45 protein-coding genes (2 of these 45 only partly in view) are annotated in these 57671 nt (G+C 33.4%); 32 read left to right on the top strand and 13 right to left on the bottom strand.

All coding sequences use genetic code 11. The annotated features are described in order from the left end of the window. Together P0R33_RS19155 and P0R33_RS19150 are read left to right on the top strand one after the other, a co-directional pair. Nucleotides 1–425, top strand: the 3' portion of a protein-coding gene (locus P0R33_RS19155; RefSeq protein ID WP_276172768.1) for an SDR family NAD(P)-dependent oxidoreductase. 301 nt of this gene lie to the left of the window's left edge; the window shows 425 of its 726 coding nt (coding positions 302–726); the start codon falls outside the window, past its left edge; it ends in the stop codon at nucleotides 423–425. 133 nt (nucleotides 426–558) lie between these two features. Then, nucleotides 559–1323: an SDR family oxidoreductase gene (locus P0R33_RS19150; protein WP_276172767.1), complete on the top strand. Its 765-nt coding sequence runs from the start codon at nucleotides 559–561 to the stop codon at nucleotides 1321–1323. A gap of 279 nt (nucleotides 1324–1602) precedes the next feature. Here P0R33_RS19150 and P0R33_RS19145 read toward each other — a convergent pair whose 3' ends face one another. The 3 genes from P0R33_RS19145 to P0R33_RS19135 all read right to left on the bottom strand — a co-directional run bounded on the left by P0R33_RS19145 (nucleotide 1603) and on the right by P0R33_RS19135 (nucleotide 3947). Continuing rightward, nucleotides 1603–2076, bottom strand: coding sequence for a hypothetical protein (locus P0R33_RS19145; RefSeq protein WP_276172766.1), 474 nt, complete (start codon nucleotides 2074–2076; stop codon nucleotides 1603–1605). Nucleotides 2077–2208: 132 nt separating this feature from the next. Next, entirely contained in the window at nucleotides 2209–2913 is a 705-nt protein-coding gene (locus P0R33_RS19140; protein ID WP_276172765.1) for a response regulator transcription factor, read from the bottom strand. Further along, nucleotides 2910–3947 (bottom strand): histidine kinase, encoded by a 1038-nt coding sequence (locus P0R33_RS19135; protein ID WP_276172764.1) that lies wholly within the window; start codon nucleotides 3945–3947, stop codon nucleotides 2910–2912. The genes P0R33_RS19140 and P0R33_RS19135 overlap by 4 nt, the downstream gene beginning before the upstream one ends. Before the next feature lie 174 nt (nucleotides 3948–4121). On the opposite strand from P0R33_RS19135, the gene P0R33_RS19130 reads away from it, so the two are divergent. The 4 genes from P0R33_RS19130 (at nucleotide 4122) to P0R33_RS19115 (ending at nucleotide 13476) form a co-directional block, all read left to right on the top strand. Next, nucleotides 4122–5507, top strand: a complete 1386-nt coding sequence (locus P0R33_RS19130; protein WP_276172763.1) for a TolC family protein — start codon at nucleotides 4122–4124, stop codon at nucleotides 5505–5507. A gap of 12 nt (nucleotides 5508–5519) precedes the next feature. Then, entirely contained in the window at nucleotides 5520–8801 is a 3282-nt protein-coding gene (locus tag P0R33_RS19125; protein WP_276172762.1) for an efflux RND transporter permease subunit, read from the top strand. A gap of 230 nt (nucleotides 8802–9031) precedes the next feature. Then, a complete protein-coding gene (locus tag P0R33_RS19120) occupies nucleotides 9032–10117 on the top strand; it encodes an efflux RND transporter periplasmic adaptor subunit (RefSeq protein ID WP_276172761.1) in 1086 nt (361 codons plus the stop codon). 194 nt (nucleotides 10118–10311) lie between these two features. Next, nucleotides 10312–13476, top strand: coding sequence for a reverse transcriptase domain-containing protein (locus tag P0R33_RS19115; protein ID WP_276172760.1), 3165 nt, complete (start codon nucleotides 10312–10314; stop codon nucleotides 13474–13476). 68 nt (nucleotides 13477–13544) lie between these two features. Here the strand turns inward: P0R33_RS19115 and P0R33_RS19110 are convergent, their stop codons facing one another. Further along, nucleotides 13545–13739: a hypothetical protein gene (locus P0R33_RS19110; protein ID WP_276175672.1), complete on the bottom strand. Its 195-nt coding sequence runs from the start codon at nucleotides 13737–13739 to the stop codon at nucleotides 13545–13547. Between the two features lie 638 nt (nucleotides 13740–14377). Between P0R33_RS19110 and P0R33_RS19105 the strand changes: the two genes are divergently transcribed. Beyond that, nucleotides 14378–17350 carry an ELWxxDGT repeat protein gene (locus P0R33_RS19105; protein ID WP_276172759.1) on the top strand — a complete coding sequence of 991 codons (2973 nt, stop codon included), beginning with the start codon at nucleotides 14378–14380 and terminating at the stop codon, nucleotides 17348–17350. 154 nt (nucleotides 17351–17504) lie between these two features. Here the strand turns inward: P0R33_RS19105 and P0R33_RS19100 are convergent, their stop codons facing one another. Further along, nucleotides 17505–18053: a type 1 glutamine amidotransferase domain-containing protein gene (locus P0R33_RS19100; RefSeq protein WP_276172758.1), complete on the bottom strand. Its 549-nt coding sequence runs from the start codon at nucleotides 18051–18053 to the stop codon at nucleotides 17505–17507. A gap of 612 nt (nucleotides 18054–18665) precedes the next feature. Between P0R33_RS19100 and P0R33_RS19095 the strand changes: the two genes are divergently transcribed. From P0R33_RS19095 to P0R33_RS19070, 6 genes are all read left to right on the top strand, one after another. Next, complete coding sequence (locus P0R33_RS19095; RefSeq protein WP_276172757.1) at nucleotides 18666–19343, top strand: response regulator transcription factor; 678 nt, start codon at nucleotides 18666–18668, stop codon at nucleotides 19341–19343. Beyond that, nucleotides 19340–20698 (top strand): HAMP domain-containing sensor histidine kinase, encoded by a 1359-nt coding sequence (locus P0R33_RS19090; RefSeq protein ID WP_276172756.1) that lies wholly within the window; start codon nucleotides 19340–19342, stop codon nucleotides 20696–20698. The genes P0R33_RS19095 and P0R33_RS19090 overlap by 4 nt, the downstream gene beginning before the upstream one ends. A gap of 97 nt (nucleotides 20699–20795) precedes the next feature. Beyond that, nucleotides 20796–22082, top strand: a complete 1287-nt coding sequence (locus P0R33_RS19085; RefSeq protein ID WP_276172755.1) for a TolC family protein — start codon at nucleotides 20796–20798, stop codon at nucleotides 22080–22082. A gap of 26 nt (nucleotides 22083–22108) precedes the next feature. Next, nucleotides 22109–23197 (top strand): efflux RND transporter periplasmic adaptor subunit, encoded by a 1089-nt coding sequence (locus tag P0R33_RS19080; RefSeq protein WP_276172754.1) that lies wholly within the window; start codon nucleotides 22109–22111, stop codon nucleotides 23195–23197. Between the two features lie 33 nt (nucleotides 23198–23230). Beyond that, nucleotides 23231–26335 (top strand): CusA/CzcA family heavy metal efflux RND transporter, encoded by a 3105-nt coding sequence (locus tag P0R33_RS19075; protein ID WP_276172753.1) that lies wholly within the window; start codon nucleotides 23231–23233, stop codon nucleotides 26333–26335. Between the two features lie 196 nt (nucleotides 26336–26531). Next, on the top strand, nucleotides 26532–26957 hold the full coding sequence (locus P0R33_RS19070) for a hypothetical protein (protein ID WP_276172752.1): 426 nt from the start codon (nucleotides 26532–26534) through the stop codon (nucleotides 26955–26957). Nucleotides 26958–27055: 98 nt separating this feature from the next. On the opposite strand, the gene P0R33_RS19065 is transcribed toward P0R33_RS19070, so the two are convergent. The 5 genes from P0R33_RS19065 to P0R33_RS19045 all read right to left on the bottom strand — a co-directional run bounded on the left by P0R33_RS19065 (nucleotide 27056) and on the right by P0R33_RS19045 (nucleotide 32056). Then, nucleotides 27056–27619 (bottom strand): hypothetical protein, encoded by a 564-nt coding sequence (locus P0R33_RS19065; RefSeq protein ID WP_276172751.1) that lies wholly within the window; start codon nucleotides 27617–27619, stop codon nucleotides 27056–27058. Nucleotides 27620–27882: 263 nt separating this feature from the next. Further along, a complete protein-coding gene (locus tag P0R33_RS19060; protein ID WP_276172750.1) occupies nucleotides 27883–28695 on the bottom strand; it encodes a mechanosensitive ion channel domain-containing protein in 813 nt (270 codons plus the stop codon). 104 nt (nucleotides 28696–28799) lie between these two features. Then, nucleotides 28800–29243 carry a cupin domain-containing protein gene (locus P0R33_RS19055; protein WP_276172749.1) on the bottom strand — a complete coding sequence of 148 codons (444 nt, stop codon included), beginning with the start codon at nucleotides 29241–29243 and terminating at the stop codon, nucleotides 28800–28802. A gap of 69 nt (nucleotides 29244–29312) precedes the next feature. Next, on the bottom strand, nucleotides 29313–30749 hold the full coding sequence (locus P0R33_RS19050) for a gluconokinase (protein WP_276172748.1): 1437 nt from the start codon (nucleotides 30747–30749) through the stop codon (nucleotides 29313–29315). Then, nucleotides 30737–32056 carry a gluconate:H+ symporter gene (locus P0R33_RS19045; RefSeq protein ID WP_276172747.1) on the bottom strand — a complete coding sequence of 440 codons (1320 nt, stop codon included), beginning with the start codon at nucleotides 32054–32056 and terminating at the stop codon, nucleotides 30737–30739. The genes P0R33_RS19050 and P0R33_RS19045 overlap by 13 nt, the downstream gene beginning before the upstream one ends. A 371-nt stretch (nucleotides 32057–32427) precedes the next feature. Here P0R33_RS19045 and P0R33_RS19040 point away from each other — a divergent pair, with 371 nt between their 5' ends. The 11 genes from P0R33_RS19040 to P0R33_RS18990 all read left to right on the top strand — a co-directional run bounded on the left by P0R33_RS19040 (nucleotide 32428) and on the right by P0R33_RS18990 (nucleotide 44342). Beyond that, a complete protein-coding gene (locus P0R33_RS19040; protein WP_276172746.1) occupies nucleotides 32428–33345 on the top strand; it encodes an SMP-30/gluconolactonase/LRE family protein in 918 nt (305 codons plus the stop codon). A gap of 323 nt (nucleotides 33346–33668) precedes the next feature. Further along, a complete protein-coding gene (locus P0R33_RS19035) occupies nucleotides 33669–34262 on the top strand; it encodes a TetR/AcrR family transcriptional regulator (protein ID WP_008467721.1) in 594 nt (197 codons plus the stop codon). Between the two features lie 247 nt (nucleotides 34263–34509). Beyond that, nucleotides 34510–35727, top strand: a complete 1218-nt coding sequence (locus tag P0R33_RS19030; protein ID WP_276175671.1) for an efflux RND transporter periplasmic adaptor subunit — start codon at nucleotides 34510–34512, stop codon at nucleotides 35725–35727. 12 nt (nucleotides 35728–35739) lie between these two features. Beyond that, nucleotides 35740–38904, top strand: coding sequence for an efflux RND transporter permease subunit (locus P0R33_RS19025; RefSeq protein ID WP_276172745.1), 3165 nt, complete (start codon nucleotides 35740–35742; stop codon nucleotides 38902–38904). Nucleotides 38905–39223: 319 nt separating this feature from the next. Further along, a complete protein-coding gene (locus tag P0R33_RS19020) occupies nucleotides 39224–40642 on the top strand; it encodes a TolC family protein (RefSeq protein ID WP_276172744.1) in 1419 nt (472 codons plus the stop codon). A 258-nt stretch (nucleotides 40643–40900) separates the two neighbouring features. Next, the gene (locus P0R33_RS19015) at nucleotides 40901–41506 is read left to right on the top strand and encodes a Crp/Fnr family transcriptional regulator (protein WP_276172743.1); all 606 of its coding nucleotides are present in this window, start codon (nucleotides 40901–40903) and stop codon (nucleotides 41504–41506) included. A 71-nt stretch (nucleotides 41507–41577) separates the two neighbouring features. Further along, complete coding sequence (locus tag P0R33_RS19010; RefSeq protein WP_276172742.1) at nucleotides 41578–42309, top strand: GNAT family N-acetyltransferase; 732 nt, start codon at nucleotides 41578–41580, stop codon at nucleotides 42307–42309. 247 nt (nucleotides 42310–42556) lie between these two features. Further along, a complete protein-coding gene (locus P0R33_RS19005; RefSeq protein WP_276172741.1) occupies nucleotides 42557–42937 on the top strand; it encodes a DoxX family protein in 381 nt (126 codons plus the stop codon). Between the two features lie 13 nt (nucleotides 42938–42950). Further along, a complete protein-coding gene (locus tag P0R33_RS19000; protein ID WP_276172740.1) occupies nucleotides 42951–43160 on the top strand; it encodes a hypothetical protein in 210 nt (69 codons plus the stop codon). A 178-nt stretch (nucleotides 43161–43338) separates the two neighbouring features. Further along, nucleotides 43339–43848, top strand: coding sequence for a DinB family protein (locus P0R33_RS18995; protein ID WP_276172739.1), 510 nt, complete (start codon nucleotides 43339–43341; stop codon nucleotides 43846–43848). 26 nt (nucleotides 43849–43874) lie between these two features. Then, the gene (locus P0R33_RS18990) at nucleotides 43875–44342 is read left to right on the top strand and encodes a DUF1440 domain-containing protein (RefSeq protein ID WP_276172738.1); all 468 of its coding nucleotides are present in this window, start codon (nucleotides 43875–43877) and stop codon (nucleotides 44340–44342) included. A 155-nt stretch (nucleotides 44343–44497) separates the two neighbouring features. Here P0R33_RS18990 and P0R33_RS18985 read toward each other — a convergent pair whose 3' ends face one another. After that, the gene (locus P0R33_RS18985) at nucleotides 44498–44659 is read right to left on the bottom strand and encodes a DUF1328 family protein (protein WP_276172737.1); all 162 of its coding nucleotides are present in this window, start codon (nucleotides 44657–44659) and stop codon (nucleotides 44498–44500) included. 367 nt (nucleotides 44660–45026) lie between these two features. Between P0R33_RS18985 and P0R33_RS18980 the strand changes: the two genes are divergently transcribed. The 7 genes from P0R33_RS18980 (at nucleotide 45027) to P0R33_RS18950 (ending at nucleotide 54591) form a co-directional block, all read left to right on the top strand. Next, nucleotides 45027–47297 carry a glycosyltransferase gene (locus tag P0R33_RS18980; protein ID WP_276172736.1) on the top strand — a complete coding sequence of 757 codons (2271 nt, stop codon included), beginning with the start codon at nucleotides 45027–45029 and terminating at the stop codon, nucleotides 47295–47297. A 272-nt stretch (nucleotides 47298–47569) separates the two neighbouring features. Further along, nucleotides 47570–48328 (top strand): ABC transporter permease, encoded by a 759-nt coding sequence (locus P0R33_RS18975; RefSeq protein WP_276172735.1) that lies wholly within the window; start codon nucleotides 47570–47572, stop codon nucleotides 48326–48328. A gap of 1 nt (nucleotide 48329) precedes the next feature. Further along, nucleotides 48330–49109, top strand: coding sequence for an ATP-binding cassette domain-containing protein (locus tag P0R33_RS18970; RefSeq protein ID WP_276172734.1), 780 nt, complete (start codon nucleotides 48330–48332; stop codon nucleotides 49107–49109). 22 nt (nucleotides 49110–49131) lie between these two features. After that, entirely contained in the window at nucleotides 49132–49977 is an 846-nt protein-coding gene (locus tag P0R33_RS18965; RefSeq protein ID WP_276172733.1) for an MlaD family protein, read from the top strand. A 109-nt stretch (nucleotides 49978–50086) separates the two neighbouring features. After that, entirely contained in the window at nucleotides 50087–52897 is a 2811-nt protein-coding gene (locus P0R33_RS18960; protein ID WP_276172732.1) for an AsmA family protein, read from the top strand. Nucleotides 52898–52902: 5 nt separating this feature from the next. Beyond that, on the top strand, nucleotides 52903–53352 hold the full coding sequence (locus P0R33_RS18955) for a low affinity iron permease family protein (RefSeq protein WP_276172731.1): 450 nt from the start codon (nucleotides 52903–52905) through the stop codon (nucleotides 53350–53352). A gap of 39 nt (nucleotides 53353–53391) precedes the next feature. Then, nucleotides 53392–54591 (top strand): FAD-dependent oxidoreductase, encoded by a 1200-nt coding sequence (locus P0R33_RS18950; protein WP_276172730.1) that lies wholly within the window; start codon nucleotides 53392–53394, stop codon nucleotides 54589–54591. A 198-nt stretch (nucleotides 54592–54789) separates the two neighbouring features. Here P0R33_RS18950 and P0R33_RS18945 read toward each other — a convergent pair whose 3' ends face one another. Next, a complete protein-coding gene (locus P0R33_RS18945; RefSeq protein WP_276172729.1) occupies nucleotides 54790–55743 on the bottom strand; it encodes a helix-turn-helix domain-containing GNAT family N-acetyltransferase in 954 nt (317 codons plus the stop codon). 257 nt (nucleotides 55744–56000) lie between these two features. Then, a complete protein-coding gene (locus P0R33_RS18940; protein WP_276172728.1) occupies nucleotides 56001–57026 on the bottom strand; it encodes an AraC family transcriptional regulator in 1026 nt (341 codons plus the stop codon). A gap of 170 nt (nucleotides 57027–57196) precedes the next feature. Between P0R33_RS18940 and P0R33_RS18935 the strand changes: the two genes are divergently transcribed. Beyond that, nucleotides 57197–57671: the 5' portion of a DNA-deoxyinosine glycosylase gene (locus P0R33_RS18935; RefSeq protein ID WP_276172727.1), read on the top strand. It continues 11 nt past the right edge of the window; only the first 475 of its 486 coding nucleotides appear in the window; the start codon lies at nucleotides 57197–57199; its stop codon lies off the right edge, out of view.

Here is a 57671-nt window from a genome sequence, read left to right as displayed (position 1 = left end):
AAAGTATGAAAGCTGAATTAAGTACAAATATTGAAGCTCCTTTACATTTAACTTCCTTATTTATTCAATTAAAATCGCTTAAAACGGTAATGAATGTTACTTCTGGATTGGCATTTTCGCCTTTTGCTAAAGTTCCGGTTTATTCGGCTACAAAAGCATTCTTTAGATCGTTTACGCTTTCACTTCGTCATTTATTAAAAGAAAAAAATATTGAAGTGATCGAGATTATTCCACCAGCTTTAAACACAGATTTGGGCGGAATAGGTTTGCATGACGCACATCCAAGCGTAAGCAGTTTTATTGAATCTATTTTTGAACAATTAAAAGAAGGAAAACAAGAACTGACTTTTGGAACAAGCGAAACCAGATTAAACGCAAGCGCAGAAGAATTGAGAAATCATTTTAATGCAATGCACTCTAATTAAGTAAAATGTTGAATGTGAGATGTGAAATGCAATAAGACATTTGTCTTTTTAAAACCCGAAAACATGACAAAAAATTTCACATCCACATTTTTACAATTAACAATTAACAATTAACAATTCATAATTGAAAAAGATGGCAGTAAATACAAAAATAGCTCTTGTTACAGGCGGTAGCAGAGGTTTAGGAAAAAATATGGCAATTGCGATTGCAAAAAAAGGAATCGACGTACTTATCACTTACAACAGCAAAAAAGAAGAAGCTGATTTAGTGGTAAAAGAAATCAAAAGTTTAGGTCAGAAAGCGGCTTCACTACAATTAAATGTTGCTGAATCTGGAACTTTTGATGCATTTTTTAACGAAGTAGAATCAACTTTAAAAAGCACTTTTAAAACCGATAAATTCGACTATCTAATAAACAATGCAGGAATCGGAATTCACAATTCTTTCATAGGAACAACTGAAGCTGAATTTGATCAATTGACTAATATTCAGTTTAAAGGTCCGTTTTTCTTAACTCAAAAAGGATTGAACGTAATGAATGACGGCGGCGGAATTGTAAATATTTCTACTGGTTTAGCAAGATTTTCATTCCCTGGTTATGCGGCTTACGCATCTATGAAAGGCGCGATTGAAACTTTAACAAAATATCAAGCAAAAGAACTTGGAGCAAGAAAAATCAGAGTAAATGTGGTAGCTCCCGGAGCAATCGAAACAGATTTTGGAGGCGGAGTAGTTCGTGACAATGAACAAATGAACCAGCAAATTGCTTCTGTAACAGCCTTAGGAAGAGTTGGTTTGCCAGATGATATTGGCGGAGTTGTTGCCTTTTTATGTACAGAAGATGCACGCTGGATAAATGCTCAAAGAATTGAAGCTTCTGGCGGAATGATGCTGTAAAGAGGTTTCAAGTTTCAAGTTTCAGGTTTCAGGTTTAACCGCAAAGAACGCTAGGGGATTACGCAAGGTTTTTTACATAAAGCTTTGCGAACTTTGCGTTTATATATCATAAAGCTTAGAAAAAACCTTGCGCACTTTGCGGTTAAAACACACAAAGAATATCAACTTGAAACTTCAAACTTGAAACCTGAAACAAAAAAACACAAAACAAAACCCGATAAGTAACCAAAAACTCATCGGGTTTGTCGTTTCAAATAATATTTGAATTAGTAAGCTGTTTTAATTCTTTTCAATAGAGACATCAAAACCTCCATCTTTATCAAAAACAACATCATAAAATTTGGTGTCTTTTGTCACCCCAACTTCATAAGTCGTTTTGTTTTTATCGTCTACAACCATTGCAACTTCTCGAATTGCTTTCGGCGTATAATTCTTTTTTAAATAAGCTTGTGCTTTTGGCGGTAACTGGCTAAACGTAATCTGCAATTCATACGCTTTCATGTTTCCTAAATTATCATAAATCGCAACCGCTTTAGTTGTATTGGTAACATTGTATTTCGCCTCAAAACGAATTTCATCTTCATCATCCCCCACATATTCTTCAGACCAAACGGGCACTTTTCCAGGATATTCTTTCCCAAAAGCAAATTTCACCTTTTCTGGCGGCGTAATTACTTTTTTCATATTTGTTCCTTCTTGTGCAAGTAAAAAACTGCTGCATAAAAAAGTAAAAGCTAAAAACACGTTTTTCATGGTCTTATTTTTAAAATTAAACTTCAAACAACGTATTAAATTTACTACTTTTTTATTAAGAATAAATGAAGTGTCTCAATATTTTTTTGAACGTTTGGAAACCGATTTAATTACAACTTTGAACTCGTAAAATTATAATTCAAGCTTTTTTAAGCGATCTGTTAATTCTCTTTTATAGGTAATCCCTATTGGAATTCTTTCGTTTTTAATAACTACAAAATCTTTCTCTGTAGCATCAATTTTGTCCAATGCAACAATGTAAGATTTATGAATTCGCATAAAGCTTTTTTCTGGAAGGCATTTCTCAAATTCAGTTGTTGTAATGGATGCCAAATAAGTTCGTTTTGTTGTATGGAGTTTCACATAATTTCCAAAACTTTGGGCAAACAAAAGTTGATCTAATTCTATTTCAATAAAATAACCATCGACTTTTACACTTACGGAATTGATGACCGCTTCTTCTGCTTTTTTTACATTTTCTGTTGCAAAAAAACGATCAATTGCTTTTAGAAATCGTGGAAAATAAATGGGTTTCAGCAAATAATCAATTACACCGTAATCGTAACTTTCCAAAGCAAATTCAGAATAAGCCGTTGTCAGAATTGTTTTTGGATGAGTCGGAAGAATCTTTAGTAATTCCATTCCAGAAATTTCAGGCATATTAATGTCTAAAAACATTAAATCGACTGGATTTTCTCGGAGATAATTCATCGCTTCAATTCCATTATATCCTTGAAAAACCAATTCCAATTGCGGATTTTGTTTGATGTAATTCGCTAAAACATAATGCGCCGCGGGTTCATCATCTACAATTATGCATTTCTTTGTTTCTTTCATCCTACAAACTTTTTAAGTTGTATTTCTAAATCAACAATATAAGTCTGTTTATCGTCTTGAATGTCTAATTTATAATCTTTTCCATAAATTAAATTCAAACGTTCAATCGTATTTTTTAAACCGATTTTGGTAGAAATAACATCATTTTTCTTCGGAATTGAATTCGTAACATGAAGACTTAATATTCCGTTTTCAACTTTAATATTAATTTTCACAAAACAATTTTCAATTGCACAAGTTCCATGTTTAAAGGCATTTTCTATAAATGCAATTAATAACATTGGCGAAATTTTATACGTATAATCTTTATCTACTGTACTCTCAAAAGTTATATCGCAACGATAACCAACACGCTCTTTTTCAAGCTGCACATAACTGTTTATAAATTCGAGTTCGTCTTCTAAAGAAACACATTGTTTGCTGTTACTTTCTAATTGATAACGCATTAACTGCGACACTTTCATAATTAAATCTGGTGTTCTGTCTGGAAATTCAAGGCTTATTCCGTAAAGTGTATTAAATGTATTGAACAAAAAATGCGGATTTAATTGTCCTTTCAATGAATTCAATTGCATTTGATTGAACAATAAAGCCGCATCGGTTTGTTTTCTGTGAATACGATAAAACTTAAATACAATAATCGGACTCAGAATGCAGACCAAAGTTCCTAAAACACTTGCCAATTGGTAGGCATAACTTCTTTGATGTGAGTTTTGATACAAATGACATTTTGCAAACATATCCAGCATTGTAATTTCATACAAAATGACCGAGAATACAAAAACACCAAAAAACGTTAAAATTATATAAGTAAAAGGTTTGTTTGCTTTGAATAAAATAGGAAGGAGAAAAAAGCGGTTAAATTGGGCATGCATGTATAAAATGCAATAGAAAAATACCCCCATTAAAATCGAAATGAATGAACTAAACAACATCCAATCATTTTTTAAGGTATAAATCGTAAAGGAAAAAAGGACAACGGCAACTTCTTGCCACCATTTGTTATCCAATATGTTATCAATCTTTTTGTTCATTCTTAATTTTGAAATAGGTTACAAAGTACGAACAAATATTTAATTATTTTTTTCAAAAAATGACCAATTCAATTCGTCATTTACTAGTGCAGTACATCACTAAACATGACTTTTATCAGTGTAAGAGAAATAAATTTGTTTCATCAAAAACATTTTATATCACACCTTGAGTTTATGTATTTCAAAAAAATTACCATTTTATTTTTATTGATTTTTGCCTCAATCGGTTACGCTCAAACCCTGTCTTTAAAAGAAGCCATAAAAACAGGACTTGAAAACTACGGTTCTATCCGAGCAAAAAACAATTACACCAATGCATCAAAAGAGACTCTAAAACAATCTCGCCGTGATTATCTGCCGAACCTAAATTTGTCGGCACAGCAAGATTACGGAACCGTAAACGGACAAAACGGACCGCTTTATGGTTTTGGAGGTTTAGGAGTTGCTTCATCAGGTTTACCTCTTCCTGAACAAAACTGGAATTCGGCGTTTGGTGCGCTTTATCTAGTCAACATGAACTGGGATTTTTTCACCTTCGGAAAAACACAGGAAAAAATCAATTTATCTAAAATTGATGTTCAGGCCAAAGAAAAAGATTTACAGCAAGAAAAATTCCAGCAGGAAATTAAAATTTCGGCTGCTTATTTAAATCTTTTAGCGAGCCAGAGATTATTGATTTCTCAGCAAAAGAATTTAGACCGTGCAGAAGTTTTCAAAAAGACTGCTGCAGCGAGAGTTAAAAACGGATTATTGGCAGGAGTAGATTCTACTTTGGCAACCGCAGAAGTTTCTAAAGCTAAAATCGCTTTAAACCTTGCTAGAAACTTCGTTAAAGAACAAAACAACAAATTAGTCGATTTAATGGGCGTTGCGCCGCAGGATTTTGTTACAGATACTTTATTTGTAACGCAGATTCCGAAAGAGTTAATTCAAGGAAATGCTGCAAACGATAGTCTTCATCCGTTATTGCAATTGTATAAAACGAAAATCGATTACAGCAATCAGCAAGTTAAATTATACAAGCGTTTTTATTACCCAACAATGAGTGCTTTTGGTGTTTTACAAACCAGAGCTTCGGGATTTGACAATACTTATGCCTCAGACCAAACTGCATTTAGCAGAAACTATTGGGATGGCGTAAATCCAGATCGCACCAATTACTTAATTGGCGTTGGAATTACATGGAATTTAACCACGCCTTTTAGATCAAGTAAACAAGTAAGTGCTCAAAAGTTTGTTTCTCAAGCTTTGCAAGAAGAATACAATCAGGCAGATAGAGAATTGAAATCGCAATTGAATTTTGCCGAAGATAAGATCAAAATTACGCTAGAAAATTATGCCGAAGCGCCGATTCAGGTTGATGCGGCAAAAAGAGCTTACATTCAGAAATCGACTTTATACAAAAACGGTTTAACCGATTTAACCGATTTAACACAAACGATGTATGTTTTAAATCGTGCCGAAATCGATCGTGATATTGTCAACAATAATGTATGGCAGTCGTTCTTGCTGAAAGTAGCCGCAACGGGCAATTTTGACTTATTTATAAATGAATTTTAATTATAGATCCAAATGAATTTAATACGTTTTGCACTCCGCAAACCCATTTCCATTTTAGTATTGGTTGCGGGTCTATTTTTCTTCGGAATTGGTGCCATCAAAGACATTAAGGTAGATATTCTGCCAAAAATGAATTTGCCGGTTATCTATATTGCGCATCCGTTTGGAGGTTATACACCAGACCAGATGGAGGCTTATTTTGCCAAAAACTACGTGAATGTTTTACCTTTTTCGAATGGTATCAAATCGGTAGAAACCAAAAATATTCAGGGGTTAATGATTATGAAATTAACCTATTATGAAGGAACGAACATGGCTCAGGCTGCTGCCGAGTTAAGTGCGCTTTCCAACAGAATCCAAGCGGCTTTTCCTCCGGGAACTCAACCACCATTTATCATTCGTTTTGATGCTTCTTCGCTTCCAATTGGACAATTGGTTTTGAGCAGTAAAATACGTTCAAACAACGAACTGCAGGATTTAGCCAACGTTTATGTTCGTGCTTCGTTTACTGCAATTCCAGGATTATTATCTCCAGCTCCTTTCGGCGGAAGCCCAAGAACTATTGAGGTAAACGTAGATCCAGATTTATTGCGTTCTCATAATATGACGCCAGACCAGATTGTTGATGCGATTCGTTTGAACAATCAAACAGCTCCATCTGGAAACGTGCGTATGGGCGACAAAAACTATATTACGCCAACTAATAATACGATTAAAGAAGTTAAAGATTTTGAGCAGATTCCGTTATTCAAAGGCGGTGTTCAGAACTTAAAACTGGGCGATGTTGCATCTGTAAAAGATGGTGCCGATATTACGGCAGGTTATGCTTTGGTAAACGGAAAACGTTCAGTTTACATTAGTATCGCAAAAGCGGGAGATGCTTCGACTTGGGATGTGGTTCAGAAATTGAAAAAAGAGCTTCCTAAAATTCAAAGCACGCTTCCTGAAGATGTAAACATAACGTATGAATTTGACCAATCGGTTTATGTAATCAACTCGGTTAAAAGTTTGATTACTGAGGGAATTATTGGTGCGGTTTTAACAGGATTAATGGTTTTATTATTCTTGGGTGACCGTCGTGCCGCTTTAATCGTAATTATGACGATTCCGATTTCGATTATTTCTGGGGTTTTATTCCTGAAATTATTCGGACAGACGATCAACTTAATGTCTCTATCAGGATTGGCATTGGCGATTGGTATTTTGGTGGATGAAAGTACGGTAACGATCGAAAACATTCACCAACATCTCGACATGGGAAAACCCAAGGCACTCGCCATTTGGGACGCCTGTCAGGAAATTGCTTTACCAAAATTATTGATCTTACTTTGTATTTTAGCCGTATTTGCACCAGCATTTACCATGGTCGGAATTCCTGGAGCGTTGTTCTTGCCTTTGGCTTTAGCAATTGGTTTCTCAATGGTAATTTCATTCTTGCTTTCGCAGACATTTGTTCCTGTAATGGCAAACTGGATGATGAAAGGACATGAAAAACACGCACATGGACCAGAAATTACAGATGACGAAGCCGAGTTTAATGATAGCGGTTTAACACCTGAATCGGAACAAAATCTAATTACTCAGAAAAAAGGTTATGTAGAAAGAGAAGACACCAATAATAACGGAAAAATTAGTGTCTTCGAACGTTTCAAAATTCGTTTTATGCGAACTTTAGATCGTTTGTTTGTTCATAAAAAAGCAACGACTATTATCTATTTAAGTGGATCGATTCTTTTGGCTGTTTTGTTTATTGGTTTTATCGGAAAAGATGTTTTCCCGAGAACAAATTCAAGTCAGTTTCAGTTGAGAATGCGCGCGGTTGACGGAACGCGTTTGGAAAGAACTGAAGAACAAGCTAGAATTGTTTTAAAAGAATTGGAAAAAATGGTCGGCAAAGATCATATCGGAATCACATCCGTATATGTTGGTCAGCACCCTTCTCTATTCTCGATCAACCCGATTTATTTGTTTATGGCAGGTTCTCACGAAGCGGTTTTCCAAGTGAGTTTGAAAGACTATCATGAAGATATGGACGATTTTAAAGATGAGTTTAGAGCAAGACTTAAAAAAGTACTGCCAGTCACTAAACTTTCTTTTGAGCCAATCGAATTGACCGATAAAGTTTTAAGCCAAGGTTCTCCTACTCCAATTGAGATTCGAGTTGCAGGAAAAGACAAAAAGCGAAACGAATTGTACGCGACTCAAATTGTAGACAAGCTAAAAGCAATTTCGTATTTCAGAGATGTGCAGATTGGTCAGCCAATTCATTATCCAGCAATGAATATTGACATTGACAGAACCCGTGCGGCTGAATTAGGCGTTGATATGAATGATATTTCGCGTTCGCTTGTGGCTTCGACCTCATCTTCTCGTTATACCGAAAAAAATAACTGGGTTGATGAAAAAGCAGGATTATCGTATTCTGTTCAGGTTCAAGTGCCTTTAAACAAAATGAAAAGCAAAACCGATATTGGAGAAATTCCAGTATTAAAAAACTCGCTTCGTCCTGTTTTAAGTGACGTTGCCAAAATTACACCGGGCTTTGTAAGCGGTGAAAATGACAATTTAGGAGCCATGCCATACATTACCGTTACAGCAAACATCTACCAAACCGATTTAGGTACGGCTACAAAAGATGTGGGCAAAACAATTAGTTCTTTAGGCGAATTACCTCGTGGTTTGTTTATTACGCCAATTGGGCTAAGTACTGTATTGACCGAAACATTAAGCAGTTTGCAAACAGGATTATTGGTTGCCATTTTTGTAATCTTCTTAATGTTGGCTGCTAATTTCCAATCGTTTAAAGTTTCGCTGGTTATTTTAACGACAGTTCCTGCGGTAGTTTTAGGATCTTTATTAATGCTGACAATTACAGGTTCTACATTAAATTTACAATCGTATATGGGAATCATCATGTCGGTTGGGGTTTCTATTGCCAACGCCGTTTTATTGGTTACGAATGCCGAACAGCTTCGAAAAATAAACGGAAATGCCTTAGAATCTGCGCGTGAAGCAGCTGCATTGCGTCTTCGTCCGATTATCATGACTTCGGTTGCGATGATTGCGGGAATGTTACCAATGGCAATTGGACACGGCGAAGGAGGCGATCAAGTTTCTCCGTTAGGAAGAGCGGTTATTGGCGGATTATTATTTTCTACTTTTGCCGTATTATTAATCCTTCCGCAGATATTTGCGTGGGCACAAGAAAAAACATCGACACAATCTGTTTCTTTAGATCCTGAAGACGAAGAAAGTATCCATTATATCTCATCATTGAATAAGTCGAAAGTCTAAAGTCATAAAGTCGAAAGTTATAAACCGCTGGGTATATTTTTTTTTAACACATAGAAACATAGATTTTAATTTTAAATAAAAAAAGGTAAAAGAAAAAACTAGTTTTCACACATAGTTATGTTTATTTAAAAGAGTGAAACGCCTAATATGCACAAAGAAAAGCTATGTATCTATGTGTTAAAAAAATTACACTTAACAGTTAAAACATATTTATCATATAAAACCAAAAAATGAAAAATAACATTATAAAATCTACAGCAATACTATTTACAGCTTTAGTTGTACTAAGCTGTGAAAAGAAAAAAGAAGAACCTGCGAAAGCGGAAATCGAACCTAAAGTAGAAACTTTCGCTCTAGCGAAAGAAAAACTAACAACAGAATTGCGTTTACCAGCTGAATTAACAGGTTTCCAACAAGTTGATTTGTATGCAAAAGTGAGCAGTTTCGTAAAACTATTGAAAGTTGATATTGGTACGAAAGTAAAAAAAGGACAGCTTTTGATTGTTTTAGAAGCACCAGAAATCAGTTCGCAATTGGCTGCAGCCGAATCGAGATTGAAATCTATGGAAGCGATTTACGCAACCAGCAAAAGTACGTACAACCGTTTGTACGAAACGAGCAAGGTTGAAGGAACAATTTCTAAAAACGATTTAGAAATGGCAAGCGGGAAAAAGAATTCTGATTACGCACAATACCAAGCAGCAATTGCAGCGCACAAAGAAATCTCGATTATGAGAGGTTATCTAGAAATTCGCGCTCCTTTTGACGGTGTTGTAGCGGCTAGAAATGTAAATTTAGGAACATTTGTTGGCCCAGCAGGAAAAGGTTCAGATTTGCCTTTATTAACGATTCAGGAACAAAGTAAATTGCGTTTGGCGGTTTCTGTTCCAGAATTATACACAGGATATTTGCACCCAGGCGACGAAATGAGTTTTAATGTAAAATCGTTACCAGAAACCTTTACAGCAAAAATTACCAGAATGTCTGGCGCTTTAGATTTAAAATTACGTTCTGAAAGAGTTGAAATGGACGTTCACAACACCAAAGGAAATTTATTGCCTGGAATGGTTGCCGAAGTTTTATTACCGCTTAACGCGAAAGACAGCACGTTTGTAGTGCCAAAATCGGCAGTAGTGAATTCTGCGGAAGGTTTATATGTAGTGAAAGTAGTAAACCACAAAGCCACAAGAGTTGACATTAAAAAAGGAAGAGAAATCGAAGATAAAATCGAAATTTTCGGCGATTTGACTCCAAACGATAAACTGGTAAAAATTGCCAGCGAAGAAACTAAGGAAGGCGATGTCATAAACGAATAACCTGCGTTTAGTCTTCAATTTAGTGATTACCAAAAACTGTACGCATTCTTAGGAATGTAAATTTAAAAATTTGCCTTAACAGCTCTCATTAATTTGGGAGCTGTTTTTTTATGTAAACAAGTAAAAATACTTGATTTTTTAGATTGCAAAATTAATATTTTTGACATCCACATCTTTTTAAATAAAAATATACCATGACTGTAACTTTAGAAGAAATCAAAATAGCGTATAATAAATTAAAGACTTATATATATTACGATAATACAGAACTGTTTTTAAGAGAAAAACTTGTTGAATTTGAAACTGATACTTCTAAAGAACTTTTCGGTATTAATTGGGGCATCTCACCTCAATATGCCGATTTAGATAAAATCGATGATATTTTCGCAAATAAGGAAACTAATATTAATGACAACATCAATCTAAAACTAAAAAAACTTACCGAAGAAATAAATAATTTCAGTATTGATAATGATTTTTTCAAGTTATTATTTGATAAAATTGGTGTAAAGCTTTTTCCAAAGAAAATTTTTAGACAACCTGAAGAGGAGAATTTTATAACAAACAAAAAAATTCATCAAAACTATGAAATAGAAAAAATAACGGCATTTATTGATTTGCCTTTAGAACTTCATATTATTTCTGTATTATGGATAAATAGATTTGGGATTAACTTTGACAAAGATTTATTACACGAATGTAAAGGAAATAGATTGTTATTGAATAAAGAAAAATCTAACACTATAAACAATTCATCTCTTTTTAAACCTTATTTTACTCAATATCAAAAATGGCGTGACGAATCCATTATTGTTGCTCAAAATCTAATTAACAATGGAAAAAATGCTTTGTTTATTAATTTAGATATTAAAGATTATTTTCATTCGTGTCGAATTGATTTAAATAGATATTTCCCCGATAACAATGACGAAGATAAAGACAATATAAATATAATACTTCGCATAATTCACAAAGAATATTCATCCTTAATAAGTAAAAAATACAAATTTTTAATTAACTCTCCTGAAGATTTAGAAGATAAGTCAATTATTCCAATTGGACTATTAAGCTCTTATGTAATAGCAAATCATTATCTAGATGATTTTGATAAAATTATAGTTAATAAATTTAAACCAGCTTACTATGGAAGATATGTTGATGATATTTTGATAGTTCTTGCTGAACCCAATATTGATCATTATTCTAAAGGTGTTTACGAGAAATATACATTCGATTTTACTAAATATTCATTAGATAATAAAATCGAAAAAGATATAACATTTACAAAAATTGAGAAATACATACTTCAAACTTTACATCCATTATTAAAGGTTTTACCATCCAAAGATGGAAATATTATTAAAATAGATGAATATGATAATCTTATTTGTCAATCTCAAAAAACTTTGATGTATTATTTTGACGCATCTGAATCAGATCTTGTTATCGATAAATTAAAACAGGAACTTGACTTCAAATCGAGCGAATTTAAAGATCTTCCAGATGATAATGATGGATTAGGAGAATTTGATAAAAACGCTTTTTATTTAAATTACACGGATTCTGAAGGTAAAGTTAGGACTTTAAAAGACTACAAAGAAAACAGATATGGATTAACTGTTTATCTAACAAATAAAATTCTAGGAGCTACTAAACATAAGCAACACGTTTCTTCAGAAGAAATTGAAAAATTTTTAAAATTATTTAAAGGTCAAAATGTAATTGAATTTTATCGACTTTGGGAAAAAATATTTACATATCTATTAGTAAATGAAAAACCGGAAGAATATGTTAACTTTTATTTTAACTGCGTTGATGAAGTACTAAAAATTACTCTTCTTCATAAAAACTTTTCTAGAACTAAAATTAAAGCAGAATATGTAAGGGATACTCTGCTTAAATTTTTAGATGTTTCTCATGAATTAGTTTTATCTCTAAATCCAAACTTTTTAAAACAGAATAAAAAAGTTTTAAAAAATTTTGAATATCGTTCAAATCAACTTGAAGCAGATTATTTCAATTTCTTTTTTAATCAAATTACTCGTCCTGATTCATTTTGGTCTATGCGTTATAGGAAAACAAATATGCTACGTCATCATTATGTTTCTATTCCTTTATTAAATTTTACACGTGAAAGTTATAATACTAAAATAAATTTATTAAGTTTAAATTTTGATGTTGCCAAATATAGTATTGATTCTTCTTTAATTAAAAATTCTCCTAGACCAGTTAAATTTTGGGAATGTACCATTTCACAATTGTTTAGTGATTTAAAACTTAAAGCTCCTAAAGCACAAAATGACATAATAAATATAGCCGATAGCTTTCAGTCTGGTCATTTTTTAGATAAAGCATTCAAAAGATTTAAAAGAGCTAATAGCAATCATCAATCAGTTAACACATTTGAAGACACAATTGATAAATATCAAGATAAATTTTACAAAATTACACAACCACAAAGCAAAAATGATATTCTTTTAGAAGTAGCATCCAATAACAGTGAAAGAAAAAATCAACCCACAATAGGTGTTGCAAATACGTATGTTGATGAAAAAAATATTATACACGGTTTAAGAAATGATCCCAACATCTCTAATGATAGATATCAAAAACTTGTTAGATTTTTAAAAGAAACTAGAAAAAATAGAGCTGATATTGTAGCGTTTCCTGAATTTTTCATACCAATCGAAATTTTTTCGAGTTTGGTTCGATATTCCGAAAAAAATCAAACTTTATTAGTTACTGGGCTTGAACATATAACAGTTAATAATCTTTCATTTAATTTTGTTGCGACAATTATGCCAATCGAAATTAATGGTTATAAAGATGCAACCGTTGTGTTCAGATTAAAAAATCATTATGCGCCAATTGAAGAATTATTGATTAAAGGAAATCATTATAGAATCCCTAAACCTTCAAAATATCGTTATCATATATTTAACTGGAAAAATATTTATTTTTCAGTTTCATACTGTTTTGAATTAGCAAATATTGCACATCGAAGCCTACTAAAAAGCAAAATAGATCTTTTGTTTGCAATCGAGTACAATCAAGATCTAAATTATTTTTCAAATTTAGTGGAATCAGTAAGTAGAGATTTACACTGTTATGTGGTTCAAGTTAATTCTAGCCATTTTGGAGATACAAGAATCACTCAGCCTACTCAAAGTTATAATGTGGATATTGTAAATCTAAAAGGAGGTGAAAATAATGTTACTGTTTTAGGAACAATAGATATTGCCAAATTACGAGAATTTCAAAGAAAAAAATTTAGTTTATCAAGAACTGACAAAACCTTTAAACCTTTACCTCCAGACTTCGATCATGATCAAGTTATAAAGAGAATTAAGAATAAATAATCCAATATAATATTAATAACAAAACCTCGATTCTTAAAAAAAATCGAGGCTTTTCCATTTTATAAACCTTACTCCTCACTCAAATAAGGATTCAAAATCTCAGCCAATTCATTGAGCCAATAATAATTGTCTTCAAAATTTGTTAGTCCAATTTGGAGGGTTTCATGTTGTCGCATTACGCCGAGAGCTAAAATGCAATTTACTTGTCTTAATATTTTAGTCCTATCTTCTGGATCTATAATATGGTTAAAAAAATCAATCAGCCTTGTTTCGGCTTCTTTGGAAAGGGTTTCAGCAAAATTTTATCGCATTTTTGTCATTTCGAGCGAAAGGAGATCCGAGCGATAGCGAATAGGCGAAGCAAATCTTCGCGAGAAACTCCGTAAAGTAAGTTGACAATCTTTGTCGAGCTACTTGTGGAGATTTCTCCTTACGTCGAAATGACAAACCATACGTAAACATCTGTCAGGCTGAGCGAAGTCGAAGTCCCGCAATCTAAATCTCCAATCTTTGTCGAGTTACTTGCGAAGATTTGCTTCGCCTATTCGCTATCGCTCGCTCCTTACGTCGAAATGACAAACTAGACTAAAAATAAAGAAAAGAGCCATAGGCTCGATCAATATTGTAGGGCTGGATTTTAATCCAGTTATAACATATAATTATATTAGAAAACGAATTGAAATTCGTTGCTAATACCGATTTTTTCACAATCACAGGAATACAAAACAACCAAATATTTGATTAACAAAACAATACATCTGAAACATATCAAGAGTCATCAAAACACTTTAAAATAAAACAGTAAACTGTACAAAATGTAGCTTTTTTACTAAAATATTATTTAAAATAAAATATATTTACAACAAAATTCACTTAGATAATTCAACATAAAAAATAATAAATGAAATATAACTTTACTCTACTTCTTTTAGTTACAATTATTAATTTCTCATTTGCGCAAACTATAGATGCAACTTTACTTGAAATAAATTTTCAAGAGAGCAGTTATCCTCAAAATCTTACGCCTTTTAAATCTGGATTTTGCTTTACTGCTACAGATGGTTACAACAAAAAATTTGGTAGAGAGTTGTGGTATTCTGATGGCACAAAAAATGGCACAAAAATGATAAAGGATATTTTACCTGGAAGTGAAAATTCTAGTATAAGTAACTTAATTCAAGTTAATAATATTCTTTATTTTTCTGCAAATGACGGCGTGCATGGCGCAGAATTATGGAAAAGTGATGGCACAGAAGCAGGAACATTAATGGTTAAAGACATAAATCCAAATGACAAAGAGGTATTTTATGCTCCCACATCAATGGTAGAATTTAATGGAAAATTATATTTCTCTGCAAATAATGGTATCAATGGTTATGAACTATGGACAAGCGATGGAACAGAAGCTGGTACTTATATGGTAAAAGATATAAACCCTAATAGCGGCAGCAATCCAAACGAATTATTTGTATTTAATAATAGTTTGTATTTCATCGCGAATAATTCGACTGGAAATGTATTATGGAAAAGTGACGGTACAGAAGCAGGTACCGTAATATTAAAAAACGTCTATCTTAATACTCTTTCTAACAATAATAAACAATTTTTAATTACAAATGACCGCTTTTACTTTTATGCATCTGACAGATCAAAAGGTTTTGAGCTTTGGAAAAGTGATGGTTCTGAATCAGGAACTCAAATGGTCAAAGATATTCGAGCTGGTATAAATCCTAGTGCAAATTCGTTAAGAGGTTCTGTATTAAACAATACTATAATTTTTGAAGCAAATGATGGAATTAATGGTAATGAAATATGGAAAAGTGATGGTACAGAAAGTGGAACATTCATGCTAAAAAACATTGACAATTCACTTGACAATAGCATATTTGGTGAAGGCAAATATGTTACATTCAATAACGAAGTGTTTTTTCTAGCCAGTCAGAATCTTCAAGGAAGCGATATATGGAAAACCGACGGAACATCCAACGGTACGGTTTTATTTAAACGTGTAAATGATGGTAATAATTTCTTATTTATTAATAAATTTTTTCATGATAAAATAAACAACAAGCTCTTATTTTTTATTAACAGCACTAATAACTCTGATAAAACAATTTGGGTTAGCGACGGAACATCAAACGGAACGAAAGAGCTTTCTAATATAAAATCAAATGATTCATTTGGTTATCCTGATAATTTTATCTCTATCAATAACAAAACAATTTTTAATGCTGAAAGCAAGAAATATGGAAATGAATTATGGCAAACTGATGGAACAACTTTAGGAACATCTTTATTCGCCGATCTTAATTTCAGCAACGGAAGTAATCCTGCAAAATTTACGAATGTGAATGGGAATCTATTTTTTAGAGCAAGAGGAACAGAATCTGGAAGCCAACTATTTAAAAGCGATGGAACAATAGAAGGAACTAAATTAGTTAAGGATTTAAATCCAGGCAGTGAAACAATTGATGACCTTTCTGATATGAAAGAAATAAAAGGTACTTTATTCTTTAGCGGAATAGATGGCACTCATGGATTTGAACTTTGGAAAAGCGACGGAACAGAAAATGGAACTACTTTAGTAAAAGACATTTTCCCAGGAATCAACAGCGGTTTGAGAAGCAATAGCGGCAAACAAGAATTTAGTGTAATAAATGATATATTATATTTTAACGCCAATGATGGAGCAAATGGTTTCGAACTTTGGAAAAGTGACGGAACAGAAGCTGGAACTTATATGATAAAAGATATTTATCCTGGTTCTAGTGCTAGCTATGCAAGACAATTTGTTTTACTAAATAATATTATTTATTTTATTGCTAATGATAATTCTGGTACAGCTATATGGAAAACTGACGGAACGCAATCTGGAACAACAAAAATTATAGCTTTAAATGATATAAGGATTTTAAAAATTTTAAATAATAAATTGATAATAATCGCTGAAACATCAGGAACAACTTATGGTCCACATGACGTATGGGTGTCAGATGGTACTGCAATTGGAACTAAACACTTAAAAACTTTCGGAGATAATGGTGACAGCGAAATTGAGTTTACAACAACAATGGGAAATCAATTATATTTTGTGGCAAGAAGTCCTGATAGTTTTAGAAAAGCAGTTTATAAAACTGATGGAACTATTGAAGGCACAAAATTAGTATTTGATGGTGCAAATCATCCTACAATGCCAAATCTTAAAATAAAAGAAATTTTAACATGTGGTAGTTATGTCTATTTTGTTGTAAGCGATTTTTACAACACTAATAAAGAATTATGGAGAACAAATAATCAAGTTACAGAAAAAGTAGCTGACTCTGATACTGAAGACTTTTTAAACATAAGAAGTTTAATTACTTACAATGATAATTTATTTTATTTAACAGAATTATTTCCTAAGAAAATTTGGATGATTAATGACAATTTAAATACATCTGAACATTTAAGTATAAATGTATTAAATGGCAAAAATCTTGATGGACGTGATTCGGTTCAAGGATTAGCAGTCACTAATAATAACTTGTACTTCAATGCAAATAATGAAATAAGCGGTAATGAACTTTATCTTGCAAAAATCAATTCTCCTTCATTGAGTATACCCGATTATTATTTATCGGAAAAGAAAAATCAAAAAGAAATAAAAGTTTATCCTAATCCAGCAAATAAATTTGTTACAATAGAATCTAAAAATAGTAATATTACAAAATTTGAACTCTACAACATGCTTGGACAAAAGATCGATGAACAAATGAGTAAAGATTCTAATCAAAAAATAAAATACGATCTAAATAATTTAGTTAATGGCATTTACTTTATTAAAGCGACACTATCAAATGGTAAGATAGACAATGTGAAGTTAATTGTTAATTAACGCAATGCACGCGACGTAAAGACTCTCAAAAGAAGAATTAATAAAATCAATTGCCCCTAGTTTTAACCAGAGGCTATTCAATAAAAAAATGCAGGACCAAAATATGATCCTGCATTTTTCTATAATTTGATAAATCTAAATAGAAATTTCTTTTTTAGACTCCTTGGCGCTCATGTATTCCTTCTTTAATTTCTTCCACCATTTTTTTATTAAAAGCGGGTAAATCATTTGGTTTTCTGCTGGTTACTAATCCATTGTCTACGACAACTTCTGAGTCTTCCCATTGTGCTCCGGCATTTTTCAAATCGTTTTTAATAGAGAAAAACGAAGTTACTTTTCGACCTTCTAAAACATCAGCATCTACCAGAATTTGAGGTCCGTGACAAATAGCGGCTACTGGTTTTTTACTTTCAAAAAAGGAACGTACAAAATTTACTGCAGCTTCTTCTCTTCTCAATAAATCAGGATTTATAACTCCTCCTGGAATTACCAAAGCATCGTAATCTGCTTCATTTGCTTGATCTAATACGGCATCAACATTGTATTCCTTGCTCCAATTTCCGTCTTTCCAAGCTTTGATCGTTCCAGATTTCAAACTAATGATATCCGCATTCCAACCTTGCTCTTCCAGATAGGCTTTTGGTGATGCTAATTCTGATTCTTCAAAACCGTTTGTGGCTAATATGGCGATATTCTTTTTCATAATTTTACTATTTAAAATGTTATTAATTTTGATTTAAGTTAAAATTAGTTATTTCAAACAGCCAGCGGAAATACACGCTGTTAAAGCTTTCTTTAATAAAAGTTAATTAATTGGAAATCAATTTTTTATTAAAAATTAAACTGGAATTATATAAAACTTCTATCATTTGTTTTGCTATTTTATACCATGAAATCTAAAGAAATCAATGTATAAATTATGTCGCTCCGCTGGAGCTTTTGGTACGGCGCGCTTTATAAATCTATAAATATTTCATTCCTCCGGAATTCTCTTTTGCAGATTTAAAAAATCACATTTTAATTCAAAAAATCAATTGCCTCCATCTTTAGATGGAGATTCATTTAATCAAGTATAAAAATGGCTTTAGCCAAAAAATACGCATTTTGGCTAAAGCCCTACAGGATGAAAATCTTTTAAACCTCCAGCTAAAGCAGGAGACAATTCAATAAAAAACTTTAATAACTTATATGACCTTATATGGTTCAAAAAAAATAAATGTTACTTTTGATAATCCTATTTTTTTGAAAACAACTTGTCAGAAGATTAAAACATTTCCGTTTTAATCAAAACAGCAATCATTATAATCTACGATTTATGAATGTTTTACTCATTGAAGATGATAAACGCATCAGCGAATTTATAGTAAAAGGTTTGGAGGAAAACAACTTTACTGTGCATCTGGCCGAAACGGGCGAGATTGCACGTGAACTTATTCAACAAGATATTTGGGATATTATTTTAATGGATATTATGCTTCCGGGGATTGACGGAATTCAGTTGGTGAAACTAATGCGTTTCAAAAAAAATCATACGCCCGTTTTAATGTTAAGCGCTTTGAGCGACACCGATGATAAAGTAAATGCTTTAGATTCTGGCGCCGATGATTATTTGGTAAAACCTTTTCATTTTAAAGAATTAATTTCGAGAGTCAACGCACTTACTCGAAGAACTAAATTCAACTACGACAAAGTAGAAACTTTATACAAATTAGGAAGTTTGACCATAAATCCTGAAGAACATAAGGTTACAGAAAACGATAAACTAATCGATTTATCGCCAAGAGAATATAAACTGCTGTTGTATTTATTAGAAAACCGAAACAAAGTAATCTCGAGAACGCAGATTTTAAATGCCGTTTGGGGCATTAATTACGATAACAACACCAATGTTGTCGATGTTTATATTTCTTATTTAAGAAACAAAATCGAGCAAAACCATAAATTTATCCATACCATAAAAGGAACGGGATATATGCTTAAAGAAGAATCATGAAAATACGCAACAGGTTTACCTTAATATCATCTTTTACGTTTAGCGTTGTCTTTGTCATTGCTTCTGTAATCACGTATTTTTCTTTCTACAGTTATTCAGAAAAAATAATATATAACGAACTTCAAAAAACATGCTTATTGACGGGAATTTTCTATCTCGAAAAAGATGAACTACCTGAGAATCAGCATTTGTTAATTGGACAGCAATTCAGGGAAAATTCGCTGGAAATCATTACTCGCGTATACAACAATAAAAATCAAATTGTATACGGCGACAAAACGATCGACAATAACATCAATGCCGAAAGACTGGATTATATTCGGAAAAACAGAAAGCTTAGTTTCAAATCCAAACATCATTTTTATTTTGGAAGTTACTATCATGACAATCAAGGTGATTTTGTGGTTTTCGTTAAAAAAAACGACGTCGAATTTAAAACCATGACCGACCGATTGCAAATCATTATGATTATGGTTTTAATCATCGGATTGATTACGATTTATATTGTCAGCCGTGTGCTTTCTAATTTGGCTTACAGTCCTATAAAAAACATTATTGATCAGGTCAACGAAATTCAGGCTTCGTCGCTGGATCGCCAGATTGTTTCTCCAAATACCAAAGATGATATTCAGGAATTGGTAGAAACGTATAACAATTTGTTTACCCGTTTATCAGATACTTTTATCATTCAGAAAAACTTTATCAATTATGTTTCGCACGAATTTAAAACGCCTTTAACGGCAATTTCAGGAAACTTAGAAGTATTTGCCCAAAAAGACAGATCAAGCGCTGAATACAAAGAAATGTCTGAGAAAGTTTTGGAAAATGTCTATCAGATCGAAGACACCATGAATACATTGATGATGCTTTCGGGCTTGCGAAATAATACAGAACTCAACGAAATTTTTAGGGTTGACGAATTGGTTTGGGATATTAACGATCAGATTCCTAGTATTTATGATCTAAAAAATTCTCCAATACAAATTGTTCTAGAAGTGGCAAATGACAAACTGCTTTCGATAAAAGGAAATAGCAACGAAATTAAAATCGCTTTATACAATATTATAGAAAACGCCGTAAAATATTCTAACGGAAATCCAATAAAAATAAGTCTTTTGGAAAAAGACAACCAGCTTAAAATTGTCATTGAAGACCGCGGAAGTGGAATTAGCGAAGACGATTTAATCTTCATTAAACAAACCTTTTATCGAGGTAAAAATGTGAAAGATATAAAAGGAAGCGGTGTTGGACTTTCGTTGGCCAATATTATCTTTAAACAAAATAATATCGATTTTAATATTGCATCCAAAAAAGACGAAGGAACAACGGTAACGCTACTATTTCCGAGACTCTAATCGTTTTCTAATGTTGCTCTAACCGTCTTATAACACACATCAAATTAAGGGCTAATATGTCGCCAATAACTTTGCGCCATCATTAAAACAACTTAATTTGAAACGTTTACTTTTAACCTTACTCGTAATTGTATCTCACAAAAACGTGGCGCAGATTGCTGCCATAAACGATACAATTGTGCTTTCCAGAACACAGGCCGAGGCTTTGTTTTTGGATAAGAATATCTCTCTTATTTCCGAAAAACTGAACATCGATATTGCCGATGCACAGGTTATTCAGGCAAAACTATGGCCCAATCCTACGCTGACTATCGGCGAAATCAATCTTTGGAACAATGCTACTGCACAGCAATTGCCTCCGCTTTGGGGCAATTTCGGAAGAACGTCGCAAGTCAATGCAGAACTGGAACAACTGATTCAAACTGCCGGAAAACGAAGAAAAATGATTGCAATGGAAAAAGTAGGCGTTGATATCGCCAAAGAATATTTCAAAACTTTTTTACGTAATCTAAAAATCGAATTTAGAGGCAATCTTACGGAACTGCAATACAATCAAGCGCAGGAAGCGATTTATAAAAAACAACTTTCGTCGATGCAGACTTTACTAAAAGCGTACGGAAATCAGGTAAAACAAGGCAATGTTGGCAAAGGCGAATACATTAGATTGAAAGCAACTGAACTTCAATTCTTAAAAGAAATAGCCGATTTACAAAAGGAAAATAATTCGTTGCAGAAAGAACTTAAGGTTTTAATGAATCTTCCCGCAACAAACTATATCAAACTTACCGATGATGGTTTTGTTCCCGATAATAAAAATATCGAAAACATCAATTTAGGTAATCTAATGGCTTCGGCTGTAGAAAACAGACCTGATATGAAAGTGCTTAAACTTGGAAATGATTATAACGACAACAAGCACAAATACGAAAGAGCCATGCGAACGCCAGATGTTACGCTTGGTGTAAGTTATGACCGTGGAGCGAGTTTAATGAATGATTTTGTGGGCGTTGGTTTCTCGCTTGATCTTCCGTTTTTCAATCGAAATCAGGGAAATATCAAAGCTGCAAAACTAGCTATCGATCAGGGAAAACTATTGGCTGAGGAAAAAACAATTACTATCCAATCGGAAGTATTGGAGTCTTATGAAAATTTATTGGTGACCAAAAAACTGTACGACAGTGTTGAAGCTGATTATGAAGGAGATTTGGATAAACTTCTGGAAGCGTATCGTAAAAACTTCCTTCAAAAAAATACCAGCATGCTTGAATACCTTGATTTTGTTGATGCTTATTTAGACAACAAATCGATACTGCTGAATTCTAAAATGGACCTGAATAAAAATCTGGAAGAACTGCGCTATATCTCAGGTCAGGAAATCAACTAAATCTAATTTTCAAAAACAACAAACAAATGAAGAAATATATTGTACTCCCAATATTGGGGTTAATGCTCGTTTACGGATGTGGCAAAAAAGAAGAAGTTAAAGAAACGAAAGAAGAAAAGTTTTGTATCGATAAAGATTTAAAAGAAAAAATCACCATCGAACCAATTCAAAAACGTTCTGTGAGCGAATCGATAAACCTTACAGGAAACATTACGTATAACGGCGATCACGTAGTTCCGTTTAACAGCCTTGTAGAAGGAATTATTACCAAAACTACTTTTTCATTGGGCGATTATGTTCGAAAAGGACAAATTCTGGCAGAAATAAAAAGTACCGAATTAAACAGCATGCAGTCTGAAAGCAAATCGCTTCAATCGCAAATAACTGTAGCGCAACGCAATTTACAAGCAGCAAAATCAATGTTTGAAGATGGTATTTCGTCACAAAAAGATTTACTTCAAGCGCAAAGCGAACTCGATGTTTTAAAGTCTTCGCTTGAAAATGTAAGAGCCAATCTGGCCATGTTTAGCGCGAGTAGCGAAAGATCTGTTTTTCTAATTAAAGCACCAACTGAAGGTTATATCGTAGACAAAAATATAAGTCCTGGAATGCAGATTACAGACAGCAGTGAACCACTTTTTACAATTTCTGACTTAAAAGAAATCTGGGTTTTGGTAAATGTATATACGAGTAATTTAAAAAATGTTTCGGAAAATATGCCTGTTGATGTTACAACTCCAGCGTATCCAGGAGAAATTTTTAAAGGAAAAATAAAAATGATGTCTAAAGTTTTTGATGCCGACGAACATGTTTTGAAAGCCCGAATTGTAATGGAAAACAAAAACTTAAAACTAAAACCCGGAATGACAGCCGATATTATTATTGATAAAAGTTTAGGCGGAGATATGCTAGAAGCTGTTCCTGCAAAAGCTGTGATTTTTGACAACAACCGTGATCATATTTTAATTTATAAAGATGATTGCACTATCGAAACCAGAGAAATTAATCCGATAATTAAAAACAACGACTGGGTTTATTTTAAAGACGGTGTTAAAGAAGGCGAAATGGTGATTACCAAAAATCAGCTTTTAATTCACGAAAGATTAAAAAACTAATTATCCCCAAAACGGATAAATACAATACAAGACATGAAAAAATTTGTACAAGGATTAGTTGCTTTCTCGCTAAAAAACTCCCTGATAGTTTTTTTCCTGACAGCCATATTACTAGTCGCCGGTATCGTGAGTTACATTCACACACCAATTGAAGCCTTTCCCGATGTAACCAATACAAGGGCAAGAATTATTACGCAATGGCCGGGAAGAAGTGCCGAAGAAGTGGAGAAATTCATCACACTTCCTATTTCTAAACAAATGAATACGATTCCGAAAAAAGCAGAAGTACGTTCTATTTCGCTTTTCGGATTATCGGTTGTAACCGTATTATTTGATGATGGCGTTGAGGATTTTTACGCACAGCAATACGCCTCAAACCGTATGGGCGGACTTGATCTTCCTGAAGGAGCCGATGCAGAAATCGATCCGCCGTCTGGAGCAACGGGCGAGATATTCAGATACGTCATTAAAAGTGATTTGCCTATAAAAGAAATTCAGGCCATTCAGGATTGGGTTATTGAAAGAGAATTGGTTGCCGTTCCCGGAGTTGCCGATGTGGTAAGTTTTGGTGGTGAAGAAAAAATGTTCGAAATCAAAATTAATCCAACACAGTTAGAAAACTACAACCTTTCGGCTTTAGATGTTTACGAAGCCGTTTCAAAAAGTAATATCAATGTGGGTGGAGACGTAATTCAGCGTGGCGATCAGGCTTACGTTGTGCGAGGTGTCGGCTTAGTTAATAAAGTTGAAGATATTGGCAATATTTTAATCGAAACCAAAGGCGGAGCTCCCGTTTTAGTAAAACACGTAGCCGAAGTTTCGATCTCAGCAAAACCAAGATTAGGACAAGTTGGTTTAGACGAAAATGATGATGTTGTAGAAGGAATTGTAGTGATGCTTCGCGGAGAAAATCCGGGTGAAGTAATCAAAAAACTTAAAGAACGTTTAACCGAACTTAATGAAAGAGTTTTACCCGATAATGTCAAAATTGTTCCGTTTATCGATCGTACCGAATTGGTGAATACAACCGTAAAAACCGTTACCAAAAACCTTGTTGAAGGTATTTTACTGGTATCGTTAATTGTATTTATTTTCCTTTACAACTGGAGAACATCCTTGATTGTGGCTTCTGTAATTCCGCTTTCGTTTTTGTTTGCTATTGTAATGTTGAGAATTCAGGGATTGCCGGCGAATTTAATTTCGATGGGAGCTTTAGATTTCGGATTACTGCTCGAAGGAACGCTCGTTATTGTCGAACAAGTCTTTGTCTCGCTCGAAAAGAAAGCGCATAAAGTGGGCATGGAACGCTTTAATAGCATGAGTAAAATGGGATTGATCAAGAAAAGTGTCGGCAGCGTAGCGACTTATATTTTCTTTGCCCTAATCATTTTGATTGTAGCGTTGATGCCAATTTTCTCTTTCACGAAAGTGGAAGGAAAAATGTTTTCTCCCCTAGCCTTTACGCTAAGTTATGCCCTTTTAGGATCATTGATTTTGTCGCTTACCTACGTTCCTGCAATGTGTAAAGTCATGCTGACTAAAAACATTGTCGAGAAAGAAAATATGATTTCGCGTTTCTTTAGAGAAAACCTTTTTAAACTGTTTCAATGGAGTACCAAGCATCGTAAAGCTACTTTTTATGCCTTTTTAGCTCTGTTAGCGGTTTGTTGTGCAAGATTTGCTTTTTACGGATCAGAGTTTATTCCGAAACTGAATGAAGGCGCTATTTATGTAAGGGCAACATTGCCAAACAGCATCAACCTTGACGAATCGGTTAGATTGACGAAAGAAATGAAAACCAAGATTAGAAAGTTTGAAGAAGTAAAATTTGTGCTTTCGCAAACCGGAAGACCAAACGATGGAACAGATCCAACGGGATTTTTCAATATCGAATTCCATATCGAATTAAAACACAAAGACGAATGGAAACACGACATCAGCAAAGAAGAATTGATTGCCGAGATTAAAAAAGTACTCGATGTATATCCCGGAATTGCCTTTGGTTTTAGTCAGCCAATTCAGGATAATGTCGAAGAATATGTTGCCGGAGTAAAAAGTCCGCTGGCGATCAAGATATTTGGAAGTGATCTTTTTCAATTGGAAGAAATGGCTGCTAAAGTTGCCAATTCGATCAAAGATGTAAAAGGAATTGAAGATATTAATGTTTACAAAAACATTGGATTGCCTGAATTAAGAATTCAGCTTGATGACGAAAAAATGGCACGTTACGCTGTTACAACTGCCGATGCACAAGCCGTAATTAGAATGACCATTGGCGGACAGGCAGCAACAAAATTTTATGACGATGAAAAGATATTTGATATCACTTTGCGTTTTGAAAAAGAATATCGTGACTCAAAAGAAAAAATAGAAGGTATTCTCATTCCAACTCTAAATGGCAAAAAAGTGCCGTTAAAAGAAATCGCAACGGTAGATTATAAAACAGGTCCAACCTTTATTTACCGTGAAGGAAACAGCCGTTATATTGCCGTTGGGTTCAGCATTGAAGGACGAGATCTTGGAAGCACAATTGACGAAGCGCAGAAAAAAGTAGCTGCCGAAGTAAAACTTCCTAAAGAAAATGTGATGAAATGGGCAGGAGAATTTGAAAGTAAGGAAAGAGCAACCAAACAATTGGCAATGATTATTCCTGTCGTTTTGGTATTGATTTTATGTCTGCTGTATTTCAACTTTGGCAATTTCAAAGACACCATAATTGCTGTAACTGCAATGCCTTATGCTTTTATAGGTGGATTCTTGTCGCTTTGGGTAACAGGAACCGTGTTCGGAATCTCGGCGGGAATTGGGTTTATTATTCTCTTTGGTGTGAGCGCCATCGACAGTATTGTCCTCATCGGAATGATTAGGGAAAATATGAGAAACGGAATGCATTTAAGAGATGCTATTTCGGAAGGAATTCACAGCAGAATTCGCCCTATCGTGATGATTGCTCTTATGGGATCTTTAGGATTACTGCCTGCTGCATTATCAACCGGAATGGGTTCTGAAGTCCAAAAACCATTAGCCATTATGATTGTGGGCGGATTAATAACGTGTATGATTTTATCTCTTACCGTTTTACCTCAAGTATTCTATTGGTTTTACCGAAAAAAAGATCCAAGTAACATAGCATCTTAATCTTACTTATATAAATTTTAAAAAAGCACCTTTAGACATTTGGTTTAAAGGTGCTTTTATTGAAATAGAGCGAATTGTAAATATGTCTTATAACAATACAATTAAAACTTTTACAGGTATAATTTTTAAAAGCACATTATCCAAAACACCAAATAAGTGATTTAAAACAATAGTATTCTTTTTAAATTTTCTTTTTATGAAACAGAAAGCTGACCATCAAAAAGTTCAAGAAATAACAGAAACAGAGTTACTGCATCATGTGAGACTTAGTATCAATTCGAAATTTCAGGATTGGGTTTTGTTTAAAAATGGAACGTACATCATTTTCGAAAATGCAGATGAAACTCGCAATTTAGAAAGCACTGCCTTAAAACTTATGGAAGAATTTGGTCCTGTTTATTTAGGAGAACGTTCTGAAGATTTCGATGTCACCGATTTAAAAAATACAGAAGGTTGGATTGTTTCTGGACACGGTTACGGAATGTATACGTATGTAAGTCCGCTAGAAATGAAATATAAAACGTTGGATATTGTTGAGATTGGTATATTGGGACGTAGGAAAAGAGATTTAGATGGTAGAAACGCTACAATCATTCATGTTAACCGAAAAGTCAAATTTTAAAAATCTTGTAAACCTAGCTTACACAAACATCTTGGTAATGAAACCTGAACAATCCGATGCTCACGCAAGCAAATCTGACTTATCAGCAAAAAAATAACTTAAAAACAATCTAATTCGTAGCTTTTTACTAATTCAGTTACTCCTTCTTGACCATTAATTTTTAAGATCTTTTTGTCAACCTTTTCTATAACTACAGGACAATCTGACATCTCGCGAGTAATCACTTTTTTCGAAATCAGTCTGCTTAATCCCATTGCTTCCATATAAGATATTTTGCCATTATCAGGTCTTACAACCACATAAAAGTTCACTGCTGTATAACTTGGTTTTATTACTTTAAATAATTTAAGCTTATTTGAGTACAACAATAGTCCAAATACTTTATCTTCAATAGTAACAAACTCAACGAGTTTACCATCATTCATAAAAGTAAAAGATTTTATTTCGTTAGGCAGAAACTCCTTCTTTTTATTGTTCGCATCCCAAACTTTCAATTTATTTTCTAAGTCGAGAACCATTAAATTTTCAGATGAATAACCTGCATCTATTTTATAGTTTTTTATCGTATCATTACTCTTTGCAATAATTTGAATATCTACTTTTTGAGCTATTGATTTAAATGCTGAAAGAAAAATAAAAAGTATTAAGTAAAAATGTCTCATAGAAGTAATTGAGTTATTTATTAGGATTAAACAAAAAAGCGCCTAAACTATTGAAAACATACAATTTTCACCACTATTAGCACCTTAACTTGTTCCTAACAAAGAAAGAAAATATTTTATATAAATCAAAAAATAAACGAAATTGAAGAATTAAGAGAATTCTATTTCTCCGAGATGAAATATTTAATTCTGTTAATTACGAAATACAGCTTTTAGATGGCTTACTTAAGACTATAACATTTTACTCTCTGCAACTTTGTAACTTATTTAAGAACAAATCCATTTTCTTTCAAAGTATTCAAAACTTCCCCAATAATTTTAGAGCGACATTCAGAATTTTTAGCATTAGGCCCCGTTTTTACCCAATACCGAATATTAAGCTGAATAACTCCCGCAGCCGCAACATCAGTAATAACAGCCGAATCTGCGTAATCTTTATCAGTTACGTCTTCGTTTTTATGAAGCACTTCTTTTACGAGTTCTATGGCACGCTTATAATCAGAACCGTACTCGAGTCCAACAGTAAAAGTCTGAAGCAAAAAACCCTCGCTATTATAGTTGATGAGTGTATTTTTAATTAAAAGCGCATTTGGAATATAGATGATTTTAGAATCGCTTTTGACTTCAGTATCACGAAGATTCAGGTTTATAACCTCTCCTTTTACTCCATTACTTTCTATAATATCACCAATATTAAAAGGACGTTTAAAAGCCAGCAAAATTCCGGCAAGGAAATTTTCGCCAATATCTTTAAGTGCAAAACCAATTACAAAAGCTGAAATTCCTGCACCAGCAAGCATGCTTTGTGCGACTCCGTCAAGTCCAATAATTTTAAACATAAACAAAACGCCAATAATAATCAAAACCGATTTGATTAAACGGGCAATAAAAGTTGCCAAAAGTCGGTCGTGCATTCTGGCTTTGAGGCGATTTCCTGCAAAAATGCCAACTCTAGCCGCAATAAACCACGAAACGAGAATTACGACAATTGCCAGAATAAATTTGGGCGTAAGATCGACTACACTGTAATAATAATTTTCTAAATGCTTAAAAACGTCTTGAACAAAATCTTCCATAATATGCGTTGTAAAAAGTAAAACTTTAAAAGTATAACTTTTTAAAAACGGAACGCTTACAGGATTTAATTAGAATTTTATAGAATCTATCGAAATGATATTATTTACTTCAAATCCTTCTTAATTACCAAATATTTCAAGTCTGTTTTTCCTGCATTACTAATTCCGTGTTCGGCATTTGGCGGACAATAAAAACTGGTATTTGGACCAGCGATTTTGGTTTTTCCATCCAAGAAGAATTCGGCGGTTCCTTCTAAAATATAGAAAAATTCTTCTTCGGGATGATGATGTGGCGCGTGCGTAGATTTTCCAGGTTCGACAATGCTCATTTTTAAAGTGTTTTCTTGAGTGAAATCTTTATTGGCAAACCAATATTGATACCCTACTTTGGTTTTCGTGGCTTTGTCAATATCAAAATGATTGACACAGTTATCGATTGTGTATTTTGGATTTGTTGAAGTTGTTTCTTTTTTTACTTCTTGAGAAAATACTATTTGTTGAAAAAACAGAACCGCTAGTGTGGTTTTTATGAGGTTTATTGGTTTCATTTTTTTAATTGTAATGTTACTAAAAATTTTAGCATTGTTATCTCTTCTAATACAAATTTACATTGGCTCTTAAAACTCCTTCAGTAAAGGATATACTTTTTTAAATTTATTGAATGCAGCTTCATATACACTTTTATGTTTCGCATTAGGAAAATATGTTTGTCCTGTTTTGTTATCATTTGTAATCTCCTCGCCAAGTGATTTTAAACCTATAAGAACAGCGCCCCAAGAAGATCCTTCGATAGTTTGGGAGGTTTCAACCTTCATCTGAAAAATATCAGCAACCATTTGGAGCCACAGTTCGCTTTTACCAAATCCCCCACTGGCCATAACTTTTGTTTTACTTCTATTTTCAGGATTCGGAATTAAAATTTCTGTTATTTGGAACAATCCAAATAAAATTCCTTCTAAAGTGGCTCGTACCAAGTGCGCTTTTGTGTGCGTAATCTGCATTCCTAAAAGATTTCCTTGAGCCGAGGCATCCCAGATTGGCGCTCGTTCTCCCAATAAATAAGGCACAAAAAGCAGTCCATCAGAACCTGCAGGAATTTTTGCGGCTTCTTCAATAAGAACTTCTAAAGATTGTGTTGTATTAAGCAAAGTTTCTTTCAGCCATTGTAAAATTATCGCACCATTATTGACAGCACCTAAAGTTAGATATTGATTGTCCATTAAATGATAACACTGCGTGCGCATTTGCTCGTCAAGATACGGTTTGTCAATGGGCAGTCGCACTGCTCCGCTTGTGCCAATAGTTAAAGCAATACAATTTTTGTTCATGGCGCCTGTTCCGAGATTGGCCAGCGCACCGTCGCCACCGCCAATTACATAAAGAAAACCATCTGAAATTCCTTTGCATTGGTGTGTGACTTCGCAAACTTTAGATAATTGATGTGGCGTGATGTTTAAGAAATCTAAAACTTCATCATCCCAATCTAAAGTATGAATATTTAGCAATCCCGTTCCGGACGCCATTGAAGTGTCTGTATAATATTCATTAGTCAAATAATGCCAAACATATTCTTTAATGCTGATGAATTTATAGGTTTTGGAAAATAGCTCAGAGTCAAATTCTTTGAACCAAGCAATTTTTGTGAAGGGAGAAAAAGGATGAATTGGTATTCCGGTTTTTTGATAAAAGTGTTTTCCCTGATCTGAATTTTTAAGTTTTCCAGCAATTCCCGAAGCTCTGTTATCTGCCCATAAAATAGCATCTGTTAGTGGTTTTCCATTTTCATCAATGGCAATGATACTTTGCATCGCCGAACTAAAACTGATAAACTGAGGCTGAATTCCGTTTGTAATCTCGTTAATACATTCCTTTACGGTTTGTAAAATTTCGTGTGGTTTTTGAACACTCCATTCCGGCTTTGGATGATACATTTCGTAAGACTTAGCAATTTGTCGGATCACATTTCCCTGTTTATCAAAACAAACGGCTTTTGTAGCTGTTGTTCCTATGTCAATGCCAATATACAATGCTTCCATATTATTTATTTGATCCATAAATTTAAAAGTAATACACCAATTAATCCCATTACTCCTATAATTGTTTCCATAACCGTCCAGGTTTTAAAAGTGTCTGATACGCTAATGCCAAAATATTCCTTAAACATCCAAAATCCGGTATCGTTTACATGCGAGCACATTAAACTTCCAGCACCTATAGACAAAACCATTAATTCCGGACTCACGCCAGATGCAATCACTAAAGGCTGTACAATTCCGGCTGCGGTCAATCCGGCGACTGTTGCAGATCCTAAAGCAATACGAATAATAGTCGCAATCAGCCAGCCTAAAAATAAAGGTGAAAGAGAGGATTTTTCAAAAAAAGTGCTTAAATCTGTTCCAATTCCACTGTCTATTAATACTTGTTTAAAAGCACCGCCGGCAGCAATTATTAAAATGATCATCGTAGCCGAACTTAAAGCACTACCCGATTTATCCATAATATCCTGCATTTTTCTTCCACGTAAAACACCTAAGGTAAATACAGCAAAAAGTATTGCAATTAACATTGAAGTCAATGGATTTCCAATAAAAAGCAACACGGAACATAAAGCGCTTTCTTTGGGCAATAGTAATTCACTGAACGTAGCAGTGGCTATTAAAAAAACTGGAACTAGTGCCGTTACAATGCTAATTTCAAAAGAAGGCATTTCGGATTCTGTCAAAGTTTTACTGTCGAATAATCCTTTTGGAGGAAAAGCATTTATTTTTTTTATAAATTCAGGAAAAACGATTCCGGCCATAAAAAGTGTCGGAAGCGCAACTATAAGTCCGTAAAGAAGTGTCTTGCCTAGATTGGCTTTAAAAATAACTGCAATTGCTGTTGGTCCCGGATGTGGAGGCAAAAAACCATGCGTAATAGAAAGTGCCGACGCCATGGCAATTCCCAAATAAATGATAGACTGTTTAGTGCTTTTGGCCACGGCAAAAACCATTGGAATCAAAATTATAAATCCTGCATTATAGAACATTGAAATTCCAACGGAGAATCCGGTTATAACCATTGCCCATTTAATATACTGAATACCAAAGTATCGAATCATGACAGAACTGATTCGTTGTGCAGCGCCGCTATCAGAAAGTAAATTTCCTAAAATAACACCAAAGGCGAGAATTAGAATTAAAGAACCTAATGTACTTCCTATTCCCTCTTGTATCGAATTGATTAAATCCCGAAAAGGCATTTGCTTAAAAATGCCCACAAAGAAAGCGGCAACAATTAAGGAAATAAAGGCATTGAGTTTTACAACTGAAATTAGAATCAATAATAAGAGAATCCCTGCAATAAGAATTAGTAGCGACATAATTTATTGATTAAGTGTTTTTTAATTTGTCTCGTAAAAATATTACTTTCTATACGTAAAAAAGTGATCATTTCAAATTTAATATGTTAAATAACTTCATTTAAAGCTACTTAGGAAAATTATAAAAAAGATACTTTCTCGCCTAGCCCCTCCCGATAGCTATCGGGAGAAACGGCATCTCCCGATTTAGAAAAACAAGGCTTTTTAGCCGTAGTTTTTGTTTATCGGGAATATAGTGAAGAGCGGGACAAAACGTTCTTTTGGAAACGGAATTTCTGCTCCTAAAAAGAATCTTAAACCAACTTTGTAGAATATCAGAAATAAAAACTACTTTTAAAAACGCTTCAAAAGCAACTTTTAATCCTTTCATGATGTTACAACTTAAAATAAAATCACAACTTATATTAGTTATTACTTTAACTTTTGCAAATTTTATATACGCTCAAACATCAAAAGAAAAAAGCAATTCTATAATAGCAAAAGGCGCAGTTCTTACAAAATTATCAGATCAATTCAGTTTTACAGAGGGGCCTGCAGCGGATAAGAAGGGAAATATTTATTTTACGGATCAGCCAAATAATCGAATCATGAAATGGTCGGTTAATGGCGAACTTTCTGTTTTTATGGAAAATGCAGGAAGATCTAACGGTTTGTATTTTGATCAAGCAGGCAATCTTTTGGCTTGCGCCGATGAAAAAAATGAGCTTTGGAAAATAGACCAGAACAAAAATCACACTGTAATACTAAACAACTTTGAAGGAAAAAGACTTAATGGCCCCAATGATCTTTGGGTTGATCCAAAAGGCGGTATCTATTTTACAGATCCTTTTTACCAAAGAGATTACTGGAAACATAACTCGAAAGAAATAGAGAAAGAATGCGTTTACTATTTATCTCCTGATAAATCTAAAATCATCAACGTTGAAAATAATCTTATAAAACCTAATGGGATTATTGGAACTTCGGATGGAAAAACCTTATACGTAGCTGATATAGGAGCAAATAAAACGTACTCTTATGCAATCGAAAGTAATGGCTCTTTAGGTAAAAAAACGCTGTTTACTGAATCAGGTTCAGATGGAATGACAATAGACAATTTTGGAAACATTTACTTATGCGGAAAAGGAGTTACCGTATTTAATCCGCAAGGAGAAAAAATAGCCTATATTGATGTTCCTGAACCATGGACAGCTAATGTTTGTTTTGGAGAAAAAAAATTTAAAACATTATTTATTACTGCCGGTAAAAGTGTTTATACGATAGAAATGAGTGTTCGGGGAATGAAATAATGATAAATCATCGTTCCTATTTCTCTTGTATATTTTTAGCAATTTCAAAAATTTTGATTGAAATTTTATTCGTTAGTGACAAATTGCACTCTTTTCAGAATCAAAAAACTTCAAAATCATTGTAATTTGATTCGAATTTAGGTTGAATTGTGCTTAAAATGGAATTTCGAAAAAACACAAAACCTTTCGGAATACCTTATTTTATTACTACTTTAATATTCTCTATGATTCCATAAGAAAATATTATGATAAAAATATTTCATTATTAGAAAAACCGTCATACATTTGCCTAACAGTGTTAAACGATTTAATACTTGAATACAATGGCTAGCAAAGATCGAATTTTAAGACAAAAAGAAGAGACAAGGAACAATATCCTTGGCGCTGCTTATGATATCGTAAAAGATGAAGGCTGGAATGGTTTGAGTATGCGTAAAATTGCCGACAGAATCGAATATACTGCTCCTATTATTTATGAATATTTCTCGAATAAAGAAGCAATACTAGAAGAACTGACAGGCAAAGGTTTTATTAAACTGGCAAAAGAGTTACAGACTGCAAAAGATAAGTTTGAAAAACCCGAAGATCAGTTAGAAGCCATGTGGATGACTTATTGGGATTTCGCTTTTACTAATACTGAAATGTATCAACTTATGTTTGGTGTTCAAATGACTTGCTGCGCACAGCGATGTTCGGCTCAGGAAGCACCTTACAAATTATTTACTGGTGTTATTGCTGAAATTATGAAGGACAGCAATCCTAGTGAAGATATCATTAAACAAAAATATTTTACTTTCTTTTCTGTTATTCATGGTTTAATCGCCATCAACATCATTAACAAAAGTGATATTTTAGAAACAATAAATGCTCAGATTTTGAAGGATGCTATTACTGGTATCATCAAATCTATACAATAAAAAAATTTTCAATTTTACTTAACAGTGTAAAATGATTTAAACGGGATAATGTAAAATCCTTTTTTTTATAACTTTCGCTTAACACTGTTAGAAAATTTAATAAAGGTAATAAAAGCTCTTTTTTTAGACTTTAACTTAACAACGTTAGATAATTTAATACTGATTCGAAATAGAATTGGAAAGGCTTACTGTATGGAAATTTGCGCACTTTTACTTAACAATGTTAGATAATTTAATTCAATTAAATATGAATCCCGAGAATGCCAGAATGCCAGAGAATTTTATCCGAGAAAATGTTCAACCAATTAAAACCACTATGAAAATGAAAAATGTAATTATAACCAGTTTTATTCTGGCCTTAGTATTAAGCAGCTGTGGCGACAAAAATCAAGCGCCTACTGCTCCACCACCACCGGTTTTACCAGTTTTAGCAATCACAAGTGCCAATACAACTACTGATGCTGAATATCCTGCTTCTATACAAGGAACTGTTGATGTCGAAATTCGTCCACAAGTAAGCGGAAACCTAGACAGAATTTATGTTGACGAAGGTGCTTATGTAAGTAAAGGACAAACTTTATTCAAAATCAATGAGCGTCCGTACCGTGAGCAGTTAAACAATGCATTAGCAAGTCTTCATGCTGCAGAAGCAGCTTTGATCAATGCTAATTTAGAAATTGATAAATTGACTCCGTTAGTACAAAACAAAGTAGTTTCTGATTATCAATTAAAAACAGCTAAAGCTTCTCAAAAAATTGCTGCTGCCAATATCGAACAAGCGAAAGCAATGGTTGGTTCTGCTAAAATTAATTTAGGCTATACAAACGTAACTGCTCCAGTGAGCGGATACATTGGAAGACTGCCTAAAAAACAAGGAAGTTTAGTTTCTGCTTCTGATGTTGAGGCTCTTACTACTTTATCAGATGTTCATGAAGTATTTGCTTATTTCTCTTTAGGTGAAACGGATTTCATTCACTTTAAAGAACAATACGCTGGAAGTTCATTAGGAGATAAAATTAAAAAACTTCCTCCAGTTACTTTGATATTAGCGGATAACAGCGCTTATCCAAAAACAGGAAAAATCGATATGGTTGACGGTCAGTTTGATAAAACAACAGGAGCAATCACGATTAGAGCAACTTTCCCTAATGCAAACGGAATTTTACGTTCTGGAAACACAGGAAGAATCCGTTTAGGATTAAACCACGACGATGCCATTTTAGTTCCGCAAGCGGCTACAATCGAAATGCAGGATAAAGTATTTGTTTTCACTGTAGGCAAAGACAACAAAGTAACTAAAATGCCAATTACCGTTGTTGGTAAAAGCGGTACCAATTATTTAATTAAAGACGGCGTAAAAACGGGTGATCAAATCGTAATGAGCGGTATTGACAAACTTCAGGATGGGCAAGCGATTCAACCTGAGAAATCAACTAAAGTTGCCGAAGTAACTAAAAAAAAATAATCAAAAGAAATAATGTTCAAAATATTTATACAAAGACCAGTACTTGCCACCGTAATCTCCATTTTGTTGGTGATTTTAGGGGTACTTGGTTTAACTAAACTGCCTTTACAACAGTTTCCTGATATTGCGCCTCCATCGGTTTTGGTAACGGCGGTATATCCGGGAGCCAACGCAGAAACCGTTTTACGTTCTGTGGCACCTTCTATCGAAGAATCTATAAATGGTGTAGAAAACATGACTTACATGAGTTCTACAGCCAGTAACGACGGTACTTTGGCTATTACCGTTTTCTTTAAACTAGGAACTGATGCCGATCAAGCTGCGGTAAACGTACAAAACCGTGTTGCTCAAGCAACGAGTCAACTTCCTGCCGAGGTTGTACAACAAGGTATTGTTACGGCGAAACAGCAAAACAGTTTCATCATGGCAATTGGTATGTACACCGATGATGAAACCAAATACGATCAGACTTTTGTTGCCAACTATGCACAGATTAATATTATTCCGGAATTAAAACGTATTCCGGGTGTAGGTTCTGCAAGTATTTTTGGTGGTGTAAAAGATTACTCTATGCGTGTTTGGTTGAATCCAACGCAAATGTCGACTTATAAAGTGACGCCAAGCGAAGTTATGGGAGCGATTCAAGACAAAAGTTTGGAAGCGGCTCCAGGTAAATTTGGAGAGCGAAGCAAAGAAGTTTTTGAATACGTTATTAAATATAAAGGGAAATTAACCAAACCAGAAGATTATGAAAATATTGCTATACGTTCTAATGCAGATGGTTCAGTACTTCGCTTAAAAGATGTAGCGAGAGTTGAACTTGGCGCTTATTCTTACAACAGTTTAACGCGTTTAAATGGTAAAAAAGGAATTGTAATTGGGGTTATTCAGTTAGCTGGATCAAACTCAAATGATATTCAGATTGCCATTAACAAAATGATGGAAAAGGCTTCTAAAGATTTTCCAAAAGGTATCAAACACAATATTTTCTATAGTACAAAAGTATCTCTTGACCAATCTATCGAACAAGTTGAGCATACATTATTAGAAGCTTTTATACTGGTATTTATTGTGGTATTTATCTTCTTGCAAGATTTTAGATCAACATTAATCCCGGCTATTGCTGTACCTGTAGCAATTTTAGGAACGTTCTTCTTCATGCAGTTATTCGGATTTTCGATCAACCTTTTAACGCTTTTCGCATTAATTCTAGCGATTGGTATTGTGGTCGATGATGCCATTGTGGTAGTCGAAGCGGTGCATGCGAAAATGGAGCACAAACGCTTGTCTCCAAAAATCGCAACCCATGAAGCAATGCACGAAATAACGGGTGCTATTATCTCGATTACGCTGGTAATGGCTGCTGTATTCCTGCCGGTTGGTTTTATGGAAGGCTCTACAGGAGTTTTCTATCGTCAGTTTGCCTTTACGATGGCAATTGCAATTGTAATTTCGGCCGTAAATGCCTTAACATTAAGTCCAGCGCTTGCGGCATTATTCTTAAAAGATAATCACGGAGCTCACGATCACGATGCGCCTTATCAGAAAAAAGGATTTAAAGACAAATTCTTTACCGCTTTTAACACGAGTTTCGAATCGTTAACGAATCGTTATGTTGGTGGAATTAAATTCTTAATCAGAAAGAAATGGTTGAGTTTAGGCGGATTAGCTGCTATTACTCTTGCAACAGTTTTATTAGTGAAAACCACTCCTGCAGGATTTATTCCAACAGAAGATCAAGGATTTATCGCGATTGCAGTAAATACGCCTTCAGGAACTTCGCTTGACGGAACTCAAAAAGTAATGACAGATGCTGAAAATACATTAAGAGGTTTAGATGCTTCAAGATTCGTAACAGCAATTTCAGGTTTCAACTTATTGACAAACTCTACAAGTCCATCTTCTGCTGTTGTATTCGTATTGCTTAAACCAAACGAAGAACGAGGAGAAGTAAAAAACATTGACGAAATCATGAATCAGGTTCGTGGTAAATTGGGCGGTATTTCTGGAGGAAGTTTCTTCGTATTCAGTTTCCCAACTGTTCCAGGATTTAGTAACGTTGAGGCTTTAGATTTAGTTTTACAAGATAAAACGGGAGGAAAACTGGATAAATTCAGTGGCATCTCTCAAAACTTTATCGGCGAATTAATGAAACGCCCTGAGATTGCAGTTGCCTTTACTTCTTTCAAAGCAGATTATCCGCAGTTGCAATTGGAAGTTAACGACGAAAAAGCAAATCAATTGGGTGTTAATGTAAAAGACATTTTACAAACCATGCAGGCTTACTTTGGTAGTGCGCAAGCATCTGACTTTAACCGATTTGGTAAATATTACCGAGTTGTTGTTCAGGCTGATATCGAAGACAGAGCTGATCCAACAGCAATTGACAGAGTTTTTGTAAAAAACAAAACAGGCGAAATGGTTCCAATAAATACTTTAGTAAAACTAACCCGTATTTATGGTTCTGAAACCGCTTCTAGATACAATTTATTTAACTCAATTTCTATTAATGCCATTCCAAAACCTGGATTTAGTTCAGGAGATGCCATTAAAGCGATTGAAGAAGTAGCAGCACAACAATTACCTGCAGGTTACGGGTTTGAATTCTCGGGCCAAACACGTGAGGAGATTTCGTCTGGAGGACAATCTGCAACAATATTCTTACTGTGTTTGATATTCGTTTATTTCCTACTTGCTGCACAGTACGAAAGTTACATTTTGCCTTTGGCAGTAATCTTATCAATCCCTGCAGGTATTTTTGGAGTATTCGTTGCTATTGGTTTAGCTGGAATTGAAAACAATATTTACGTACAAGTTGCTCTTGTCATGCTGATCGGATTGCTCGCCAAAAATGCCATTTTGATTGTGGAATTTGCGGTTCAGAAACGAAAATCAGGACAGGCTTTGGTCAAAGCTTCTATCGAAGCTGCAAAATTACGTTTGCGACCAATCATCATGACATCTCTTGCTTTCGTAGTTGGACTTGTACCAATGATGGGCGCTAAAGGTCCATCTGCCCAAGGAAATCACTCTATCAGTATTGGAGCGGCAGGCGGAATGCTTTCAGGGGTAATTCTAGGATTATTTATTATTCCGGTATTATTCATAGTATTCCAACATTTACAAGAAAAATTTAGCGGAAAACCAGTCGCTGTAATTCATAATGAAGAAAAATAAAATATGGAAAACTATATCACAACCATTCTTGTAGCCATCATATTTGGCATCGGATATATATCATACAGAATCTCAAAAGATCTTGAAACCAGAAAAGATACTTGTACAGAGATATAATCTGTTGAGAAAAAAATTAAACACATAGAAACATAGATTTTTGTGTCAAAAAAAGAGATTAGAAGAAACTAGTTTCCACACATAGAACTATGTGCATTTATGTAAGTGAAACGCCTTTTTAAATCTGCAAAAAACTATGTCTCTATGTGTTTCAAAAAAAATTACACCCAAACGGGTTAAAGGAATTTTAATAAAAAACTAAATGAAAAATCATATAACCAAAATCGTGACCTTCGCCATTCTGATCACGACCTTAATATCCTGTAAAGTCTCTAAGGATATTGAAACTCCAAAAGATGCATTTCCTGAGAATTTCAGGAATGCATCGGTTTCGAGTGATACAACTAGTATTGCCGATGTGGAGTGGAAAAATTTCTTTACAGAAAAAGATATTATAAAATTAATTGACAGCGCCGTTGCAAGAAACAACGACTTGCAGATTGCCGAAAAGAACATCGAAATTGCGCAATACCGTTTTACACAGTCAAAATGGGGAAATGTGCCTCAGGTTAACTTATTTATAAACGCAAGTACAAGCAATCCGTCTGACAATAGTTTCACGGGATTGAACTTAAATCAGGCAATTGGTGCTAAACATATTGACGACTATTCTGCTGGAGCTTCTCTTTCTTGGGAGGCTGATATTTGGGGAAAGATCAGAAACCAAAAGAAAGGGGCTTATGCAGGATATCTTCAATCTGAAGAAGTAAAAAAAGCATTGCAGACCAATATTGTTGCCAATGTTTCTAGAGGATATTATAATCTTTTGATGTTGGATGCGCAATTGGATATTGCGAGACAAAATCTTCGTTTAAATGATAGTACAACCAATATTATCAAATTAAAATACGATGCTGGTCAGGTAACAAACTTAGCAATTCAACAATCGGAAGCACAGAAATTAAACTCAGCGCAATTGATTCCGTTATTGGAACAAAACATTGCGATTCAGGAAAATGCTTTGAGTGTGTTAACAGGTTCTTTTCCAAATTCAAAAGAAAGATCTGTTCGTTTAAGCGCAATTGAAGTTAAAAATAATAACGCAATCGGAGTTCCTTCTACATTAGTAAGCAGAAGACCAGATGTAAAAAGTGCCGAATTGGCTCTTAAAGCTGCAAACGCAAACGTAGGAATCACAAAAGCGGATTTATATCCGGCTCTAAGAATTACAGCGCAAGGCGGATTAAACTCTTTCGAAACCAGCAATTGGTTCAATATTCCGGCTTCATTGTTCGGAACTGTTGCAGGTGGTTTAACACAACCTCTTTTAAACAACAAAAGAGTAAGAACGCAATATAATATCGCTGTCGCGGAAAGAGAAAAAGCAGTTTTAGCTTTTAGACAATCTGTTTTGGTTGCTGTGAGAGAAGTTTCGGATGCTTTGGTTAAAGTAGAGAAATTACAGCAACAGGAAACTTTCTTAAAAGAAAAAGTAAAAACGTTACAACAAGCAATTAAAAATGCCAATTTATTATTCAAAAATGGATTAGCCGAATATCTAGAAGTTTTAACAGCACAAGCAAATCTATTGCAAAGCGAACTAGAATTAGCAGATTTAAAAAGACAACAACTTACAGCCAATACCGATTTGTACCGCGCTCTAGGCGGAGGCTGGAAATAATACCTGTTACATTACCCGTTAATTATTTATTTTTTGAGATGAAAACGCTGTGAGACCTTTGGGTTTCATGGCGTTTTTTAGTTTTGGCCGCTAAGGCGCTAGGACGCGAAGTTTTTTTGTTTGCCACGAATTTCACTAATTTTCACTAATTTCTTTTTCTTTCTTGAAATAATTATAAAAATAATTCGTGAAAATTCGTGAAATTCGTGGCAGTAAACTTTGTGCCTTAGCGTCTTCGCGGCAAAACCAAAACAATCTATGACTTTCAATCCAGAAATATACCTCAACAATCTAAAACAGACCATTGACAACTACTATCCTATTTCTGAAAATTCTTGGAAATTGATTGAAAACATAGCACAATTTCAAACCCTTAAAAAAGGAGAAAAATTATTAGAAAATGGAGAAATCGCTAAAAATCTTCATTTCGTTGCAAAAGGTATTTTAAGAGCTTTTATCACAGATCAGCAGGGGAATTTCTATAACAAAAATCTTTTTATGGAAAATTATTTTGCAGGTTCTAAAGTTTCATTAATGCTGCAATCGCCTTCTAATTTTACAATTGAAGCCTTGGAAGACTCCATTATCATCAATCTTAATTATAAAAAATACGTTTCATTAATCAATGAAAATGAAGATCTTAAAAACTTTTATATTGCTCATTTAGAAAAAAACTGGATTATTGATAAAGAACAAAGAGAAGTCGCGCTTGTCATGCAAAACGCAACCGAAAGATATGTCAGCCTTCTACAAAAACATCCAACTATTGCCGATCGCGTGCCGTTATTACATATCGCTTCTCATTTAGGAATCACGCCAACACAGTTAAGCCGAATCAGAAAAAATCTGGAAAAAGATTTGTAAATCAACATATGTAAAGGTTTTTCTGGGAGATCAAATTTATCTTTGCTTTATAATTCAAAACCGTTATCACAATGACCAATATAGAACTTATAAAAGACAATATTGACAATCTTACCACTCTTTGGAAAACCGTTGCCATTCCTCTCCTTTCTTATCATAAAAATGATCCTTTTGAGTTTTCTCAAATCAAAAATTCGGGCTGGCCAAATAGATTATGGTCTAGAGAAGATATTACCGAAGAAAATTTTCCTCTAATTCAGGAAATCATGGAGAAAAATCCAGGTTTGGTTGTTCCGTATTGGGATATTTTCGGAAGCAATTCTAAAGATCTTTTTGAGAAAAATGGCTTTCATATCCGAATTCAGCTTGTAGCAATGGCTTTAAAACTAGAAGAAAAATTTCCACTTCAAAACAATCTTACTTTCAAAAGAGTTTTAAATAAAGAAGATGCCAAAACTTGGTCAGATATTTATCCGCTGTCTTTTAGTTATGTAATCAGTAAAGAAACTTTAGTCAATAATTACGAAAATGCAAAGTTTTATTTAGTTCATTTTGAAGGAAAAGCAATTGGAACCTTAACGCTTTTTCAAACCGAAAAAACAATGGGAATTCACGGTGTCGGCGTTGTTCCAGAAATGCGAAAAAGAGGTTTTGCAGAAGAAATCATGAAATTTGCAATCAACGAAGCAATCGATGCTAAATGTGATTATGCACAATTGCAAGCTTCGGCTTTAGGAAAAGGCATTTACACGAGATTGGGTTTTGAAGATTTGTTTACGATTACAAATTATCAGTTGGCGTAAATTTTAAATTAAGCAACTACACAAATATCTCGCAAAGACGCGAAGTCACAAAAAAAACTTAAAAAGTAAACTTTGCGACTTCGCGTCTTTGCGAGAACTATTTTCAATCTAAAATCTATTTTCTAAAATCTAAAATCAACAAATGTCCCAAATGCCCCTAAAATAGTCGTAAATACCTATTTCATGAAAAAATAAGAATAGTACATTTGTAACACATTAACCAATAACTATTTAAAATTTAATCTACATGAAAACAACCAAAATCATTTTCTGGACAACTACAATCCTTATTTTTTTATTCGAAGGCGTTATGCCAGCTTTAACTTCTCAATCAGAAATGGCTAAAGAAGGAATCAGACATCTTGGTTATCCGGAATATTTCGGTAATGCCTTAGTCGTATTTAAAATACTTGGCGTTTTAGCACTAATTATTCCGCAAGTTCCAGGACGAATTAAAGAATGGGCTTATGCCGGATTTGCATTCGATTTCATCTTTGCATCAATTAGCCATTTCGCTGTAGACGGAATCAATTTTCAATCTTTTTTCCCTTTGATTGTTCTGGCTGTTCTTGTTGCTTCTTACATAACATATCATAAAATACAGCGTTATAAAAACATAGCGCTCTAAAAAACAAAACTTTATGATTGAAGTTTTTAAAACAAATGTTCAAGAAGAATGGCAATGCAAAATGATCATTGACAAACTTCTTGAGCATTTTCCAAACAGCTTGATCACTTTTGATTTAGAAGATTGTGATAAAGTCCTTCGCATTCATTCGCCCTCCATTTCGAATACCAAAATCATTGACGTTTTAAATTTTCATGGCTACTCTTGCGAAGTGCTTCCGTAAAAATTAACAACTTTCAAATTATTGATATTTAGCATTTTATTGTTTTTTATCGTATATTTGACATACCATCATTTCCCCAAATTCTATACAATTTACTTAAACAGAAAAATGCACTGTAGGTTCTTAAAACCTTGCGGCAAGCATGGAATGTTAGTAATTAATTTTTAAAATTTAAAAGATGGAAAGTGCTATTCAAAATACAATATTAGAAACATATACTAAACTAAACGATGTTTTTTCTTCCTTTACTAAAGATGAAATCAATATTGTACCTTTTGCAGAAAGTTGGACTGGAGCTCAAACCGTTCAGCACATTATTCTGGCTTGTTCTGGTTTGCCGCAATTATTTGCAGGAAAAACAGAAAAAACCACTCGTGAACCAGATGAAAACTGTAAAAAATTAGATGGAATATTTCTAGATTTCAACACCAAATACCAATCTCCCGAAAATATAAAACCTGCTGCAATTGAATATGATAAAAACACTTTATTGGCTTCAATAAAAAAAATACAAACAGATTTATTTGAAGCTGCAGAAACTTACGATTTAACTTTGACTTGTCTTGATGCGAAAATTCCAGGTTTTGAGAATTTTACCATTTACGAATGGCTTCATTTTGCAATTATTCATACACAGAGGCATACGCATCAGTTAAAATCGATTTATGAAACCCTCAAAAAAAATTAACTAGCATTTAACCAAAACCCTTTTTTATGAGATCAAAAGTACGAACCATTGTTTCATCTGGTTTAGTTGCAGGCACTTTAGATATTACTGCGGCTATTTTAATCTACTCGGTGATTCTTCATAAAACAACAGCCGAAAAAATACTGCAATCTATTGCAAGTGGTATCTTTAAAAAAGAAGCGTACACAGCAGGAACAGAAATGACTTTTGCAGGTTTAGGACTTCATTTTTTAATTGCTTTTATATTTGCATGGTTTTACTTCAAAATTTTCCCGTACATTCCGTTTTTCAGAATCAATACTTTTCTCTCCGGATTTTGTTATGGATTCTTTATTTGGGTAGTAATGAATCTTATTGTGCTTCCGATAGTATTTCCAGTTCTTCCAGAAAAGAATTTAGACTTCGCATTGTTACTTTCTATATTAATTATAATTTTTTGTGTCGGAATGCCGATAGCTTTTATTACTAGGAAATACTACGCAAAATGGTACTGAAATAAGGTACAAAGTGGCAAAGGTTCAGAGGGACAAAGGCTAAAACCTTGAACCTAAAAAGCTACGATTAAGATAAAAAGAGGCAAAGGTTCAGAACCACAAAGGCTAAAACTTTGAACCTTTGCAACTCTGAACCTTTGAACCTTAAAAAAAAACTATACTTTTCTTCTTCCTGTAATTAGTGAAATAATAAATAACACTAAAAATATAAAGAATAAAACTTTTGCAATACTTGCAGCTCCAGCGGCAATACCACCAAAACCAAAGATTCCGGCTATTATAGCTAGAATTATAAAAATGACTGTGTAACGTAACATAATATTAGATTTTTAAGTTTTTAAATATGACTAATTCAAGTCTGTTTTGTTTGTTACTCAAATTTCTTTTATTCCTACAAATCTTGTTAACTCAATACCTATTTTAAATTAACTCAATTAATTAAAAAACAGTGAAATACCTAATATTTTCACTATACTTTTTTTTTCTTACACAATTACCATGTTTAAGCTTTTGAGTTAATTTTTTAATGGATTGGATTAATCGTCGCTTCCTTCTCAAAGTAATTTTATCTAAAATTAATTACAGAACGAGCTTAAGCTCAAATGAACATTAGGCATTGCCACAAATTCTCTAGATGGCATTCTGAACCTTAACGAGTTATTAACCGAACAAAATTTATTCCTCATGAAAAAAATATCAAATAAATCAAAAATAGTTTTTCTTTCAACTTTTCCGCCAACTCAATGTGGCATTGCAACTTATACTCAAGATACCATTAAAGGAATAACAGACGTTTACGGTAAATCTATTCAATGCGAAGTATGTGAGCTAGTTAGCGAACCTAAAGAAAATCCAACGCAAGCATTTACCTTAAATACTAAAAACAGAGATGAATATGCTAAAGTTGCAGAAGAAATTAATGCCGACGAAGCCGTAAAATTGGTTCATATTCAGCATGAATTCGGTTTGTTTTCTGGAAATTATGGAGATTTTCTTTTAGATTTTTTAAATGCAATAAAAGTACCTGTAACTTATACTTTTCACAGTGTTATTCCAAATCCGAATGACGAATTAAAAACGTTTGTAAAATTGCTACTTACTTATAGTAATTCGGTTTTTGTAATGACTAATAAATCGAAAGAAATACTAATTAGTGATTATGATATTAATGAGGAAATAATTACTTGCGTACCACATGGAACCCATATCGTTGTGTATGAAAAACCAGAAACTGCAAAAGAAAAATTAAATATTCAAGACAGATTAGTACTTTCAACTTTCGGTCTTTTGGGTGAAGGAAAAAATATCGAAACAGGTTTACAGGCTTTACCAAAAATTATTGAAAAAGCGCCAAATGCTTTGTATTTAATTATCGGGAAAACGCATCCGAATTTAATTAAAGATGGTGTAGATCTTTATAGAGAAAAATTAGAAGGAATTGTATCCGAATTAAATCTTCAAAACAATGTTCGATTTGTAAATCAATATTTAGATACCGATGAACTTTTAGAATATTTAAAAGCTACCGATATTTACATGTTTACTTCTAAAGATCCAAATCAAGCAGTTAGCGGAACATTCTCTTACGCGATGGGTTGTGCCTGTCCGATTGTGGCTTCTAAAATTCCACACACTAAGGAAGTCCTTACAACAGATTCAGGAATTTTGTGCGACATTGGAGATTCAGATCAATTTGCTGCCGCGGCAATTAAATTGATTGAAGATGAAAATTTAAGACATGAAATGGGAATTAATTCATTCACAAAAATGCGAGCTTCTTCTTGGGAAAATGTTGGAATTACTCAAATGAACACCTATATAAAATTGATTGATAATCCGGCAGAAATTAAATTCAGTTATCCTGAAATTCAGCTAAAACATATTAAAAAAATGACTACCGATTTAGGTATCATCCAATTTAGCAAAATCTCAATTCCAGATTTAGAGTCAGGTTACACATTAGATGATAATGCTAGAGCATTGGTTGCATTTTGTTCACATTACAGATTAACTCAAGACAAAGAAGATTTAGCTTATATATTAATCTATTTAGATTTTATACAACGTTGTCAGCAGCCAAAAGGTGATTTTATCAATTATGTCGATCAAGAAAACCGCGAACATGTTGAGCAAAATGCCGAAGTTAATTTAGAAGATTCTAATGCAAGAGCAATTTGGGCTTTAGGAACTGTAGTTTCATTGTCTGATATTCTTCCTGAAGCAATTGTTAAAAAAGCGGCAAAATGTTTATTGAGTTCATTAAAATGGGCAGAAAACATTCAATCGCCGCGTTCAATTGGTTTTGCAACAAAAGGATTGTATTTGTATCATACTACTGTTCCAAACCTTTATGTTGCGGCAATTATCAATAAACTAAATGCTAAATTATTGGCAAATTACGAAGATACAGCAACAGAAGATTGGCAATGGTTTGAAAATTATTTAACATACGGAAACGGAATCTTACCAGAATCTATGCTTTATGCTTATTTAATTACCAATAAACCTATTTATCAGAAAGTTGCACTAGACTCTTTAGATTTCTTGATTTCTAAAACTTTTGTAAAAGGAAACTTTAAAGCTATTTCAAATAAAAGCTGGCATCATAAAGGTTCAGAACCGCACGAATACGGCGAACAGCCAATAGATGTAGCATATACCATTATGACTTTAAATGCATTTTATAATGAATTTAAAACTCCGCAGTACAAGAAAAAAATGAAATCTGCTTTTAATTGGTTTTTAGGTAAAAATCATTTAGGACAAATTATGTACAATCCTGTAAGTGGCGGTGGTTACGATGGACTTGAAAAAGAAAATGTAAATCTAAATCAAGGTGCAGAATCTACAGTTTGTTTTTTAACAGCGAGATTGTTAATGGAAAAATTAGCTATGTCACAGTCCAAAGTTATTCCGTTAATGAAAAGCCGTTCAGGAATTGCTATTAATTCATAAAGATATAAGGCAAAACTAGCCAAATACTTCTCTTTTAAAACCCGAAAAATCCCTTTCTTAATGAAAGGGATTTTTTGTTTTTTATGAAAAGCCAGTAACGTCATTTTCTAAAAATTATTATATGGTTATGTAAATTATATAAGGCTGAAAAAAATTTGTGTAAAATATTTTAACAAGTAATGCGCTAACTTTCATCTATAATTCAGTAAGTCCAAAAAACTGTTAAATAACTGATTATCGATTAAAAAATTCACACTAAAAACATAAACATTTTGATTCTCAACCTAAAAAATATATTCACCGAAATTGGAGAAACCACAATATTCGCCAAGAAGTTTTTTAAGGAGGTTTTTATTCCGCCTTACGAGACCAAAGAGTTTTTGAAACAGTGTTATATTATTGGTTACAAATCGTTGCCGCTAGTAGCCATTACAGGTTTTATTATGGGTTTGGTACTCACATTACAATCTCGTCCGACGCTGGTAAAATTTGGCGCAGAATCTTGGCTTCCTGGAATGGTAGCGCTTTCGCTAATTAGAGAAATTGCTCCAGTAATTACAGCGCTGATTTGCGCAGGTAAAATTTCATCAGGAATTGGAGCCGAACTTGGTTCAATGAAAGTAACAGAACAAATAGATGCCATGGAAGTTTCTGCTGTTAATCCATATAATTATTTAGTAGTAACAAGAGTTTTGGCTTGTACGTTAATGGTTCCTATTCTAGTTTTTTTTGCTGATGCAATTGGAATTGTTGGCGGATATGTCGGCATAAACATACACGGAGACGTTAACTTCTATAGATTTTTAACTCAGATTATTCAGTCTTTAGAATTTTTAGACCTTTTTCCAGCCACGATTAAAACTTTCTTTTTTGGATTTGTAATTGGTATGATCGGCTGTTATAAAGGTTTTACCGCATCAAACGGAACAGAAAGTGTAGGACAAGCAGCTAATTTTGCAGTTGTAACCGCATCACTAAGCATTTTTATTATCGATATGGTTGCTGTTCAAATAACCGATTTATTCTTTTAAAATGACAAAGGAAAAAATACATAAAGAACCAAAAACAAAAGAAAAAGATCAATCTCCAATTATCGAGATTAAAGATCTGCATAAAACTTTTGGAAAAGACAATACCATTTTAAAAGGTCTAAATCTGATTTTACATAAAGATGAAAACCTTGTGGTTTTAGGAAAATCAGGATCAGGAAAATCTGTGACAATAAAATGCATTGTCAGATTGATTGAACCTGATAAAGGTGAAATTAAAGTTTTTGACGAAAATGTTCTTAATATCTCAAAAAGCGAGCTGAATGCCATAAGAGTCCGAATTGGTTTTTTGTTCCAAAGTGGAGCACTTTACGATTCGATGTCAGTTAGAGAAAATCTCGCTTTTACATTGAGTAAACACAAACGCGATTTAAGTGCAGATGAAATTGAAAAAGAAGTCATGGAAGCACTAGAAAGCGTTGGTTTAGCAGAAGCTGTTGATAAAATGCCTTCGGAACTTTCGGGCGGAATGAGAAAAAGAATCGGCTTAGCGCGAACGCTAATCTTAAAACCTGAAATCATTTTGTACGACGAACCTACAACTGGTTTAGACACCATAACATCAAGAGAAATCAGCGAATTGATTTTGGATATTAAAAACAAACAAAAAACCTCGTCAATAATTATTACGCACGATATGGCTTGCGCAAAAATGACTGCCGATAGAATTGTGGTCTTAAAAGACGGTGTAATTCATACCGAAGGAACATACGAGGAACTTGAAAAAGATGAAGACGAATGGGTACGCTCATTTTTTGAATAAAGCAAAATAAATAATAGAAATCATGGAAAAGCAATCGGGATATACTTGGAAATTAGGAATGTTTGTAACAATTGGCTTACTGCTTTTTGTAATGGCCGTATATTTTATTGGAAAACAAAAAAACCTCTTCGGTTCTACCTTTCATATCACTTCTCAATTTAAAACCGTAAGCGGATTAGAAGTTGGAAATAATGTTCGTTTTTCGGGAATTAATGTTGGAACGGTCGAACAGATTCAATTAAAAAATGACTCAACTGTAATTGTGGTTTTGGTGATGAAAGAAGATGTTCGAAAATTCATTAAAACCGACGCTACGGCAAGCATTGGATCAGATGGTTTAATGGGCGATAAAGTTTTGACCATTACGCCAGGTGCGAAATCTCAAAAAATGATTGAAGACAATGGCATAATCGCTTCTGTAGACGGAATTGAAATGCACGACATTATGAAAAGCGTTAAAAAGAGCGTGGATAATATCGGCGTAATTTCAGATGAAATAGCCATTTTCAGCCATAGCATGAATAACGGAAATGGTGCTTTGGCACGTTTGGTTAAAGATGATAAAATGGCGAATAGCGTTTCTAATACTTTAAATAATCTAGAATCTGGAACAAAAGGTTTTAGCGATAATATGGAAGCCGCAAAAAGCAACTTTCTTTTAAGAGGATACTACAAGAAAAAAGAGAAGCAAAAAGAAAAAAAGATAGAAGAAGCGAAAGAAAAACAAGAAGAAGCAAAAGAGAAAGCCGCTAAAGAGCAAGAAAAAAAGGAGAAAGAGTTGAAAGAGCAGAAGGAGAAAGAACAAAAAGAAAAAGAGGAAAAACAAAAAGAAGATGCTAAAAAAGCAGAAGCTGAAAAGAAAAAGTAACTCCTAATTTATTACAAATATTAATAAGTTATAACAAATTGTTCATCTTTTATAAATCTTTTTACATCTACATTTAACTGCCGTTTTTAAACAGCAAAAACTTACATATATGCCTACCACATTCAAACATACCGCCTTAAAAGTTTTAAAAATCACTGGAATTACAATTGCGGTGATTTTGTTTTTGTTGTTTATTATTCCGTTGCTTTTTCCTGGAAAAATTGCTTCTGAAGTAAAGAAAATTGCCAACGAAAGATTAGACACTAAATTGGATTTTACAAAATCTAAACTTTCCTTTTTTACGCACTTCCCAGCTTTGACTGTTTCGTTAGACAAATTATCATTAACAGGTTCTAAACCGTTTAGCAATGATACTTTGTTAAAGGCAGATGAAGTTGCTTTTGGAATTGACATCAAAAGATTACTATTTGACAATGAGGTAAAGATCAACAAACTTTATGTTTCTGATGCTTTGATTAATGTAATGGTGAATGAAAAAGGTCAAGCTAATTACAATATTTATGTTGCGCCAGAAAAACGAAAAGACGAAAAAGATGCGCCAGAAGAAGGAACAGCAATTCGATTAGAAAGAATAGACATAAAAAATTGCCATGTAAAATACAATGACCGTTCGGCTAAAATTTTGGTCGATGCAAAAGGTTTCAATTATGTTGGTAAAGGAAACTTAAGCGAAGATATTTTTGATCTTGCCACAGATGCCAAAATTGATAATCTTGATTTCTTTTATGACAGAACAGGTTATGTTAGAAAAAAAGAAGTTCGTGCCGAATTAATCACTCGAATCAATACCAACTCGCTTTCTTTTATTCTACAGAAAAACGAATTGCGTATTAATAAACTGCCTCTAAAATTCACAGGCTTATTTACCATTTTACGAGACGGATACAAAATTGATATCAAAGCCTTATCAGAAAATACAACTGTAAAAGATTTATTATCGGTAATGCCTCCAGAATATTTGACTTGGTTAGAAAAAACGGAAATTTCTGGAAGAAGTGATTTATTATTGACTTTTAAAGGCAATTATAATGTAGCGAAAAAACAAAAACCAAACTTGGCTTTCAATTTAAAAATTAATGAAGGTTCGGTAAATCATAAAGATGCGCCAGTTCCTTTAAAAGATTTTCAAATGGATTTGAATGCCATTCTTCCGTCTTTAGATACCGAGCAATTGTTGGTCAATTTGAGAACTTTAAAATTTAAAGTGGGCGAAAAAGATTATTTCAACGCTTATTTACGCAGTAAAGGTTTGAACGAAATGACTATTGACGCCAGCATAAAAGGCGCTTTAGATTTAGCGGTTGTTGATGCCGCTTTGGGATTGAGTGATTTCGATTTGAAAGGAATTTTAAAAACGGATATTCAGGCAAAAGGACTTTTCAGCACTTCAAAAAAATTATTTCCGAAAACAATCGGCGGTATTTCTTTGCGAAACGGATGGCTGAAAACAAAATATTATCCAAATCCAATTACCAATATCACTTTTGTAGCAAATATGCTTAATAAAGCGGGAACTTTTCAAGATTTAATTGTTGCCGTTGCGCCTGCGTCATTCACTTTTGAGGGAAATCCAGTTTATATAAACGCTGCATTATCAGATTTTAATGATTTGGCTTATAATGCAAAAATAAAAGGTGAATTGAATGTTGGAAGAATTTATCAGGTTTTCTCTCAAAAAGGTCTTGATTTAACGGGTTATGCCAAAGCCGATCTTTCTCTAAAAGGAAAACAAAGCTACGCCACAACTGGACAATATGACAAACTAGACAATAGAGGAACTCTGATTCTTAAAAATATAAAAGCAACTTCAGAATTGTTTCCAAAAGCCTTTTTTATCAAACAAGGAAATTTCCGTTTTCAAAATGAAAAAATGTGGTTTGAGAAATTTTATGCCTCTTACGGAAAATCCGATTTTGATATTAATGGTTATCTGCTAAATACCATTAATTATTTCCTAGAATCAAATGGAACTTTAAGCGGAAACTTCAACTTAAAATCAAAACTGATTAATGTCGACGAATTCATGGCGCTTGAAAAAGGAGAAAATAAAGATCAAAAAACAGAAATTGAATATGCAAAAGAAGATCATCCGAAAATGAGCGGTGTTGTAATGATACCAAAAAATCTAAATGTAAGCTTAAATGCAAATGCAGATAAAGTAGAATACAACGGATTGATAATCAACAAACTTAACGGAAAAACTGGCGTTAAAAAAGAAGGATTTTACTTAGAAAACATTAACTTTAACATCATTGATTGCATTGTCGGAATTAATGCTTTTTATAAAGATGAATCTCCAACAGCTGCACATTTTGACGCTCATTTCACCGCCAAAGATTTCGATGTCCAAAGGGCATACAAAGAAATTCCGATGTTCCATGATATGGTTTCTGCAGCTGAAAAAGCACATGGAATAATTTCTGTCGATTATAAAGTTAAAGGCGATTTAGATGGAAATATGGGACCAATTTACGCCTCGCTTAATGGCGGCGGAACCATAAATCTGCGTGATGTAAAAATTCAAGGCTTGAAATTATTTGACGGAATTAGTTCTAAAACAGGACAAGACGGTTTGAACAATCCAGACATGAAAGGAATTGAAATTAAATCAACTATTGATAAAAACTTAATAAATGTTGAGCCATTTACCTTTAAAGTGGCTGGTTTTAGACCAACAATTAAAGGAACTACAAGCTTTGATGGACTTCTTGACCTTAGAATGCGTCTAGGTCTGCCTCTATTCGGAATTATCGGTTTTCCTATCGTAGTTACGGGTACGCATGAAGCTCCAAAAATTAAAATTTTCAGCAAAACTGGGCAAGAAATTAATCCTGCGGTTTATGATGAAAAAAGAAATAAAGTAATCAAGAAAGAAAAAGTCAGCAAATCCAAAAAATAATAGTGATGAAAAAAGAAAAGCAAAATAAAAATGGATTTTTTGAAACGTTTGCTTCCAAAGTTACAAAAGCAACCGGAAGCACGACAGCATTTATAAGTGCATTTTTGCTTGTGGTTGTTTGGGCTATTTCTGGACCTATTTTTAATTATTCAGAAACCTGGCAATTGGTTAATACCGGAACAACCATAATTACTTTTCTGATGGTATTTCTCATTCAGAAAGCACAAAATAAAGATTCTCTTGCTATTCAGCTAAAACTAAATGAGCTCTTAGCGTCTAACGAAATGTCTAGCAACAGTCTTATTGATATTGAAGAAATGACCGAAGAAGAAATGATTATCATTCAAAAATATTACCGTCGATTAAGCGAATTGGCTAAGAAAGAAAAAAGCATCAAAACTTCACATTCTATTTCAGAAGCACAAGAACTTCATAATAGAAAGCATAAAAAATAAAACCAAATACAACCAAAACTTAACTTTAAATAACCATAAATGAAACTGAGCTCTACCGAAACTTATTGGCCATTAAAAAATGCCATGAAACACAGTTATCCTTCTATAGCTTCTGATATCACAACCGATGTTTTAATTATTGGCGGTGGTATTACAGGAGCTTTAATGGCTTATAAATTAGTAAATGAAGGCAAAAAAATTGTTCTTGTAGACAGAAGAGATGTTTGCGGAGGCAGCACCTCTGGAAGTACCGCTTTATTACAATACGAAATTGATGTTCCGCTTCATCAGCTAATCAAGCTTAGAGGCACAAAATGCGCCATAGAAAGTTATCAAAATGGTAAAAAAGCTATTTTCGATCTTCGAAATATCATTGATGCCGTTGGGTGCGACTGCGGTTTCGAATTCAAAAAAAGCATCTATTTTACTACTTTAAAAAAAGATGTTCCTTTTTTAAAAAATGAATTCAAATCGAGAAAACAACATGGTTTCGAAGTAAGCTGGCTCAGCAGATCTGAATTGCAAAAAATGGGTTTAAACGCAATTGCAGGTATCGAATCTAAAACCGCTGCTGTTATGGATCCGTTTAAACTTGCTAACGAATTGCTTTTTTATTGTCATGAAAAAGGAATGCAGATTTATGACCGAACTAATATTACTGGCATTCAGCATCAAAAAGGGAGAATTATTGCTACTTGCGAAAATAAACACACCATAAAAGCAGACCACATAATACATTGTACGGGTTATGAAAGCACAGAAACGCTGCAAGAAAAAGTAGTCGATTTGAAAAGTACTTATGTAATTACTTCTGAAAGTCAGCCTGATCTGCCAGAACATTTTAAACACGCCATATTTTGGGATACAGCCTCACCTTACCATTACATTAGAACCACAGAAGATAATAGAATCATTATGGGCGGAGGCGATGAAGATTTTAAAGATGCTAATAAACGTGATAAATTGCTTCCTAAAAAAGAAAAATATCTTTTGAGACAATTCTTAAAAAGATTTCCAGATTTAGAGTTTAAAATTGACTATTCTTGGGCAGGAACTTTTGGAGAAACCAAAGACGGACTTCCCTATTTTGGAAAACCAAATTCTAGAAGAAACGAGCATTATTTTTTAGGTTTCGGAGGAAACGGAATTACGTTTAGCGTAATGGCAATGAATTCTATTCTAGATTCTCTTCACAATAAAAAAAATACAGATTTAGAGTATTATAGGTTTGGAAGATAATTTTTTTTAGGTGCAAAGGCTCAGAGAGACAAAGTAACAAAGGTTTACAAACTTTATCTCGATACTTTTTTAATCCGGAATTAATAATTTCTTAAGATTCACATCTCAATAGAAGAAACACAAATTTAAAATATATAAGGTTCAAAGGGACAAAGGTTTAAAAACTTTGTCCCTTTGAACCTTTGTCCCTTTGTCCCTCTAAGAAAAAACCAACTCCATCTGAATATTACATCTTTTATAAGGTGTTTCTAAACCGAAAACCTTCTCGAAACCGAGTTTATAATACAAGTTTATGGCAGGCTTTAAAATCGTGTTGCTTTCTAGATAGATTTTTTTGGCGCCCAATTCCTTAGCTTTTTCAGCAATTGCTTTTCCTAGAAGCCAACCAATGCTTTTACCTTGAGCTTTTGGCGAAACTGCCATTTTTGCCATTTCAAAATCATAATCGGCTACATTTGATTTTATTAATGCGCAAACACCTACTGGTTCATTTTCATATAAAGCAACCAAAATTTCGCCACCTTTATTAATAATATATTCTTCCGGATTATTTAGTGCTTTATAATCAGATTCTTCCATTTCAAAATAAGTCGAAATCCATTCTACATTTAAATCTTTAAATGCTTTTTTGTATTTAGAATCGTATGTAACAATTTCTACATTTTTGCTTTCGCGAAGTTTTTTCTGATCGCTAACTCTTTTAAAAAGTGATTTCTGCTGCAATAAAAATTCCCATTCTTCGACAGCGGCCCAAAGATTATGTTTTGCTTCAGAAATTAAACCTTCAACAGCAACGTCAATATCTAATAATTGCTGTTTGATTTTCTCTGAAATCTCAATTCCTTTCTTTGTTAAAACAACATTATTTTTACGTTTGTCTTCCGTTTTTACGCCTTCTTCAAGTATTCCAGCTCCAATCATTTCCTGAATAATTTTACTTACAGAAGGTTGCGAATGTCCGATTTCATTAGCAATTTCGGTAATTGTGATTTCTCTATCTTCTGCAATTGTATAAAACACAGGAAACCATTTAGGATTAAACTCGACTCCGTATAATTCGTAAATTTTAGAAGCATCGTCTGTAAAAGATGCTGTCATTAAACGTAAACGACTTCCTAAAGCCACTTTTCCAACTTTATTAAAAAATTCCATAACAATAATTAATTATATAACCAGTTATGCAAATGTATAAAAAAAAAGTTTTTTTGACAAAAAGTTTTTTTAAGGTTCAAAGGGACAAAGTTTAACAGAGGCAAAGTTTTTCTTTATAAATAAAAAAGACTAAGTTACTAGTTTATTAGAATCTTAGTCTTTTTTTATATTTGGCTTAATAGCTAACTACATTATTTATTATGGTACAAAAGTTCAAATCTTTGTTCCTCTGAAACTTTGCAACTTTGAACCTTCTTCTAAGCTGTAATAGCCAAAGAGTTCAAATTAAATTTATATTCTTTCGGACTGCAATTGTATTTCTGTTTGAATATTTTAGAGAAATAGCTTCTGCTTGTAAAACCAATACAATACACAATTTCTGAAATATTTAGATCGGAAGTTCTAATTAAAACTTCTGCTTTTAATACGCGCATATGAGTGATGTAATCGTTTACTGTGCGATTATGGATCATTTTAAAACCTTCTTGAAGTTTGTTTGGAGACAATCCAGATTTTTTACTCAGAGATTTAATAGAGAAAGCTTCTTCTGGAGTTGATTTTATAAACTCCGAAAGTTCTTTTATTTCTTCCATTTCTCTCAAAGTCAAACCGTTTGATTCGTTTGCAAAAGCATGTAAATCGTCAGAATGCTGCTGAATTTCCATTGCCAGAATAATTCTCATAATTCCTTCTTTCAAAAGATTTCTAACAATTCCGGTTTGCGTAATCGAATTAAGCTGCTCGATTTTTTCGGCAATTTGTAAATTATAAGAACCGATGTAAAAGAAATCTTGAACCAAATTGTTTTCAAAAAATGTATCTCTTACCTTTTGATTTAAAGATTGCGCTTGTTGTTTTGTATCACTTTGTGTTCCAACAATTATCAGCGTCAATTTTGTCTTTTTTCCTTTTTCAAAAAATAAAACATTATCCTGATTTTCTTTAGAAGTTACGATAGCGGTCTGAAAGGTTTTTAGTTTTCGCTCTTCCCCATTTAATCCGAAACTATGCGAAAGATTTCCTTTAGAACAATAAGCAAAATAAATAGGAGATGATTTCACATTCAAAATATCTAATCTTACATCTGTAGAAAATGTCATATCAAATTGAACATAAGAAATAGCGTCGTTAAAAGAAGCTCCGATTATGGAACCTTCTGCAAAACTATTTTCAACTTCCAACGTATATTCGTCTAAGTCAAAAGTCACTTTTCCTCCAAAATTAGTATGAAGTTCATCAAAAATATTCTGAGTTTTCTCTGTATTTATAGTAACTATTTTCATGGTCGCCGGATTTAAATTCTACAATGTATCCAACAGATTATTTGTAAAAATCTGAGAATTCAAAGTTCGTTTAATCATAGACCAAAATTGTTATATAATTTTCCAGTTTTGTTTTATAATTCCTTATAAATGCTTACTTTAACATAAATTGAAGAATTGAAATAATAATTATGAAAAGTTTCTCCTTTGCTCCAATAAGTTCACCAACTTCCAAAATATTAATTTTAGGCACAATGCCAGGAACAAAATCCTTAGAACTAAATCAGTATTATGGTCATAACCAGAATAATTTCTGGAAATTTATGTTTAAAATATTAAATGAAGAATTCTCAGAAAATTACGAAGAAAGAAAAAACCTGTTAATTAAAAATGATGTCGCACTGTGGGATGTCTTACAATTTTGTGATCGAATTGGAAGCCTAGACAGTGCCATAAAAAACGAAATCGCAAATGATTTTGAAAATTTTTTAGAACTTCATCCCCAAATAAACACCATTTTCTTTAACGGACAGAAAGCTGCTTCCTTTTTTAGGAAATACGTTCATTTAAATAAAGATTATCAAACCTTTACATTGCCTTCTACAAGTCCTGCCAACGCCAGCAAGTCTTTTCAGAGTAAATTAGACCAATGGAAACATATTGAAA

Source organism: Flavobacterium sp. YJ01 (genome assembly GCF_029320955.1).
Lineage (GTDB): Bacteria > Bacteroidota > Bacteroidia > Flavobacteriales > Flavobacteriaceae > Flavobacterium.
Note: the sequence above shows the minus strand (reverse complement) of the source record. Positions and strands in the feature narration are given on the sequence as shown.

Bases quoted from the DNA above. Each gene is read 5' to 3' on its own strand.
- P0R33_RS19015 (WP_276172743.1), top strand. From the start codon at position 40,901: ATGACTTTCAATCCAGAAATATACCTCAACAATCTAAAACAGACCATT.
- P0R33_RS19040 (WP_276172746.1), top strand. From the start codon at position 32,428: ATGTTACAACTTAAAATAAAATCACAACTTATATTAGTTATTACTTTA.
- P0R33_RS19050 (WP_276172748.1), bottom strand. From the start codon at position 30,749: ATGGATCAAATAAATAATATGGAAGCATTGTATATTGGCATTGACATA.
- P0R33_RS19005 (WP_276172741.1), top strand. From the start codon at position 42,557: ATGAAAACAACCAAAATCATTTTCTGGACAACTACAATCCTTATTTTT.
- P0R33_RS19065 (WP_276172751.1), bottom strand. From the start codon at position 27,619: ATGAGACATTTTTACTTAATACTTTTTATTTTTCTTTCAGCATTTAAA.
- P0R33_RS19145 (WP_276172766.1), bottom strand. From the start codon at position 2,076: ATGAAAAACGTGTTTTTAGCTTTTACTTTTTTATGCAGCAGTTTTTTA.
- P0R33_RS19120 (WP_276172761.1), top strand. From the start codon at position 9,032: ATGAAAAATAACATTATAAAATCTACAGCAATACTATTTACAGCTTTA.
- P0R33_RS19090 (WP_276172756.1), top strand. From the start codon at position 19,340: ATGAAAATACGCAACAGGTTTACCTTAATATCATCTTTTACGTTTAGC.
- P0R33_RS19100 (WP_276172758.1), bottom strand. From the start codon at position 18,053: ATGAAAAAGAATATCGCCATATTAGCCACAAACGGTTTTGAAGAATCA.
- P0R33_RS19055 (WP_276172749.1), bottom strand. From the start codon at position 29,243: ATGAAACCAATAAACCTCATAAAAACCACACTAGCGGTTCTGTTTTTT.
- P0R33_RS19070 (WP_276172752.1), top strand. From the start codon at position 26,532: ATGAAACAGAAAGCTGACCATCAAAAAGTTCAAGAAATAACAGAAACA.
- P0R33_RS19075 (WP_276172753.1), top strand. From the start codon at position 23,231: ATGAAAAAATTTGTACAAGGATTAGTTGCTTTCTCGCTAAAAAACTCC.
- P0R33_RS18955 (WP_276172731.1), top strand. From the start codon at position 52,903: ATGAAAAAAGAAAAGCAAAATAAAAATGGATTTTTTGAAACGTTTGCT.
- P0R33_RS18970 (WP_276172734.1), top strand. From the start codon at position 48,330: ATGACAAAGGAAAAAATACATAAAGAACCAAAAACAAAAGAAAAAGAT.
- P0R33_RS19115 (WP_276172760.1), top strand. From the start codon at position 10,312: ATGACTGTAACTTTAGAAGAAATCAAAATAGCGTATAATAAATTAAAG.
- P0R33_RS18980 (WP_276172736.1), top strand. From the start codon at position 45,027: ATGAAAAAAATATCAAATAAATCAAAAATAGTTTTTCTTTCAACTTTT.
- P0R33_RS19080 (WP_276172754.1), top strand. From the start codon at position 22,109: ATGAAGAAATATATTGTACTCCCAATATTGGGGTTAATGCTCGTTTAC.
- P0R33_RS19020 (WP_276172744.1), top strand. From the start codon at position 39,224: ATGAAAAATCATATAACCAAAATCGTGACCTTCGCCATTCTGATCACG.
- P0R33_RS19025 (WP_276172745.1), top strand. From the start codon at position 35,740: ATGTTCAAAATATTTATACAAAGACCAGTACTTGCCACCGTAATCTCC.
- P0R33_RS19150 (WP_276172767.1), top strand. From the start codon at position 559: ATGGCAGTAAATACAAAAATAGCTCTTGTTACAGGCGGTAGCAGAGGT.
- P0R33_RS19035 (WP_008467721.1), top strand. From the start codon at position 33,669: ATGGCTAGCAAAGATCGAATTTTAAGACAAAAAGAAGAGACAAGGAAC.
- P0R33_RS19125 (WP_276172762.1), top strand. From the start codon at position 5,520: ATGAATTTAATACGTTTTGCACTCCGCAAACCCATTTCCATTTTAGTA.
- P0R33_RS18945 (WP_276172729.1), bottom strand. From the start codon at position 55,743: ATGGAATTTTTTAATAAAGTTGGAAAAGTGGCTTTAGGAAGTCGTTTA.
- P0R33_RS18985 (WP_276172737.1), bottom strand. From the start codon at position 44,659: ATGTTACGTTACACAGTCATTTTTATAATTCTAGCTATAATAGCCGGA.
- P0R33_RS18950 (WP_276172730.1), top strand. From the start codon at position 53,392: ATGAAACTGAGCTCTACCGAAACTTATTGGCCATTAAAAAATGCCATG.
- P0R33_RS18940 (WP_276172728.1), bottom strand. From the start codon at position 57,026: ATGAAAATAGTTACTATAAATACAGAGAAAACTCAGAATATTTTTGAT.
- P0R33_RS19000 (WP_276172740.1), top strand. From the start codon at position 42,951: ATGATTGAAGTTTTTAAAACAAATGTTCAAGAAGAATGGCAATGCAAA.
- P0R33_RS18990 (WP_276172738.1), top strand. From the start codon at position 43,875: ATGAGATCAAAAGTACGAACCATTGTTTCATCTGGTTTAGTTGCAGGC.
- P0R33_RS18960 (WP_276172732.1), top strand. From the start codon at position 50,087: ATGCCTACCACATTCAAACATACCGCCTTAAAAGTTTTAAAAATCACT.
- P0R33_RS19060 (WP_276172750.1), bottom strand. From the start codon at position 28,695: ATGGAAGATTTTGTTCAAGACGTTTTTAAGCATTTAGAAAATTATTAT.
- P0R33_RS19095 (WP_276172757.1), top strand. From the start codon at position 18,666: ATGAATGTTTTACTCATTGAAGATGATAAACGCATCAGCGAATTTATA.
- P0R33_RS18995 (WP_276172739.1), top strand. From the start codon at position 43,339: ATGGAAAGTGCTATTCAAAATACAATATTAGAAACATATACTAAACTA.
- P0R33_RS19045 (WP_276172747.1), bottom strand. From the start codon at position 32,056: ATGTCGCTACTAATTCTTATTGCAGGGATTCTCTTATTATTGATTCTA.
- P0R33_RS19130 (WP_276172763.1), top strand. From the start codon at position 4,122: ATGTATTTCAAAAAAATTACCATTTTATTTTTATTGATTTTTGCCTCA.
- P0R33_RS19010 (WP_276172742.1), top strand. From the start codon at position 41,578: ATGACCAATATAGAACTTATAAAAGACAATATTGACAATCTTACCACT.
- P0R33_RS19135 (WP_276172764.1), bottom strand. From the start codon at position 3,947: ATGAACAAAAAGATTGATAACATATTGGATAACAAATGGTGGCAAGAA.
- P0R33_RS19140 (WP_276172765.1), bottom strand. From the start codon at position 2,913: ATGAAAGAAACAAAGAAATGCATAATTGTAGATGATGAACCCGCGGCG.
- P0R33_RS18965 (WP_276172733.1), top strand. From the start codon at position 49,132: ATGGAAAAGCAATCGGGATATACTTGGAAATTAGGAATGTTTGTAACA.
- P0R33_RS19105 (WP_276172759.1), top strand. From the start codon at position 14,378: ATGAAATATAACTTTACTCTACTTCTTTTAGTTACAATTATTAATTTC.
- P0R33_RS19030 (WP_276175671.1), top strand. From the start codon at position 34,510: ATGAATCCCGAGAATGCCAGAATGCCAGAGAATTTTATCCGAGAAAAT.